The organism is Xanthomonas floridensis (assembly GCF_001642575.1).
Taxonomy (GTDB): Bacteria; Pseudomonadota; Gammaproteobacteria; order Xanthomonadales; family Xanthomonadaceae; genus Xanthomonas; species Xanthomonas floridensis.
In genome coordinates this window covers 57,672-115,342 of record NZ_LXNG01000005.1, presented here as the reverse complement: position 1 = coordinate 115,342, position 57,671 = coordinate 57,672, and the positions used below count along the sequence as shown (strand labels likewise).

Below are 57,671 nucleotides of genomic sequence, written 5' to 3'. Positions count from 1 at the left end.
GACACGCTGCAACTGCTGCATGTCCAGCTGGACGCCGGCGACTGGCTGCCGCGCACCGACCCACTGATCGAACGCCTCGAGCCATGGATCGCCGCGCTGATCAGCGCGCTGCTGCATGTGCTGATGCTGCTGATCCTGCTGTCGGCCTCCACACCCACGGTGACGCCGCCGCAGGGCTCGGCCAGCGGCGGCCGCACCAAGGTGGACTTTGTCGGCGACACCGACCAACCCCAGCAACCCACCCCGTCGCCAACGCCCACCCCGCCCTCGCAGACACCGGTACCGGTACAGCCGCCACCGGCCGCCTCGCCGGTGCAATCCACGCTGGTGCAGAACGCCAGGAACCCGGTACCGCCGCAAGGCAGCACGCGCAGTGGCGGACTGACCGAACAGCGCCAGGCCAGGCCGGTGCAGCGTCCCACTCCGCCGCAACCACCGGCCGACCCATCATCGCCGCCGCAGCGCCGCCCGGAAACCTGGACCGGCCGTCCACCGGGCATGCTCGATGAACCGGCCGACGCCGCCGAAGACGGCACTTCGTACACGCCCACCATCAGCCAGGGCCGCCGCAACGACCGCAGCAACGCCCAGCCCAGCATGGATATCGGCGGCTACCAGGTCTATTACGACGTGCGCAGCGAAACCCAGCTGCGGGTATGGAAGGAACAGGGCATGCAGGAGATCGCCATCATCCTGCCCGGCACCCAGCAACGCATGGTCTGCCCGCTGGATGTCGCGCTTAAACGCGGCTCCAGCAAATGCCGCCTGCTGCCGCCGGATTCGCCGGAGCTGAAGAGCATCGGCGACGCCCGCGAGGTCATCAACATGATGGAGGTCTATCGCCTGGGCGAACCGGTCTGGCGCGGACCGGGGCCGTATCGCTGAGGGCGCTGGCGCAGTGCGTTTGCTCACGTTGCTGCATCGTTGACGAGCGTCCACGGGCAATGCAGTCGACCGTCTCCAGCGGCTGTGACCCAGCCGGTGCGGCAGCGCGATGGCCAAAGATCGGCCACGTCGACCGGATCTCGCACCTGGCGCGCTTGCCTGGCCGGGAACTCGCTACAGTTTGCAAAGAGCGGCCGTTCTCCGCCGTCCCACCTACGCCTCCAAGGATCCGCATGTGCCTGCACCCTCTCGCCCCTCGCCTGAGTCTGGCCGTTGGCCTGCTGTGCGCCTGCACTGCGCACGCTGCCGAGACGGTGGCTGCCCATCGCTTGCTGCGTGTGACGCTGGGTGAAGCGACCGACCAGCCCACCTCCGGGCGCCTGCTGGTGTTCGCCACCCTGGCCAAGGACGCGCAAGCGCAGGCCAAGGACGGCAAGGTGGACGCGGTGGACACCAACCCGTTCCGTCCCAGCGCCACCGCGGTGGCCGCGCAGGAGGTGACCGGGCTCGTAGCGGGTGGCAGCGTGCAGATCGACCTGGACAACATCGCCTTCCCCAGCGGGTTCTCCGCGCTGCCGGCCGGCGACTACCTGTTCCAGGCGGTGCTGGACCCGATCCACAGCTATGGCTATCTCGGCCGCGATGGCGGCGACCTGCTGAGCGTGGTCACCCCGGTGACGCTGGGCAAGAAGACGCCGCTGCCTGCGCTTACCCTCAGCACCCGGCTGCCCACCTCGGACGACCCGTGGCAGGTCTCGCCGCGCGCGCCGCAAGCCGTACGCGATGCCGTGCCCGAGGCCAGGCTGCACAGTGCCGATGCCTCGATGGTGAGCCCGGCATTGAGCGCGTTCTGGGGCCGGCCGGTCTCGCTGCGCGCCCGCGTGCTGACGCCGCCCGGCTACGATGCCAAGGCCGCCACGCGCTATCCCACCGTCTACGTCACCCACGGCTTCGGCGGCAACTACAACCGCTTTGCCGGCAGCATCGCCAGCGCCTGGAGCGCGATGGCGTCCAAGCAGATGCCGCCGATGATCTGGGTCTTCCTGGACCAGTCCACGCCCACCGGTACCCATGAATTCGCCGATTCGGTCAACAACGGCCCGTGGGGCACGGCGTTGACCCAGGAGCTGATCCCTGCGCTGGAACGCAGCTACCGGATGGATGGCAAGGCCAGCGGCCGCTTCCTCAACGGGCATTCCTCCGGCGGCTGGGCCACGCTGTGGCTGCAGACCCGCTACCCCAAGTTGTTCGGCGGCACCTGGTCCACATCGCCCGATTCCAGCAACTTCCATGACTTCACCGGGCCGGATCTGTACGCACCCGATGCCAACATGTACCGGCGCGCCGACGGCAGCCAGGTGCCGTTGATCCGCGACCACGACAAGGTGGTGGCCGATCTGGAAACCTTCGCCAAACTCGAACGCGTACTGGGCCCGTACGGCGGCCAGTTCACCTCGTTCGACTGGGTGTTCTCCCCGCGCGGCGCCGACGGCCGCCCGCTGCCGATGTTCGATCGCGACAGCGGCAAGGTGGACCCGGCCGTGGTGGCCTACTGGCGCACGCACTACGACATTTCTGCCCGGGTCGCCGCGCAGTGGCCCACGCTCAAGCCCGACCTGGACGGCAAGATCCACCTGATCGTCGGCACCGCCGACACGTTCTACCTGGATGGCGCGGCGCGCAAATTCCAGGCGGTGCTGGACGGCCTGGGCGCCAGGAGCGACTTCCGCTACCTGGAAGGCCGCACCCACTTCGACCTGTACCAGGAGGGCGACGACAACAACGCCTTGATGAAGAAGATCGCCTGGGAGATGTACGCAGTGGCACGTCCGAAGCGGTGAGTGCACAGCTGCATGCACCCGCACGCCGATCAGCGTGCTGGCCATATTCGCCAGATGCGGCCATGGGTGACAGCTCTTGCGATCGCTGCAGGCGTTGCACGCCGCAGATCACAGCGCCGGTGGAACTGCGCCGGCGCACGCGCGCACCGGGTGTGCGATGCCACCTCTTGCTGAATCCAGCGAGTTGGACTTCAGGCGTTTCAAGCTTGCCTCGGCCTGCTCCGGGCTGAGGTCGTTGCTCGGATCGAAAGCGATGGTTGTCTGCAGCTGGCTTCCGACGGGCTGACCCTCGTCGTGCAATGCCGGTGCAAATCGCCAAACACGCACGCCATCGGTCGCCACCTTGTCCCGCTCAGCGTTTGGCGCTGCTCTCCTGAAGGGATGGATTCGCCACGGCCCCGTCCTGTTCCACCCAGAATCGCCCTTTGCCTTCGCCACCCACTCCGGTCAGCACCAGGCGTATTGGGTAGCGAGGAACAACCGTACGCAGTGCGACAGCAGCACGCGCTTGGGAATTGACCTGAGAGGATGGCGGCTCACCCTGTGCTTGCACCAGGCCGATGGGGGCGATCATCCGCACTGCCGCATAGACCGCTAACGACTTTTTAGACAATCCGGATCGCCCTAATCTGTGGTGTCGACGCTGCGGCAATCAGCCGGCGGAGCGTTTCAGACGCGGGTGACATTACGCCGAGCGCTTCGGTAGCTCCCATTCCATCTGTTGCCTGAGCACCAGCAGCAGCACCTTGAGGCGGCCGGCGCGCACCATGGCGGCCGGCGTCTGGCCATCCAGCGCGTTCATCGGTTCGCGGAACCAGCGGATCAGGCTCTCGTTGTTGCCGCCGTGCAGTGCCCAGGCGTGGCACACGATTTCACCCAGCGCTTCGATCCCGTCACTGCCCAGCAGCTTGAGATGCTCCGGGGTGAACTTGAACATCGACAGCACCAGTTCCGCATCGGCGGCCTTGCCGTGTTCCACGCTCATCTGCTCGCTGTGCGCGGTGCTGTAGCTGGACGGCTGCGCACGCAAGGCTTCGGCCCGGCGCATACCGGTGAGCAGTGAGGCGATGAGGTCGGCGCGTTCCATGGGTGATCCGGCAGTGTCTTGCGCGCACGCTAGCGGTGGCGCCGACGGCGCTCAATCGGGAGTCTCCCGACAGCCGCCAAACAGGTCAGCGGCCGTTGTCGTTGGCGGCCATGGCGTGGTCGACGTCTGTCCAAAACAATTGCGCTGCGTGCCGTCTCCTCAAGGGTCACCGGCGCGAGCAGCCGGGCGCGCGGCAATCGCCTGCCACCCCTCATGACGCGGCGACGCCACTGAAGATCTGGGCACTGCGCGGCTACGCAAGCGTGGGCATCGCGGCGGCGCACACGCACACGGGTACCAGGCTAAGGTCCACTACAGGCCGCGGCCATCGCCTCGACGGGATTTAACGAAGCGCTTGCTAGCATCCGGGCGCGTCATCGGCAGCAGCCCTGCCCGGCTGTCGCCATTGGAGTGCCATCTCATGAGGAGTTGTCAGATGCCCTGGAAATCCGCTCTTGCCTTGCTTGCCCTGTCCACCGCCGCACTGCCGGCGCTGGCCCAGTCCGACCGCCAGGTGGCCGAGGACATGATCACCCGCTCGGCCAATGTCTGCCCTGGCCATAGCACCGACCGCACCTCGCCCACCGTCAAGGCCGTGCCCGTAGGCGCGCTGCGCGTGATGCTGGAACGTGGCCTGGTGATGTGCCCCGACCGCCGCCTGGACGCGGCTGCGCCGGCGGTGTTCTACGGTCGCCTTGGCGTGTTCGCCTGGAACCCTGAAGTGCCTGCCGCCAAGACCGTGATTGTCCAGCAGATCGGCGCAATGACCCGCAAGGACGACTACCCGGTCGAAACGCTGGTATGGGACGCCAAGGGCACTGCGCTCAAGCAGCAGACCGTGCCGATGTTCGAACCGCGGCCCGGCGCGGCGGTGTTGTACAAAGTGCGTTGAGGCCCTGCGGCGCTGTGCGCCGCAACTGTTTCAGCCGGCATCCCGCGCGATGCCGGCACCGGCCGGGGCAGCATACGGACGCGCGCCCGGGCTTCTGGCATCTGCAATGCTGCTTGCCACGGCGTGCAGCAGCAACGGCACCGCCCAGCTGGCCCAGAGCAGCGTTGCAATCGTCGCGGGCGACGGCGCCACGCCGGCAGTGACAGCGGCATACAGCACAACGCGGAAGGCTACCGGCGCAAGGGTCACCAGATACGCCCGCACCATCCAGCGCCGGTGCTGGCTGATCTGGTTGCGGCGGATGGCCAGCACGCCGACGGACGCCACCACCAGCCACGCCGCCTCCGTCGCTGCGAAGGCGACCCGGATCGCCATGGGCGCGGGCGAGGTGGCGATCAACGCGGTGGCGCCAACCATCGCCAGTAGCATGCCGGCGACGTAGGCACGCCCCACCCAGCGATGCACCCATGCCTGCCGACGCCAGCGTTGCGTGGCGAACTGCAACGTACCGAGCACGATGCCTGCCGCCCCGCCTCCCAGATGGCACCACAGCCAGCCGCGCCGGGTCAGGAACATGGCATATGCGGGCGCGTCCAGCGCGGCGTACTTCAGGTACACATGGCGCACGAACTCGGCCGCTAATGCGGCCAGCGCAAGCCACAGCAGCGCCCACGCCACGCGCGCGACCGGCCTGCCACCGGCGACCGCATCCCCTTCGCGCATCGGATCGATCCGCATGCCCCACTCCTTCGGCCAGCCTGCACTCGGCTGCGAAACGCTAGCATGAGCACGCAGCAGGAGCGCAGGGGCAGGGGCGTGTGTTCGAGCCCAGGCCGGGCGGCGGCAGCAGCGGCGTACAAGGTGCGTTGAGCACATGGGCAAACGCGGTGCAACATCCCCGCGCTCGTCCCATCGCCTGGCCGCTCATCGCCAAGGCAACGCCATGACATCCCGGCGCGCGCGCTGCGCAGTGGCGATTGCCGCGGCGCACGTTCCAGCGCAGGCGATGCGTCCAGTGCGGCCGTCAGAGCCCCAGGTCGGACAGGCCCGGATGCGCATCGGGCCTGCGTCCGAGCGGCCAATGGAACTTGCGCTCGGATTCCTGGATGGGCAGGTCGTTGATCGACGAAAAACGCGCGTGCATCAGGCCGTCGGCGCCGAATTCCCAGTTCTCGTTGCCGTAGGAGCGGTACCAGTTGCCCGAATCGTCGCGCCATTCGTAGGCGTAGCGCACCGCGATGCGGTTGTCGTTGAACGCCCACAGCTCCTTGATGAGCCGGTATTCCAGTTCCCTGGCCCACTTGCGCTGAAGAAACGCCTGCGCCTGGTCACGGCCGGTGACGAACTCGGCGCGGTTGCGCCAGCGCGTGTCCACGCTATAGGCCTGCGCCACCTTGGCCGCGTCGCGGCTGTTCCAGCCGTCTTCGGCCAACCGCACCTTCAGCAAGGCGGTGTCGTGGGTGAAGGGCGGCAGCGGCGGGCGGGACGATGCAGACGATGACATGGCAAAACTCCTCAAGGAAGGTAAAACACGCAGGGGGCACTACCCGAGCAACCGACGGGCAGCGTGTTGGGCGGTGGTTGCAGCGTCCGTCCCGCCAAAGACCAGGGCCACGGCGATGGCGCCGTCGATCAACACCAGTAACTGCTGCGCCAGCGCATCCGGGTCTGGTCGGCCGGTGGCCACCACCAGGCTATGCAGATACGCGTAAAGGCGCTGCTTGTGCGCGCGTGCCGCCAGGCGGATCACATGATTCGGATCGCCGGTCTCGCCGGCCGCATTGAGAAACGCGCAACCATGGAAACGGCTGTCGGCAAACCAGTCCTGCAGCGCGTCGAAGCACGACAGCAGGCGCGCCACCGGATCGGCGCTGTGCGAGGTGGCCGCCTCGAACCACGCCATCCAGCGCTCGTCGCGGCGCAGCAAGGCCGCTTCCACCAAGGCGTCCTTGGTCGGATACAGGCGATAGAGCGTCTTGCGCGCCACCCCGGACGCCTTGACGATCGCCTCCATGCCGGTGGCATGGATACCACCGGCATAGATCAGGCGCTCGGTAGCGTCGAGTAAGGCTGCATTGGGCTGGGCGTCGGGGAGTGAGGACATGGGCGGCTAGAGAATGATCGTTCTCAGAATGTAGAACGATCGTTCTCTGGTGTCAACTGAGCAGGTGTTTCTGAAGCGACGATCGTCCGGCCGCCGTTATCGCTTGCCTGGAGCCTGGTCAATTGATTGGACGCAGGAAGCGTGGATCACAGATAGTGGTCGCCTGCTGACAGGCACGCCAGCCTGCGGCAGCGAGGATGCATCGCCGCCGTCCGATCGGATTTCCTGTCGTCCACCGAACCTGGCGCTAGCTGCTCAGTCGTTGTTCGTGGATCTCATCGACACTGCGGCGCAGTGCCCGTGCGGCGGTAAAGATCTCCTCGCCCAGGACCGGCACGCTGCCTGCGTCCAGCGCCGCGCGCCCACATACCGCCACCATGTCGCTTTGCGCAGTGATCGCGCGCAGCAGTGTGTGGATGCGGTCGATCTGCTGATGGTGACGCCGAAGGCGAATTGCTCCGTGTGCGAATCCACCTTTTCTGCTGATGCAGCCCTTCTACGGCTGTTCGAAGTCGCCATGCCGCCCGTCCTCGACCTAAGCGGAGCCATCTCCACCGCCTGAATTATCCTTTTTTCAGATATTTGGAAAAGTAGATATAGCTTTATTGCGGCCTATCACTCTTGCCGCCATGCCAATCAAGTCGATCCGTAAAGACCATTACGACCTCTTGCTGCAGCAATTGCGTGAACTTCGACTCTCCGCTGGGCTAACGCAAGTTACCCTGAGCACAGCGCTCAAACGTCCACAGTCGTACGTGAGCGACGTCGAGCGAGGCAGTCGCCGGAGGGATCTTCTCCAGTTGCGGGCCTTCTGCAATGCCTGCGGAACCTCCCTTACCAAGTTCGTCACTCAGTTCGAGAAAGGACTCAAGTAGCCCACAAAGGCACTGCAGGCTGCTTCAGTTGGGAACTTTCGGTCCAACTGTCGCTGTAAAGCTCCGGGCCTTGCCGGTAATGGGATCATCAAACGCCAGCGTGTGCGCAAACAGCTGCAACGGGCGCTCAAGATCATCCGGCTGCTGCTCCTGCAGCTCCGGATAGAAGCGGTCGTGCAGGATTGGTGCACCCAGTGCGGCCATATGCACGCGCAGCTGATGCTTGCGGCCGGTGACCGGCTCCAGCCGATACGTCCAGGTGTCCGCACCGCGCGCCACGACCTCGATCCGGGTTTCGCTATTGGCCTGGCCCACGCCCTCGCACATGCGGAAGAACGGCTCGCCCGGCTGCAGCCGGCTGCGATGCACATGGGGAAACGTCAGCCCTGGCAGCGGCGGTGCCACCGCCAGATAATGCTTGCGGATACGCCGCTCGCGGAACAGCGCCTGGTAGACCCCGCGCGTGGCCGGGTTGGCCGAAAACAGCACCAGCCCGGCGGTGTCGCGGTCGATGCGGTGCAGCGGCACCAGCGACGGGTTGTCCAAGCGCAGTGCCAGCCGGGTAAGCAAGGTCTCGCGCACGTAGGCGCCTGCGGGAGCCACCGGAAGGAAGTGCGGCTTGCAGGCGACAATCACCTGCGCATCGGCATGCACCACCGTTTCTGTTGCGGCAATGACCGGCTCATCGGCCACTTCGCGGAAGTAATACAGGTCTGCGCCCAACCGATAGGGCGCATCTACATCCATGGCCTGCTGCTGCGCATCCAGCACACGGCCACGCGCAAAACGGGCACGCCACGTGGCGGCGTCCACGCCGGGGAAACTCGCGCACAGCGCCTCCAGCACGGTGCCCCAGGGACCGGCCGGAAGCTGGAAGCGGCTGGCAGGAATGCCATCGCGGAGTGGGCGGGCAGCAGACATGGCAACGACGCAGATGCACTCAGTTTCAGGAGCGGCAATCGTACCGTGCCGTGCCGGTGCTCTCCGCAAGGCTGCGCCGGCAGCGCTGCGTGGAGAGGATGCCAGCGAGCGTTACGCAGCGCGCCCTGCCTGGCGCTGTTGCGACGTGGCGGGCTGGCAAGGGACTGCGATGCACGGTGCAACCACCGATGCGAAGGCAGTGACGGGTTATTTCAAACCAGCAGGCATTGCCGGCCACCGTGATGCGCCTCAAGACGGGCGGTGGAAGCTGTGGCACCCGATGACGTTCGCTCGCCTGCACCATTACGAGGTCGGGTATGACGCTTCGAGCCGCACGCGCGATGTCGCATTACTAGTGGTTGGGTGCAGTGCACCCACACGCTTGTGACAAGGCCAAGTCGCCCCGCGCATGCCTGCGCCCTGCACGCGCGCAGGCACCTTTGCACACGTCTGCTCTCGATTGCCAAAGCATCAGCACCGGCTGCAGCAATCCAGCCTCACAGCTTCATGTTCACGCCAACAAACACCTGCCGCCCAGCCGATGGCGAAAACATGGGTTGCGCCTGTGCCTGGAAGAAGCTGTCGTACCAGGCGTAGTCGTACAGGCGCCCGGTGACGTTGCGCAGCTGCAGGTCCACACTCCACGCCGGGGTGACCTGATAGCGCGCGGTGAGATCGAGCGTGGCCATGCTGCCGAACTTGCCGGCCACATTGCGCTCTTCCAGGTAGTAGTCGCTCTGCGCACGACCCTGCAGCCCGAGCTTGAGCGCATCGCTTGCCTGGTAGTCCACGCCGATGTTGCTGATGTGGCGCGGCGTGGACATCACCTCGTTGCCCTGGATCGAGACGCTGGCATCGCGTACGTCGCGCGCGATCTTGGCCTCCTGGTAGGCGTGCGATGCCCATACCGTCCACGCCTCGCCCAGCTGGGCGTTGATCTGCGCGTCCACGCCGCGGCGCCGGGTCTTTCCCAGTACTACGTTGGTGCCGGTGGCGGGCATGTTGGAGATCTCGTTGGCCGCGTCCTGCTGCCAGATCGCCAGGCGCGCCTGGCTGCGCGGCAATGGGCTGAACTTCATGCCCAGCTCCATGCCGGTGTTGGTGGAGGGCCCGATGGCGGCCTGGCCCGGGGTCAGGTAGGCCGGCGGAGTGGAGCCGGTGAGTACCTGAAAGGTGCGGCCCCAGTTCGCATAGACATTGGTGCGCTCGGTGAAGGCGTACACCACGCTGAGCTTGGGCTGCTCGATGGTGCCGTAGCGCTGCAGCGGGGCGCGCACGCCGCCCGGCAGCGTGGTATAGCCATCGAAGCGGTCCACGCGGTAGGCCGGTACGATCTTCAACGCTTCGATGGGCTGGTAGATGGCCTGCACATAGGCGCCCCAGTTGTCGAACGTGTAGCGGTCGTCGTTCTGGATCCGCGCCGGGGGGGCGTTGAAGTTGGTCGGCTCGCTGTAGCTGAAGCGAAAACGCTGGTAGCGGTTGTCCTGGTGTTCGTAGTTCAGGCCCGCCTCCAGGGTCAGCTGTTCGTCGGCGCGCCAGGTCAGCGTGTTGAGCATGCCGATCTGCGATTCGTCCCAGATGCGGCGCTGGCGTGGCGCATTGCCCACCGGCAGGTCGCTGAAGGTCACCCGGCGGTCGTCTTCGTAGCTGTTGTAGTACAGCTTGGTGCCGAAGAACACCGCATCGCTGAGCTTCAGGTCCAGGTGCAGACCCAGCTGGCGCATGTCGCGGTCGCCGCCGTCGTTCAAATTGTGGGGCTGGGTGACGCGGCGGGCGGTACGCAACTGCTCGGCGGTCACAAAGCCCGGTTCGTCGGCCTCGTTGTGGTACACGCGCGCGGTCAGGCCGATGCGCATGCCCTCGTCCAGATTGCCGAAATACCACTTGCCTCCCAGCGAGTATTTGCTGGACGTGTCGTGCTGGCGGTAGCCGTCCGATGCCTGCCACCCCACGAAATAGTTCTGCGCGAAGCCCTCGTGCTCGCGCCCCACCGCCAGCTGCGCATCGCGGGTGTTGAAGCTGCCATAGGACAGGCGTGCGTCGCTGTAGTTGCCGCCCTGCCGCGTACCGAAATTGACGTTGCCGCCGATGTTGTGCAGCCCGTAGCGCGGGTCGTTGGTGCCGCGGACCACTTCGATGTAGCTGATGTCCAGCGGGAACAGCATGTCGATGAAGCGCTGGTTGCCGCTGTTGACGTTGCTGGGGATGCCGTCGATCAAGGTCTTGATGGCGTTGATGTAGCCCTCGCCGTTGAAGGCGCGGAAGCTGACCTTGCCCGATTCATTGCCCTGCCGCGTCTCGGTGAGCTGGATGCCGGGCATCTGGCCCAGCAGCTCCCAGCTCTGCGACACGTTCTTGCCCTCGATCTGGTCGGCACCCAGCACGTCCACCGACGTGAGCACCTGATGGGATGCCAGCTGGCCATCGGCGTGGTGGTGCACATCCACCTTGCCGAGCGTCAGCGCCGAATCGGACGACTGGGCGCGCAGCTCCAGCGGAAACAGCACGGTAACGAACGAGGCAGCCAACAGGTGGGTCAAGGACAAAGACGAACGGGTCACAGGCAGCCGCAGTTTGTTAGGGGTGAATGGAATATTATAACATTTGCGACTCACAACCCAGCGTGCTGGCGCTCCGCCTCGTGCTGTCGGCTGAGGCGAAGAGGCGAAGAGGCGAGTGAAAGGAGAACGGATGAGGGCTGCACCCACGCACACGCCGGCCTGACCGCTGCCATGCTGCTGGGCTTGCTCGTGGTGCGGCTAGGGAATGGCTACGGCGATACCCCGCGGTTCGTGGTCGACAACGACCCGGCGCGCACGCTGATGAGCTTTCTGGCCCTGACCAAATATCCGCCATTGCTGCTGTTCCTGCTGCTCACCCTGGGCGTGGGCGCCTTGCTGCTGGCCGGCTTCGAACGCCTGGGCGAAGGACGCATCGCCACTGCGTTGGCGGTGTTCGGTGGCGCACCGATGGTCTTCTATCTGTTCCACCTGACCGTGCTGCGGCTGCTCACCACGCCGCCGAAGCGATCCGGGGACCAACGCAAGGCACGGTGTTCGGCGTGGACCACTATGGCTGGGTGCTGGCGTGGTACGTGGCGCTGATCGTTCCGCTCTACCTTCCTACCGCATGGTTCTCCCGGCTCAAGGCCGCCCGGCGCGATATCGCGTGGTTGAAGTATTTCTAGGTTGCAGTGGCCGCGATACAAGCGACTTCACCCCTCGACAGGCGTGTAGGGAGTCCGCGCGCGCGCTGCCCGACAGTGGATGGGATGCGGCAAGCGATCGATTCGCGGCTGGTCGATTCGGCCAGGATGACTTTCGGGCGATACGCACGGCCCCGCCTTGGGCAATGCTGCGGCTCTTTGCCCAGAGACGGAACTCGATGCCGCGTTCGATCATCTATGCCGCTGCTGTTTACCTTGCTGCTGTGCTTGCACCGTGCGCTGCTGCGGCGCAGACGCCAGCGCCACGCTTCACCGCGTGTGCCGACGCTGCGGCGCACACCCCGCTGGCCGGTAGCGAATGCCTGCTCACCCAGGTGCCGCTGCGACACGAAGCGCCGGACGCCGGCAGCATCGCGCTGTTTGTTCGTCGCTTGCCCACAGCAGACCCGAGCAAGCGACGCGGCGAGGTGTGGCTGATTGCGGGCGGGCCGGGTGAAGCCGGTGCTTCGCTCTATCCGATGATCAGCACCTACCGGCGCGCCTTCCCCGGCTACGACCTGATCATTCCGGACCATCGCGGCACCGGGCGCTCCGCACGCTTGTGCCCTGTGCAGGAAGCGCCGCAAAGCGCAGACGGCGTGGGACTGGCCGGTGCCGAATGGGGCCCATGCATCGGCACGCTGTACGCCGACGCGCCACGCACCAAAGCCTTCACCATCACCGAAGCCGCGCAGGATCTTGCCCTGCTGATCCGCCAGCAGCGACGCAAGGGCCAGGTGCTGCTGTACGGCGTGTCCTATGGCACCCAGTTGGCGCTACGCACCCTGCAAGTGGCGCCCATCCCGTTGGATGGGCTGGTGCTTGATGGCCTGGTGCCGCCAGAAACAGCCACCCAGTGGGACTTGAGCCACCGCACTGCCGTGGTCGATGCCGTTGGGCGCGCGCTGCTGGATGACGCACACATCGCCACCTATCGCCGCGTGCTCGATCGAAGCGACAGCGCCGCATGGCGTGCGCAAATTCCCGGCAAAGACCTCAAACGCTTTCTCGGCATGCTGCTCAACTTCCCTACCCTGCGCGACCGCATTCCCGCCATCATCGATGACCTGGCCCGCGACGATGCCACGATACTCACCACCACCATCGCCGATCTGCAGACTGCGCTCGCCGCGATGGGCCAAGGCGGCGACAACCAGCCCGCCTTGCCGTTGGTCATGCTGATCGCCGCGTCCGAAAACAATGCACGGCCAACCCTCACCCGCGAAACGGTCGCGGCCGAAGCCAAAGATGCCCTGTTCGTCAGCCCCATCCCCGGCCTGCTGGTGGACGCCAGCCTGCCCACCTACCCACGCGACGCCTGGTTCGGCCGCAGCCCCACCACCCTGCCACGCACGCTGATCATCCACGGCACGCTGGACCCCAACACCCCGTATGCCGGCGCGCAGGCGCATGCCGCGCTGCTTAAAGCCGCAGGCCCGGTGACCTTCAGCACCGTCGAGCGTGGCGCGCATCTGCTGGCGTTTGCGGCGCCTGGGTGTTTTGTTGATGCGGTTGCGACGTTTGTGGGGCATCGGAAGGCTGCTGCGCAATGCCGCGAGCCTACAGGCCCATGAATGGCTGTCGGAGCAGCCATAAGGCGTGTCATCTGCAGCCATCGGGACGCACCACCCGCCTTGCGGATAACTCCACGCGATCCGCTGAGCTGACGCGAGCGAGCTCGAGCATAGCCGTTTTCGTAAACGTTCTGCGCGGATGCACATGATCCCGCCATTTGATGGGATGCGGATCGCAACACCCTCGTTCGCCTGCTGACAATACGCGTTTCCGCAGTTATGTTTGAGCCTGGAACGGGGGTTCTTGCATGGGACGCAGAAAGAAGCAGAGTGGATTCAAGGCGTTGGCCGCGTTGCCGTGGCCGGTTGGCTTCGTGATGGGAATCGCTGCATATCTGGTGGTGCGCTATGGCATCGCCTGGTGGTTCTCTCACCAGGGCGGAATGCTGTCGCACGGCATCGCCCAGCAAGCGGATGGAATGTTCGCGCCATTGGCGTGGGCGCTGCTCGGCGTCTGCTGGCTTGCTGCGTTGGTCTCCTATCTGGGCGCACGCCGCCGGCGACGCTTTCTGGAAACACGCACGACTCTGGAGAGCCTGGCCGCCGGCGGCTGGCGCCAGTTCGAACGACTGGTGGGCGAAGCCTTCCGCCGCCAGGGCTACAGCGTCGAAGAAACCGGCCTGGGCGGCGCCGACGGCGGCATCGACCTGATCCTGCGCAAGGACGGCCGCCGCACGTTGGTGCAATGCAAGCAGTGGAAGCGCCAGCAAGTGGGCGTCGGCGTCGTGCGTGAAATGTTCGGCCTGCTCGCCCATCACCAGGCCCACGCGGTAAAGATCGTCTGCGTCGGCACCTACACGGATGACGCAGAACGCTTTGCTGTAGGCAAGCCGATTGAAATGATTAGCGGCGAACAGCTGCTGGAAATGATACGAGGGCTACAAGAAGACGTCATGGCGCAACCGGTACCTACACCAGTACGCGTCGAACCAGTCTTTGCTTCAACTAAGTTTACTGCCTCTGCAACCATCGCCACACCAAGCTGCCCGCGCTGCGGCAGCGCGCTTGTGCATAGAAGGAACTGGCGCACTAATGAGCACTTCCTACGCTATAGCCTGTTCCCGAAGTGCAGAGGAACTGCTTGAGTGGACATGACTCCTTTTCTTAAAGCTAGACTATTATTAAATGAGCTTAATTACCAATATGGGTAAGACGGGAACTAATGATATAGCCTCACTATCGCCAACTGAATTCGAGAACCTCACTTACGACACATTGAGCGCCATCGGCTTTAAAAATCTCGTGTGGCGTACGCCGGGGGCGGACGGGGGTAGAGATATTGAAGGCCAAGCATCTTATCGAGACCCAACTGGTCATGAGTCCTTGCAAATTTGGTATATCGAATGTAAGAAATATCAGTCTAGCATTGACTGGCCTACAGTCTGGCAGAAAATTTCTTACGCGGAAAGTAATGGCGCAGATGTTCTTTTATTGAGTACCAACTCCACTCCATCGCCAAATTGCGAAACTCATATTTCACAATGGAATGCTTCACGCAAGATTCCAAAAATAAGAGTCTGGCGAGGCTATGAGTGGAAAACGCTACTGCGCGACTTCTCAGATATAGCATCCGCTTACGGACTTTATTTTCAAGAAAGCACTAATGATGCTGTTGGGCCAGTTGCTTCAATTCTTACGAAAATAGTTCAGACTGCCTACGTAGCACGATCCATACATGGAAGTTCAACACCTGCTCTTGAGACCGCTGCCGCAGTATCTGAGCTCATAGATAAAAGACTGACAGAATTGACGCGATATGGAAAATTCGTTGACGTAAAAGAAAATTTCATCATTGATCAAGAGATTTTGGCGGATGCGTCAATCCAACCGCCGGCGTTACGGCAATACGATGAATTGTCTGTTAGAGCCGCCATGTACTATGTTGCCTATATCACTGGGCAACCAGGATTGATCATAGAGACCTTTGATGAAAGGTCAATCAAAGGCAATTTCTCAGTTACACATATGACTCCAAAAGCTGTGAACACCGTTGAGTTGGGCATCATATCTAGATGGACAAGATTGCATATTCATATTTCAGTAGAATCATCGACTTTTGAGATAACGAACTATGAGCAATGAAAAGCAAATTGCTGGTTCAACTCTTCCAACGCAGTCAGAAGTTATTAAAGACACTTTCGACCTCACGTTATTAGCAAATTTTGTTCACCAGATTGTCAATCCGCTCAACGGAATTGCGGGCACTTTAGATAATCTCGTTGAAGATGTAATTGAAGAGCAACGGCGGAAGCAGCGGCTAAATGCTGCACGTGCCCAGATCGAGCAATGCATCACGCTGTTGAGAAACCTTGCGTTTCTGGCGAAAGGCTCAGGAGGAGTGGCTGATCAGGATAAAAGACAGGTCGTTCTGCCACAGGTAATTATCGAGTCAGCAATGTTTTTCCAGGAGGATGCGGCAATCAACAATATTAGAATCGAGCTAGATGATCGAAGGACTCAAAACAAGGTTGTAGGCCACCCGGAGCTGATTCGACAAGTTTTAATGAATATTTTCGATAACTGTACAAAGTATGGAAAATTTGGATCTTCGGTTGCTGTAAAGCAGTGGATTCAGAGCAATTCTGAAAATGCAGTTATTACCATTCGTAGCGAATCAAAGCATCATCTTGATGCCGGGGATATGACAAGGATGTTTGAACTTGGCTTCAGAGGCGGCAACGCAAAAAGAACTATCGCCTCAGGGACTGGACTTGGACTTTACATATGCAAGCAAATTATTGAACAACATAACGGCTTTATTTCCGTTCAAAGTGATGGCCCATCAGGATTGATGTTTACTATCAAATTACCGAATGGCAGGAGAGCTTAAGGTGGCTAGAACAACCGAGGAAAAAACTCTAGTCTTAGTCGACGACGAGATGCACCACCTAAGCTGGATGGTAGATTATTTTTACAAAAACGGCCTCGAAGTTATACCAATTGACAATGCAAATGATGCAGTTAGCCAAATTGAAAAAGAGATCTATAGGGCACTTGTAATAGACCTTAACATCCCACTATCTCCTCCGCTAGACAAATCTGCACTTGATCTTGGCCCGGTTTATGCGAGGTACCCGGGACTATATGTAGCAAGAATGGCTAGAAATAGAGGCTATAGAGATCGTCAAGTTATTATTTACTCGGTTCACAGGGATCCCGACGTCGTGAGAGAGGTAGGCATTTTGGGATGCACTTATATACTCAAAGGCCGGCCAAAAGAGATAAAGCTGGAATTAGAAGCCGTTTTATCATTCGATCCAACAAAAGGCGGGATCGAACCTTCACAATTTTGATGGTCGGGCAACGCGAGCAAGTCGCGTTTTTTCAACAGCGTGAGCAGCGTTTACACCTGAGCCACCGTTTGCGAGCAAACCTTGACCTCCCATACATCCCCAACCCGCCATCCTCTGCCACAGCCTCAACAGGAGAACACACGATGATGAAGTGGATGGGCACCGCGCTGGCCGCGGCACTGCTGGTGACCGGTTGTGCCAAGGTGGAGGGCGAGAAGTTCGTCGGCCACTGGGTCAACGTGCAGACGCAGGAAGAGACGATGGACATCGAGCGCAATGGCGAGACCTTCATGGTCCGCAGCACCACGCCGAAGTTCTTCAGCCGCAAGCCCAAGACCGAGAGCTACCCGGCGGTCTACAAGGACGGGGCGCTGCAGGTCACCAACGATGGCGAGACGGTGAACTTCGTCATCGACGCGGCCAACGGCCACCTCAACACCGGTGGCGAGCAGTACCAGCGCGTGCCGGCCAAGTAAGGCCCCGCTATCGCCAGCGCCCGCGTGCCGACCTTCCCTGTCGCACGCGGGCATTTTGCATTTGTAGCCATGCCGGTTTGTCAACATCTTTGCAAGCACGTACGCGAACGCTCTCAACGCGTCATCGTTGGCCCAGGCGGGGTGACTGTCTGCTGCGATTGCTCAAGCGCTTGCTGCTGCTCACGTGTTTGCGATTGAGATTGATTGATCGATTGCACGCGTTCGAACGATTGGTTTTCAGGTGTTTGCACCGCCTGCATAGTGGCCATGTTGGCACGAAGGTGCGCTGGGTCGCTCTGAATACCCTGAACCAGAAACACCTTTTCTCCGGCCGCGAGCTTGTCTGTTGGACTGTTGAGCAGCACATGGTCCACACGCGTCAGGCCTTCTTCCTTTGCTAGCACGAGTAGGCTGGCCGTCATGCGCTGACTTGATGCATCCCACTCCCGGCCATGCTGCGCATCGAGCTTTTCCACGCCACCTTTGATCTGCTGGTACAGCGCGTGATCTTCATGATCCTGCTGCGTTGGCAGAGATGGCTTTGCTGACAATGGCGCTTGTGAATCACGGCTCGGCAAGTCCTGTTTCAAATCGTTGACGAGGCTATCCGTTCCAGACCCTGGCTCCGGCCTACCGTGTTTGCGCTGCAGTGGTGCAATGTTCTTGTCGTAATAGTCCCCGTAATACTGCTCATACGTCTTACTCGGCCCAACGGAGGGCTGCTCAGTCTTGAATAACTGGGCAATCTGATTCAAAGCTGCATCACGCGTGATTTGGCCTGCCATCTGCCGATCAGCAATTGCTTCGTACTGCTTTGGTCTCGTACCGCTACCAGCGATACCGATATCGGGACCTTGATGATTCAGAATCTCACGTCGGACCAACGCATTACTGAGTGTTGCGGCAGCTTCACCACGGAGCATGTTCGTGACGTACGCATTTTTAGAGGAATGATCAGGCTGCTCGGTAAACCGATGGTGTCCAATTTCATGGGAGAGCGAACGGGCGATGCGCGCACCTTGCCCGATTGCATTTTCGTCAACGACCACTTGCGTGCGGGGAACCAGATACGTTCCGGCACCAGCGGCTCCCCAGACAACACCGACATTATCTCGATTGAGCTGCGCAAGACCTGCTTGAAGTGTGCGCGACTGTTGCAGAAAAGGTATCACCGCGGGATCTGACAGTGGCGAGGATGGTTTCCCGGCCGCGGTTGCTGGCGTGGATTGCTGTGACTGGGGATACTTCGACTCGTCGGTACTTTCCATCATGCACTCCTTTGCAGGGGTTCAGCTAAGCAACTTACTGCTTGCTGATTGTAATAAAGCTCAGGTTGGCCTGATCTTTGGTCAGCCCAAGGATGATGGTGACCTGTCCCCTCTGAAACGACCAATAGGCGCTCGAACCCGGTGCGTCTGGCCGCGGCGGGTAGAGCAGCGCATCCGGCCAAGGCACATCCTCGAGCGCCGGGCCAGACGCAGAAAAGTCGAGCACCAGCGTCGCATGCGAAGGGGCGTCCTGCGTACTACGGAGCTCGATACGCTGCAAGGCCGCACCGGCCAGCGCACCGCCCTGACCAACACGCACCACCATCGCTTCTTGCGATTGAGGAGGGCCAAATTGTGTTTGAAGCTGGGCACTGAGTGCTGCGACATCTTGGAAATCGGTGCCGATCAAACGATCCACATCTTGCTTGAGGCGTTCCGTCACGTCTTTGCTCCTGGTTTCAAGGGGGGGCTTGGCAGCTGCTACAGCTGAGTGACTGCGTGGAGTGCTAGAAGCACAGCCCGAATGGAGGCTGCACGCCAGCAGCCCAAGCGGCAACAAGATTGCTCGCGGAAAGGCGGCATGTCCCCAGCCAAATGGCAGTCCATGTAATCTCCGAATGCGAAGGGCCATCTCTCTATCCCGCGCTAGAACTGTCGTGGAAATCTAGCACGGCAATATCCGCCTGGAAGAACCAAAGCGCTGCCGCCAACGGCGACAGCATGTCGGGAGGTTCGAACTTTTGACGGTCTCCAGACGTTTCAGTCGGCGCTGAAAGAATGCAGCGCGCTCACCCCATCCGAGGCGGCGGAGTCATCGGGCTGTTGCTGCTCCCCCGGCGGTCTACAAGGACGGGGCGCTGCAGGTCACCGACGATGGCGAGACGGTGAACTTCGCCATCGACGCGACCAACGGCCACCTCAACACCGGTGGCGAGCAGTACCAGCGCGTGCCGACGGCCAAGTAAGGTCCCCCGCTGTCGCCAGCGCCCGCGTGCCGACCCTCACCATCACACGCGGGCGTTTTGCGTTTGCAGCACTGCCGGCCGCGCCGAGGGCTGCCGGCGCACGCTGCGTCGAGCAGACGCCGGGCCGGACGCACCGCCCGTCGCCCTGTCTCGCTCTCCCCCCTGCCCTTCCCCCCCGCGCAAGCCGTACAGTGCGCAGGCACGCCGGGTCATGGCGCTGCCAGCCCAATCAATCCAGCAACTACGAGGGTGTCATGAGCAAGGGGATGGACCAGAAGAAGAGCCAGAAGAAAGAGCCGACCAAGACGCTGAAGGAAAAGCGCGCGGCCAAGCAGGAAAAGAAGGGCAAGTAAGCCGCCCGGCCTGCCAGACGGCGAACGAGGTCAGGCGCAGTCCTGGCCTCGCTTTTTTTGGATGACACCAAGCATCAGTGTGCGCGTTCCTGCCTGCGCACGATCACGCTGCGCTGCTCCGCGATCGACATGCCTTACAGGTCACTGGGCGTGCTCTGTTGTCAGCATGACGTGCGAGACACCCTTCCCCTCAAGCCGCCAGCCGCTTGATCCGCGATGGCAGATCGCCCAGCGCGCGATGCGCCTGTTCCAGCTCGTAATCGGCTTGCAGGCCCAGCCAGAAGCGCTCGGTCGTGCCCAGCGCTGCAGCCAGGCGCACGGCGGTGTCGGCGGTGATGCCGCGCTTGCCCAGCACGATCTCGTTGATACGACGCGGCGGCACGCCGGTGGCGCGCGCCAGTGCGTTCTGGCTGATGCCCATGGGCTCGAGGAACTCTTCAAGTAGGATTTCGCCAGGGTGGATGTTGGGTAGGACTGTCATGGACAGACGCCTTGTGCTCAGTGGTAATCGACAATGCCGGGACTGGGTTTATGCATCTCCGGTCTTCTTGCCAGCTGCGCCACTGCCCCGCGCACGTGCCATCTTTTTCAAATCTCGCGTAGCGGCGTCGAAATCGCGTTCGACCGCTGAGGGCTCGGCCAGCTTCTGCTGCTTGTGGCGTGCAAACTCAGCCTTGCCAAATTCCAGCGCCTGCTCACGGCTGACCCGGCCCGCGTGGGTGAGCACCTCTCGGTCGCTTAGCCGCAAAAAGTCGTCCAGCTTGGCGATCCAGTTGGCCATGGTCATGGGCTTGCGATTCAGCGCTTGAAGCTCCGCAAATTCGAGATAGGCAGTGACGGTGCGATTCAGTGCGTCCAGCTCGTCAGGATTTAGATAGCTTTTGGCGATCGTGGCGTCGGATGCCCGCGGCGCAGCGCTAACCCAATTGGTCATCCCGCTATGCGGTTTGCCTGCGTCGGCGCGCTCCATGATCAGCTCGGCGGCGGTGTGCCCGTGCGCAGCCCAATGCATCTTGTTCTGCACGGTGGTGAAAAAGCGCTGGCTGGCCTCGGCCGAGGCGTCGTAGTCGACGCTGGTGGCGTAGATCTCCAGCACCTTGCGCCAGAACATCTTCTCCGAGGAGCGGATGTCGCGAATCTTGCTGAGCAGATCTTCAAAGTAGCCGTCATCGGGGCCGCGCTTGAGGCGTTCGTCATCGATGGCGAAGCCTTTGACCAGATAGCCTGACAAGCGCTCGGTCGCCCATTGCCGGAATTGGGTGCCACGCGAGGAGCGAACGCGGTAGCCCACCGCGAGAACCACATCGAGATGGTAGTGATCCACCATCCTGCGGACATTGCGCTCACCTTCGGTTTGAACTATTCGGATTTTCCGAATAGTTCGTTCAGTTTCAAGTTCACCCTCGGCGAAGATACCGGATAGATGTTCGTTAATCGTCGGCACGGAGACCTGGAACAGCTCGGAGAGTTGCCGCTGCGTCAACCAGACCGAGTCGCCTTCCAACCGCACCTGGATGCGCGTCTGTGCATCCTCGCTGCGGTACAGGATCAGCTCGGAAGCAGGGGCATCCTTGTCATCAGTGTTCATGCGATCTCCAAGCGCGTGATGTCATCAGAATAACGAGCCTTGCATTGGTGCAACCGGTGCCTCTGGCAAATCCTGTGCGATTTCAGCAGCAGGCCGTACTTGTTCGCCACCCAACCGCCACGCCAGACCCGAGATGCGCGCGGCGTGCCGGGCCAGCGCGCTGCGGATGACCGCTTCGCTGCCGGCCAGGTGCAGGGCGCGGCGGGCGCGGGTGATGCCGGTGTAGAGCAGTTCGCGGCTGAGCACGCGGGCGGCGCGGGTGGGCAGCTGCAGCCAGACGGTGTCGAATTCGCTGCCCTGGGCCTTGTGCACGGTCATGGCGAAGGCGCTTTCGTGCGCGGGCAGTGCGGCGGGGTGGAAGCCGCGCACCTGGCCGTCGCCGTCGCCTTCGAACCAGGCGACCAACGGGCCTTGGGCACGGCGGTCGGCGGTGGGGCCGTCGCGATTTGCGATGTCGCCGGACTGGCTTGGTCCTGAAGACGGGGTTTCGTCGCTGCGCGCGGGAGAGCGACTCGCTTCGCTGCGCCCCGAGAATGGACTCGCTTCGCTGCGCAAACAGATGCCGACGTCGCCATTGAACAGGCCGTGGCGGTAGCTGTTTTCGGTGATCAGCAGCAGGCGTCCCTGGAACCACGGCGAGGCGCTGCCGAGGCGGCGGGCGCCGGAGCCGGTGTCGGCCAGCAGTTGTTCGATACGGGCGTTGAGGCCGCGCGCGCCCTGCGGGCCGGCGCGCACGGCGGTGAGCAGGCGCAGGCGCGCCGCATCGCGCAGGGCGGCGGCCGGGTCCTGCGCGTCGGCCAGCGCGCGCCAGTGCGCGAGCAGTGCGTCGCGGCCCAGGGTGAGCGGGTCTTCGCCGTCTTCGTGGAAGTGCACGCCGGCCAGTTCGCCGCTGCGCAGCAGGGCCAGGGTGGTGTCGGCATCGCCGGCACGGATGGCGTCGGCCAACGGGGCGAGTGCAAAGTCGTGCGCCTGCCGGTAGCCGCGCAGCAGGTGCACGCGGTGGCCGGCCAGGCCGCCGCGATGGGTGGCGGTGGGCGTGGTGGCAGCGGGCGGGTTGCCGAGCAGCGGTTGCAGGGCGTGGGCGTCATCCGGCTGCAGCGCATCGCCGGGGCCGGCCGCCTGCAGGATGGCGGCGAGCACGTCGCCGGCTTCCACCGAGGGCAGCTGGTCGGCGTCGCCGAGCAGGATCAGCTGGGTGCCGTCGGCCACGGCTTCGACCAGCTTGCACATCAGCGGCAGGTCGACCATGGAGGCTTCGTCGACGACGATCAGGTCGAATGGCAGCGGGTTGTCGGCGGTGTGGCGGAACTGCGGCGAATCCGGGAGGACACCGAGCAGGCGATGCAGGGTGCTGGCGCTGGTGGGGAGGAGGGATTCCCAGGTGGGCGGCTGGCCCTCACCCGCCCTTCGGGCACCCTCTCCCGCTTGCGGGAGAGGGGAAACGGCGGGGCTTGCTGGGTCTGTCGCTCGCGGGTGGGGGGACGTGCCGGGATCTGCTGGCTCTGTCGCTTGACGGAGAGGGGCAACCGCGGGGTTCGGTGACTGCTTCGCTTGCCCGGCAGTGTGAGTGGTTGGGAGCTGGATGCCATCGGCGATGGCGCGCGCAACCGCGGCGCGCAGGCTTTCGGCCATGCGCTCGGCGGCGCGGCCGGTGGGCGCGGCCAGGGCGATGCGTGGGGCCGGGGTGTCGGATGCGTGCGCTTGCGCGATGCGCAACAGCAGCAGGCGCGCGATGGTGGTGGTCTTGCCGGTGCCGGGGCCACCGGTGATCAGCAGCAGGGTGCGGCGCAAGGCCAGGGCGGCGGCCTGGGCCTGGCGGTCTGGGGAGTGGCCCGGAGCGGATGGGTTCGTGCCGTCCTGGTGGTGGGATGGCTTGGGCAGGCCCGCCCCTTCCTGGTAGACGGATGGCTCGGGTAGACCCGTCGCTTCCTGGTAGACGGATGGCTCGGGTAGACCCGTCGCTTCCTGGTAGACGGGTGGCTCGGGTAGACCCGTCGCTTCCTGGTAGACGGATGGCTTGGGTAGGCCCGTCGCTTCCTGGTAGACGGATGGCTTGGGTAGGCCCGTCGCTTCCTGGTAGACGGATGGCTTGGGTAGGCCCGTCGCTTCCTGGTAGGCGGATGGCTCGGGCAGGCCCGTCGCTTCCTGGTAGACGGATGGCTCGGGCAGGTCCGTCCCATCACCCGCCCTTCGGGCACCCTCTCCCGGGGGGAGAGGGGAAGCCTGGGGGAATAGCTGGGCGAACAGCGGTGCCAGCGTGGCGGCGTCGACGGGCGGCGGCGACTGGGCGGCGATGCGTTGCAGGCCCAGCGCCAGACGGCGCTCGTATTCGCGATAACGGCGCAGGTAGAGCAGGCCGTGTTCGAGCACCAGCGGGCAGTCGGCGGCGGCAGGTTGGTCGGGCGCGGGTTGGTCGACCCAGCGCGAGGCGGCGAGCACGCGTTGCCAGTCGGCGGGGTCCGGCAGGGTGGGCGCCGGGCCGTCGCGTTGGTCCAGCAGCATGCTGGCGCGCGCCGGGTCCAGCCCGGCGTGGCCGCTGGTGACCGCCAGGGACGCGAGGGCGGCACCGGCCAGGACCAGGGCGTCGGTCTCAGGGGCCAAGCGTTGCAGGCTTTGGGCGAAGGCCAGGTCCAGCGTGCGCACGGCCTCGGCTTTGATGAGCGCGCTGAAGAGGTTTGGGTGATTCATGGGGGGGATGCCTGGCGGGCGGACGGGCCCTCACCCCAACCCGCGCTCCGCGCTCCGGGGCGCGCGGCGGGGCGCAAACACTGCCAGGCACGCGCGCCATGGTGCGCATGCGGTGTCTGCTCGCCCCGAGGGAAGAGGGGCTCGCGCGCAGGGCTGATCGGGCGTGCGTTCTGGTGGATCATGGATGCCTGGTGGGCGGACGGGCCCTCACCCCAACCCGCGCTCCGCGCCCCGGGGCGCGCGGCGGGGCGCAAACACTGCCAGGCACGCGCGCCATGGTGCGCAAGCGGTGTCTGCTCGCCCCGAGGGGAGAGAGGCTCGCGCGCAGCGCTGATCGGGCGTGCGTTCTGGTGGGTCATGGATGCTTCGGCGGCGGACGGGCCCTCACACCAACCCCCGCTCCGCGCGCCGGGGCGCAAACACTGCCAGGCACGCGCGCCATGGTGCGCATGCGGTGTCTGCTCGCCCCGAGGGGAGAGGGGCTCGCGCGCAGGGCTGATCGGGCGTGCGTTCTGGTGGGTCATGGCTTGGATGCTTCGGCTGCGGACGTACCCTCACCCCACCCCCTCTCCCGGGGGGAGAGGGGCGCTTGCCCGTCGGGGGAATGGGGCTCTGCTGCGTCGCTGGACAGGGGCTGCGTGGGATTGCCGGCAAACAGGGCGTCCAGGGCTTGGACCAGCGCCGGGTCGAAGCGCCAGGCGTGGATGCCAGGCACAGGCGTATTGGGTGCCGGCGTGTCGGACATGGCGTCGCTGGCGGGGTCGAAACCGGAGACGGGGCTGGAGTTGGAGTTGGAGTTGGAGTTGGAACCGAGGATGGCGCTGGAGTCGGCTGCGGGGTTGCGGGTGGCGTCCAGGCCGCGGCAGAACAGGTAGCGCACGCCGCCGAAGTCGCGGGCGTAGTCGTAGGCCTCGCCCAGGCGGAAGCGCAGCCAGCGGTGCAGCGCCACGGTGTAGATCAACGCCTGCAGGGTGTATTCGCTATGCGCCATGGCACGGGCCAGGGTGTCGGCGTCGTAGCTGGGCAGGCGGTTGGATTTGTAGTCCAGCACGTACCAGCGGCCGGCCACGGTGTAGGTGAGATCGATCAGGCCGGTCATCAGGCCTTCCAGGCGCTGGCGTGCACCGAAGGCCTGGCGGTCGCCGACCACCTCGAAGCGGTGCAACAGCGCCAGCAGCGCGTCCACGCGGGTGGGCTGCATGGCGAAGTGGAATTCCATTTCGTTGCGGCGCTGCGGCTCGGGCACGGCCGCCAGGGGGGTGCCTTCGGGCAGGGTCACGGTGAGGGTGTTGCCGATCAGCGCAGTGAGCATGCGCAGGCCGTCATCGAGCTCGTCCTGTGCGTAGCCGCCGCGTTGCAGGGCTTCGATGATCGGGGCGACCTGACCGTCGGGCGCCGGGGCGCCGGGGCGCCAGTGTTGCCAGGCGGCGAAGTCGCAACGCTCGAACACGTCGTGCATCACCACGCCGAAGCGGTTGCCGGCAAAGCGCGGATCGAACGGCTCTGCCTCGGTGACTGCTGCCGCGGCGTCGCTGGCGGCCGGTTCGTCGGTACCGCCACTGCCCACCACGGTGGCGCTGGCCATCGGGTCGGTGGCAGCGCCGGCATCGGCGTTGGCCAACTGGGTGAAGCTGTAGACCCACCATTCCGGGGCGATATGCCGCTGCGGGATGCGCGCAGGCGGCACCTGCGCCTCGGGCGGGGGCGGCAGGCGTGGCAGCTCGGCCGGCGGGGTGGCGGTGTCGACCACCACCACGCCCTCGCCGGCCGCACCCTGCAGCGCATCGAGCGCACGCAGCATGCCGGCCAGCGGCGTACGTTCCTGCTGGTGGAAGCTGCCGCTGGCGATCCACAGCGCGTGCTCGGCGCGGGTCAGGCCGACATACAGCAAGCGCGCGTCTTCGGCGCGTTGTTCCTGCTTCCAGGCCGCTTCGGCCGCGCTCCAGGCCGGGTCTTCCTTGTCGCGGCTCCACTTGGACACGTTCCAGTGCAGCTGGCGGCCGGTCTCGGGCGCATGCACCACGCAGTGGCGGCCAGCGCCCTTGTCGCCGCGGCCGATGCCGATGTACGGCAGGAACACCAGCGGATACTCCAGGCCCTTGCTCTTGTGCAGGGTGACGATCTGCACGCGGCGTGCGTCCGATTCCAGCCGCAGTTGCTGGGCTTCGTCGTTGTCGTCGGCATTGGCGATGCGGCGTGCCAGCCAGTCGACCAGGCCATGCGGGCCGAGTGCGCGTGCGTCGGCTTCCTGCAGCAGTTCGGCCAGTTGCAGGTAATTGGTGAGGCGACGTTCGCCATCGACCAGGGCCAGCAGGCGTTGCCCGTGCGCGGCGCCGAGTTCGCCGATCAGCGCCAGCGGGCCACCGCGTTGCCAGCGTTCGCGCCAGTCCAGCGCCTGCTGCTGCCAGTGGCGATGCCGCTCGCCGTCGTGTTCCAGGGTGGCGATGGCGATGGCGTCCTGCCCGATCAGCACCGTGGCCAGTGCGGCACGCAGGCGGCTGTCATCGCCCGGGTCGAGCAAGGCCTGCAGCAGCGCCAGCAGTTCCAGCGCTTCGTCGGTGGCGAACAGGCTCTGCTTGCCGGCGGCCACTGCGGGAATGCCCACCGCGCCCAACGCCTGCTGGATGCGGGTGGCCTCGCCATGGCTGCGCACCAACACCGCGATGTCGCCGGCCTGCACCGGATGCGCGTTGATGGTGGCGGTGCCGTCGCGGCCAGCGGCCAGCCAGCCGCGGATTGCGGCCACGCAGGCGGCGGTGGCCAGCTCGCGGGCGCGGCCGGCGCTCCAGGGCTTGGGCTTGCCCTTCGCAGGCAGCGGCGGTTCGGGCGCGCGCCACAGCGTCAACGCCGGGGCGGTGGCACCGGCGCGTCGCAGGTCGGTGTCCAGGCGCTTGGTGCCTGGCTGCACCGGGTGGAAGGCGATGCCGTCGGTCAGGAAGGCATCGCTGTAGCCGGCTTGCGCGTACAGCGCATCGATCGCCGCCAGCACGCCGGGGCGCGAGCGGAAATTGTGGCTCAACGGCGGGGCCAGTTCGGCGCTGACTGCCGCAGCCAGGTAGGTGCGCACATCGCCGCCGCGGAAACCGTAGATGGCCTGCTTGGGATCGCCGATCAGAAACAGCGACGGCGCAAACCCGGCCGCCCGCGCGAGCGCGCCGTTGCCGAACACATTGGAAAAGATCGCCCACTGGCGGTCGTCGGTGTCCTGGAATTCGTCCACCAGCGCGATGGCGTATTGCGCGCGCAGGCGTTGTACCAAGGCCTCGGCTTGCGGGCCCTCCAATGCGTGCGCGACACCATCGACCAGGTCGTCGTAGGTCTGTACGCGGCGCTGGCGCTTGAGCAGCGCCAGCCGTGCGATGGCATCCTCGCGCAGGGCGTGCAGCAGGCGGATGCGGCGGCGCGTGCGCCATTGCTCGACACGGGCCAGCGCGGTGAGATAGCCATCGATCTCGTGGCTCATCGGCGAGGCCGGCGTGCGATCGACGAACTTCTTGTTGGTGCCCGCGGCCAGTTCGGCCGCGGTCAATTTGACCAGCTTGGGATGCGGTGTGCTGTCCTGCGACGGTGCCGCGGCGAAGGCTTCGAACCAGTGCCACAGCGCGGTGAGCCATTCGGGTTTGTAGCTGACCTTGCTCAGCACGCCGCCGTCGATGGCGGCCATGAGCGTTTCGAAAAACGCCGTGCCATGGGTCTGGAAGGCAGCCGCCAGGGCGTGGCTGGCGGCATGCACGGCCTGCAGCAAGGCAGCGGCATCGTCGCTGTCGGCGCAGACCGCCGGCAGCAGCGTGGTGTGGCGCAGCAAGGCGCGTAGATCCGTGGCCAGCGCAGGCGGGCCACCGGACCACAGGGCAATCAGGTCTTCGGCCATCACGGCATCGGCGGCGCGCTGGCGCCACAGGTCGGCGGCCACTTCGCCCAGCAGTTCGCGATCGTTGGCGAGCAGTTGCGGGGCGGCGAAGGCCTGGCCGCTTTCCAGTGCGTGTTCGCGCAGCACGCGCGCGCAGAAGCCGTGGATGGTGAACACCGCGGCCAGGTCGATTTCTTCCACGGCCTGCTGCAGGCGGCGGCGCAGCGCGGCCGGGGTCTCGGTGCCGGCGGCTAGGTGCGTGGTGAGGATGGCGCGGGTGAGCAGGACGTCGGGGGCGTCCTGTTCGTGCGGCGCTGGGTGCTCTTGGGCTCGCAGCTGCGACGGGTCGCCGGCGAGGGCGGTCGCGGGCACGGCCGCTGCTGCGGAACGCGGTGCCGCATCGCGCACCTGCGTGGGAGCCGGCTCGTTTGCGGCCGAAGCCGTGCCAGCAGACGGGGCAGCGTCGGTCGCCAGCGTTGCAGCCGGTTCGGTCACGGCCCGGGCCGCTGCCACGACAGGCGATGGCGCATCGGGAACCAGCGTGGCGGCCAGCACCAGGCGTTCGCGGATCCGCCGGCGTAGTTCCTGAGTGGCGGCTTCGGTAAAGGTCACCGCCAGGATCTGGCCGATACGCAGGCCGCGCTCGACCACCAGCCGGGTGAACAGCGTGGCCAGGGTGAAGGTCTTGCCGGTGCCGGCGCTGGCCTCGATCAGGCGCACGCCGTCCAGCGGCAGCTGCAGATACGGGTCGGTCACGGTGGGCGCGCTCATTCGCCCTCGTCCTGTGCGCCATGCCAGTGCCGCCAGCTGTCGATCACGCGCTGCGGGTCCAGTGTTGCGTCGGTGTTGGCGCGTTCCAGCAGGTCGTAGAGCCGATGGCTGGTGCTGGCGAACGCGCTGAACCGCTGCGCATCGGCGAACGGGTCGCGGCCCCGGTTGACCAGGCGCAGCTCCGGGCTATGCGATTCGCTCCAACCGAAGCTGGCCTGCCACTGCCCCGCCGCGTCCTTGATGGCCTTGTCCAGATCGTCGCCGCGCGCGGCCTGGTGGTATTTCCAGCTGCTATAGGGCGCGAACGGCAGCGGTGCCTGCAGGCCTTGTCGATACAGCTGCAGCAGCTCGCCCAGCGCGGCCTGCGCCTGTGCCGGCGCCAGCGGCTGGGCATCGATGGGATGCGGGCCCAGGCCGTCGTCGTGCTCGAAGAAACGCACATACGGCACCTGCTCGCCAGCGGCGCGCAGGAGCAACCATTCCAGCCCATGGCGGATCGCGTTGCGGCCGGTGAGCGCGCCCACCTGCACGCGCCCCACACCATGCGCGTACCAGCCGGGCAAGCGGCCATGCAGCGCGACATCGCCGATCTGCACCTGCAGCCGCTGCGACTGCGCGTCGGTGTCGCCACGCCACTGCCGGAAGGCCTGCGCATAGGGCCGCAATTGCGCAAGCCGTTCGTCGAGCTGGCGCCGTCCCAGCGGGCCGGACGGCAGCAACGCGCGCGCGCGCAGACGTTCGTACAGCCCGTCCACGTCATCGGCCACTGCGGCCTCGAACACCTGTTGCTGCAAGCCGTAGTGATCCAGCCCGCGCGTGGGTGCGAGCAGCGGTTCCAGATCGCTGTCTTCGCTGGCCGGATCGGGCAGGCGCATGCCCAAACGATGGCGCAGGAACTGCCCGGCCGGATCGCCGAACAGCCGGCGCAGATCGTCGATGGACACGCTGCCCGGCAATCCGCTGGCGTCGGCCGGCAGCGCGCCGGCCACCCACGGCGCCAGCGGCTGGCGCTGGCCGGTGAGGCTGTCCACGGCCGGGCGCCATTGCCGGCGATAGCTGAAACGCCGCGGGTCCTTGCCCGCTTCGCTCTGCGCACCGAAGGCGGTCGCGGCGAACGGCTGCAGCGGGTGCTGCACCACCAAGGTACCGGCGGCATCGGCGGCGGCGTGGTAGTGCGCCGCGGTGGTCAGCAATTCGCTGACCAGCACCGAGGGCTCGCGCGCACTGCCATCGCGCGCATCGGCGCCGAGATAACTCAGGTAGAACGCGTCCTGCGCGGAGGCGAACAATTGCAGGAACAGGAAACGGTCGTCCTCGCGGGTGGAGCGGTCGCCGTGGCGGCGGCGCTCGGTGCCCAGCTCGGCGGTGAGGCGATTGAGCCCGGCGGCCGGGTCGCGGCGCGGAAAATCACCATCGTTCATGCCCAGCAGGCAGATCACCCGGAATGGCAGCAGGCGCATCGGCACCATGCGCCCGAAACTGATGCCGCCGGTGAGCAGCGGTGCGCGCGTGTCCGATTCGCCCAGCACCGCGGCAAAATGCGCACGCACCACCTCGGCCGGCACCTTGCCGGCGTACTGGGCGCGCTGCGCATCGCGGGCGAACTGGTCGATGAGGCTGCGCAGCCGGTCCAGCGCGCGCTGCGCACGCGGGGCCGAGGGCGCGGTGGGAATCAGCGCATCCAGCAGCTCCAGCAGGCGCTCGCGCCAGGTGGCCGGCGGCAGCGCCTCGGCCAGTGCGGCCTGGTGCCGCTCCAGCACGCGCAGCAGGCGCAGCAGCGTGTCCAGCGCGGCCAGTGCGCTGCCCTCCAGCTGCGGCCACGGCGCCACGCCGTCGATATCGTCGTCGGCACCACTGGCATGACCCAGCAACAGCCGGTCCAGCGCGAAGCGCCAGGTGTAGGCGTCATCGCCCGGTGCCTGGTGCTGGCGCCGATGCGCCGCATCCAGGCCCCAGCGTGCGCCGGCCGCATGCAGCCAGCTGCGCAGGCGTTCCAGCCCGGCCTCGTCCAGCCCGGCGGCTTCGGCGATCGGCGCGCTGGCGATCAGGTCCAGGACTTCGTGCAGGCCGAAGCGTGCGATCGGCAGCTTCAGCAGGGTGAGAAACACCTCGGCCAGCGGTTCGCTCGCCAGCGGACTGGCGTCGGCCAAGGCATAAGGCAATGCGTCGTCGCTGCCATGGCTGCCGAACACTGCGTCCAGATACGGCACGTACGGGTCGATATCCGGCGACAGCACCGCGATCTCGCGCGGCTGCAGCGGCGGTTCGAAGCGCTCGTCGTCCAGCAATGCGCGTAGCTGATCGTGCAGCACCTGCAGCTCGCGCAAGCGCGTGTGGCAGGCGTGCACCTGCAGGCTGGGGTCGTGCCGATTCACCGCCGGCAATGCGGCCGGCACCATCGGGGCGCGGCGATGGAACAGGTCGCTCTGCATGCGCCGCAACAGGCTGTCGCCCAGGCCGCCGTCGGCGAGCAGGCGGCGGCCGGACTCCAGCGGATCGGCATAGGCGGCGATTTCGGCCAGCGGGTGCACCACTTCGTAATCGCCGATCAAGGCCATGAAATCGCGGCCGGCCGCGCCCCAGGCCTGCAGCAACGGGTTTTCCTGCACCTGGTCGGCGAACAACGCCGCCGCCCCGCCCTCGCGGCGGCGTTGCCACAGCGTCTGCAGATCGCCCCAATAGCCTTGGGTAGGCGTGGGCAGATAGAAATGCAGCGTGCCCACGCGCGCCTGCGTGGCCAGCACGCGCAACACGTCGGGCGAGATATTGAGGATGGCGAAGGCAAACAACCGCGCCGGCAAGCCCTGCGGCAGCGGGCCGTCGGCGCGCGCATAGCGATCCAGGTACTGGCCGATGCGGCGCGCGCGGTAGTGCCGGCCGGTGGCGATGCTGCGCCACAGCCGCGCCTGCGGGTCGTCGGCATCGGCGCCGCCTTCCCAACGCAGCAACCAGTCGCGGCGCCAGGCCTGGTACTTCTCGAACACGCTGCCCAACTCGCCGGCCAGCGCCCAGGGCTTGAGCGCATCGCCATCGGACAGATAGCCAGCCAGCGGCGCCAGTGCCGCATCGCTGCCCAGATCGGCCTGCAGCGCGGCATACAGCCGCCACTGCGTGGTGGCCATGTCCAGATCGTCGTCGGCCGGGCCGAGGTTGCGCTCCAGCGCGCGCGCCACGAATTCGCCGGGGGTCAGGAATTCCAGATTCGCCGCCACCCCATGCTCGGCTGCCAGCGTGGACTGCAGCCAGCGCCGCATCGCCACCTGCGGGATCAGCACGACCTCCGGCTGCAACAACGGCTGCCCGGGCACCGGCCGGCGCAGCTCCTGCGCCAGCAGGGCAGCCAGGGTATCCAGCGCATTGGATGGATAAAGGCGGAAATCGGGCGCGGGAATCATGCGGGCATGATGCCGTAGCGGTGTCGCAGCCGGCGAGACCGACGTGTGCGACAGCATGGTGTGTTGCGCAGAAACGTACTGTGGCGCACGTCGGTAGCTGGTTCGTAGTGCGACAATACTGCACGCGGCGGTTCGGTTATGTTCAGCCGTGTGACGGTTACTCTATCGCGTTGGAATTCTGTTAAAGGCTGCAATGACGGCGCCCGTTCCCCCTGTCGTGCAATTGTCCGGTGTCCGCATCGATCGCGGCGGTCGGACGATCCTGCGCGACGTTTCGCTCGATGTGCCGCGCGGCAGCATCACTGCCGTGCTCGGTCCTTCCGGCAGCGGCAAGTCCACGATGCTGGCGGCGTTGACCGGCGAACTGCGCCCGGTGGCCGGTACCGTGACCTTGTTCGGCAACGCGATTCCACAGGGCAGCCGCGCGCTGCTGGAGATGCGCCGCAATGTCGGCGTATTGCTGCAGGGTAATGGGCTGCTCACTGACCTGAGCGTCGCCGACAACGTGGCGCTGCCGCTGCGCACGCACACGCGTCTGCCGGCACCGGTGCTGCAGCGCCTGGTACAGATGAAACTGCACGCGGTGGGCCTGCTGGCGGCTGCCGATGCCTGGCCGCGCGAGTTGTCCGGCGGCATGGCGCGGCGTGTGGCCTTGGCGCGCGCGCTGGCGCTGGACCCGCCGCTGATGATCTACGACGAGCCGCTGACCGGGCTGGACCCGATCGCCTCGGGCGTGATCATGAGCCTGATCCAGCGCCTCAACGACAGCCTGGGCCTGACCAGCATCATCGTCAGCCACCATGTGCACGAGACGCTGCCGATCTGCGATCAGGCGGTGGTGATCGCCAACGGCGGCATCGTGTTCGCCGGCACGCCCGAAGATCTGCAGGACAGCACCGACCCGCTGGTGCAGCAGTTCCTGCACGGGCAGCCAGATGGCCCGATCGCGTTCGATGCGGCGCCACGCCGCGACCGGAGTGCTGCCTGATGGCCATGGTCGAATCGATCCGCGCCTTCGGCCGCGCCGGGCTGTTCTCGCTGACCGTGCTGCGCGGCTCGCTGCCCACGCGCGACTTCATCGCCGAGCTGGTGCGCGAGATCTACAAGGTCGGCGCGCGCTCGCTGCCGATCATCGCCGTTGGCGGCGCCTTCGTCGGCCTGGTGCTGACCCTGCAGGGCTACCGCACGCTGACCACCTATGGTGCATCGGACGCGCTGTCCACGCTGCTGGGGCTGTCGCTGTACCGCGAACTGGCGCCGGTGCTGACCGCGTTGTTGTTCATCGGCCGCGCCGGCAGCTCGATCGCCGCCGAACTCGGCCTGATGCGCGCCACCGACCAGATCAAGGCGCTGGAGCTGATGGCCATCGACCCGGTGGCCAAGGCGGTGGCGCCGCGCTTCTGGGCGGCAGTGCTGACCGTGCCGCTGCTGACCGGCGTGTTCTGTTCGCTGGCGATCACCGGCGGCTACTTCGAAGCCGTCCACGTGCTGGGCATCGACAACGGCACATTCTGGTCGGGGCTGAGCAACAGCGTCGATTTCTGGGACGACTTCGGCGTGGCGATGCTCAAGTCGGCGATCTTCGGCGGCACCGCTGCACTGGTGGCCGCCTATGTGGGTTTCCATGCCGAGCCGACCATCGAAGGCACCTCGATCGCCACCACCCGGGCGGTGGTGAACGCCTCGCTGCTGACGCTGATGTTCAACTTCGTCCTTTCTGCAATGTTGTTTAGGTGAGATAGCCCATGGCCATGCGTGGACCACGACTCGAATTCGCCGTCGGCGCCTTTTTGCTGCTGACCCTGGCCTCGCTGCTGGTGCTGGCGGTGGCCTCGACCAACCAGCGCTGGGGCTTTGGCTCCAGCCAGTACACCCTGATCGCGCGTTTCAGCCAGATTGGCCAGCTGCGTGCACAGGCACCGGTGAAGATCGGTGGCGTGACCATCGGCAAGGTCTCGGACATCAGCCTGGATCCGACCAAGTTCGATTCGGTGGTCACGCTGTCGCTGGACACCAAATACAAGGACCTGCCCGCCGACACCTCGGCCGGCATCTTCACCAGCGGCCTGCTGGGCGAGAGTTATATCGGGTTGCAGCCGGGCGGCGATCCGGAAACGCTCAAGCCGGGCGAAGAGATCGGTTTCACCCAGCCGGCGGTGGATCTGCTGCAGCTGGTCGGCAAGTACATGTTCAGTGGCGGCGGTGATAAATCCGCTGCAGACGGTCAGGCCGCCCCGCCTGCCCAGCCCGCTTCTCCCTCTACGGAACCGCACCAATGAAGACCACCCTGCTCTCCGCCGTCCTGGCCTCGACCCTGCTGGTGTGCGCACCGGCCACCGTGCTGGCACAGCCGGCTGCCGCCAGCGCACCTGCGCAAGGCGCGGCGACCAAGACCGTCATCGACAGCAGCACCCGCATCCTGAGCACGCTGGAACAGCGCCGCGCCGAATTCCGCAGCAACCCGGCGGCGCTGCGTCAGTACATCGACGGCGAATTGAACAAGGCCTTCGACCGCGACTACGCCGCACGCCTGGTGCTGGGCGTGCATGGCCGCGGCGCCTCCGATGCCGATATCAAGCTGTTTGCCGATGCCATGGCCGACAACCTGATGCAGCGCTACGGCACCGCCCTGCTCAACTTCGAAGGCAAGCCGACCTTCCGCGGCAAGTCCGAAAGCGCGCTGCCGGGCAACCGCGGCGTCAAGGTTTCCACCGACCTGCTGCGTGCCGGCAACGACCCGACCCCGGTCGACTACCTGATGCGCAATGTCGGCGGCCAGTGGAAGATCTTCGACGTGATGATCGAAGGCATCTCCTACGTGCAGACCTTCAAGACCCAGTTCGATGGCCCGCTGCGCGAAAAGGGGATTGCCAAGGTCGCCGCGGACCTGCGCAGCGGCAGCATGCAGGTCGGCGCGACACCGACCAATGGCAAGTAACAGCCAGGTGCAGCGCAACGGCGACACGCTGGTGGTGACCGGCGTGCTCGACCGTGCGGCGGTCACTGCGGCCTGGCCGCAGGCGATCGCGCACCTGGATGGCGTGCGCACGCTGGACCTGTCGGGTGTACAACGTCTGGACAGCGCCGGTGTTGCGATGCTGGCCGAACTGGCCGCGCGCCTGCGCGGAACCGGTCCTGCGGCGGTGGTGGGCGAGGCGTCCGGCCTGGACGACCTGCGTGCTGCCTATCGTCTCTCCCCCACTCTCGATTTTCAGGCCTGAGCGCCACGCCATGAACCAGTTCCGCCCTCTCCCCCTGCTGGCCTGCCTGTTGCTCGGTGCCTGTGCCAGCCAGGCGCCGAAGTCCGCGCCGCCCTCGACAGCCAGCGACACCGCACCAAGCGCGCAGGCGCTGGTCCGCGACGATTCCGGTGTGACCGCGCAACCGGCCGCGGCCGGGTTTGCTGCTGCCGACGCGTTACCGGCCACAGCCGCAACCGCGGCACCGGCTGAGCAAGCGGGCGCCAGCGCCGATGCCGGTGCGGCGCCCGCCGGCGCGCCCACCGCCGCCGAAGACGATTTCGACGCGCTGTACGGCCCAACCATCCCGCAGGCCGGCGCCAATGGCGCGCCGGCGCAACCGGGTGCGGCGCCGTCCTACGACCCCTGGGAGCGCTACAACCGCGGCATGCACCGCTTCAACCTGGCGGTGGACCGCGGCGTGGCACGTCCGTTGGCGACCGCCTACACCAAGGTGGTGCCGCGTCCGGCGCGCCTGGGCGTGACCAACTTCTTCGACAACCTCGGCACGCCGCTGACCATGGTCAACCAACTGTTGCAGGGCCACCCGGTGTTTGCGGTGCAGTCGCTGGGCCGCTTCGTGATGAACTCCACGCTGGGCATCGCCGGGCTGTTCGACCCGGCCAGTGCGGCGGGCATCCCGCGCCGCAGCGAGGACTTCGGCCAGACCCTGGGCGTGTGGGGCTGGCGCAACTCGCGTTACTTCGAACTGCCGCTGTTCGGGCCGCGGACCGTACGCGACACCTTCGGCCTGGGCGGCGACATTCCGCTGTCGTGGGTGCGCCAGGTCGACGATGGGGGCGTGCGTTTCGCGCTGCAGGGCCTGCAGCTGGTGGACACGCGCTCGCAGCTGATGTCGCTGGATTCGCTGCGTGACCAGGCACCGGACGAATACGCGCTGACCCGCGATGCCTGGATGCAGCGCCGCAATTACCAGATCGTGCGCGACCTGCGCAGCCACCGCGAACAGAACAACGAACTGCCCGACTATCTGCGCGAAGACAAGGACAGCACGGTGCCGGTGGATGCAATGCCGATTCCGAGCTGGGTGCGTTGACCGGTCGAGTTTGCGTGTCTGACTGATAGATAGGAAGAAAAAGCCCGGGATCGCTCCCGGGCTTTTTTGTGCGCTGTCTTCATGAGCCTTTGGGTGGGGGCGGCGGGGGCGGGGGCGGCGGCAGCTGCAGCACCGTCCTGGCGGCAATCTCGCGCGGAGGGAAGTCCTCAGGCAGGGCATGCACACCGCAGATGGCGCGAATCACCGGCAATATCAACATCGACTGCAGCGAAGCGGTCTTTCTTTCCGGGTTGTAGAGGTCTTCGATCTCGAAAAGTGAGGCGTCCCCACCCACCAGTTCAATCGTGTCACCCGTCGCACGGGTCGCGATCAGGTAGTGACGCCCGACGACCAGCTTGACCGCACCGCACAATACGCTTGAAAACTGTAAGTTCACGAGCCGTGTCGGATCGCCATAAAGATTCTGCACAAGCGTGATCTTGCCCTCCACCCAGCTCGTATGAGCACCGAGTCCAAAGTCTTCGCGCCTGTACTGCGCCTGGTCCAACCGAAAGATAAAGACGCTAGTGGCGTTGGTCAGGGATTGCCCAAACGTTGGCGAATTTGGGACTGAGCATGCATTAGCCTGACTTGCTGCGATGCCAAGAACGGCCGCCATGACGATGCTAACGACACGTTGCATGCCTACCCTCTGACTAAAAGACGATCTACGGGATGGACGCGGATCAGGATGGTGCTTGCAGCACGACAACCGCATGGACATGCAGAATTCTTTATTGATATCCGGCAGAGACGCTGCGCGTCGTCGGACAGGATTTGTGTCCATCGACGATCGTGGGGTGGGGTTTACAGATCCGTTCGCCAACGTGCCAGGTACTAAGCGACCAATGCGGCATCCACCGCCGCACGCAGGCGAGCGTCGTCTGCCGGCACGTCCGGAGCGAAGCGGTCGATGACGGTGCCGTCGCGGCCAATCAGAAATTTTTCGAAGTTCCACAGCAGGCCGGGGGCGGCGTTGGGAGTGATGCCGTAGCCGGCGAGCTTGTCGCGCATCGGGCCATCGCCGGTGGCCTGCGGGCGTGCGCTGGTCAGTGCCTGGTAGAGCGGATGGGTGTCGGCGCCGGTGACCGCGATCTTGGAAAACATCGGGAAGGTGACGTCGTAGGTGAGCTGGCAGAACTGGGCGATCTCCGCCTCGCTGCCGGGCTCCTGGCCGTTGAAGTCGTTGGCCGGAAACGCCAGCACTTCCAGGCCGGCGGCGTGTTTGTCGCGGTACAACGCCTCCAGGCCTTCGTATTGTGGGGTCAGGCCGCACTTGGACGCTACGTTGACCACCAGCAGCACCTTGCCGCGGTAGTCGGCCAGGGTGGCGGGTTCACCGTCGATGCGGGTCACGGGGATGTCGTGGATGCTCTGGCTCATCGAAGTGGCTTGGTTGGATGGAACGCCGGAGCATAAACCGCCACACGCGCGTGATGCGACTCGTGCGGGACGGTCGGTCAATCCATCAATCGATGCAGAGCGCAGCCTGGCCCTTGCCGCCGACCACTTCCTGGCGGCAGCCGAAGCGATCGCTGTCGCGCTGACAGGTGCCGGTGGTAGCGGTGCCGGTCGGCACAACGCTGGTGGCCAGACAGTCGCCATCGCAATCGGCGTTATCGCTGCAGGTCTTGCCGGCATCGGCGTACGGCACGATGCAACGCGGAATCTGCATGCGGCCCACCGGGCGCAGTTGACCGCCTTTGGCGGCGCACGCGGCAGCGTCTGCAGATGCAGATTGTGCGGGTGCGGGCGTCGTGCCCGCCGCCTGCGATGGTTGCGTGGTGGGCGTATTGCTGCAGGCGGCCAGCAGCAGTGCGGACACTGCCGCGTATATCCATCGGCTCGACATGTGGATCTTCTCTTTGAACAGGAGTGCGCCAAGCATCGCGGCCGGTGCGTCAGCGTGGCGTACTCGGGTTGGGTGGGTTGTCTTCCGGCGTGCAGGATCGTGCCTGGACGCAATGATGGGTGATCGGGAAGGCCTCGTCGCGCCCCGGGGCGCTGCTACGGGACGTCGGTGGATGCAGGACCTTGCCGATCGATCACACGCCCTGCGGCCGGCCATCGCTGCGGCGATCACCTGCAGCGCTGCGGCAGCGCAATGCCCTGCGCCGCGCAGGAGCGCATCCGGGCGCGACGAGGCATGACTGGCAAGGCTCCGTCGCTTCCGGGTGCGTTCCTACGCAACGGTGCCGAGCCCACCTGCGTTCGGGGCGTGTCTGCAGGCGCGAGGTCGGGTGTGTTGGCGACATCGATGCGGGCGCGATCCACGCAGGCGCGCTGCGTGCGCCCTCATTCCTGCTCGTCGCCGGCCTCGTCATCGCTGCTGCCGGTGTCGTCGTTGCCGGCGATATCGAGCAGACCTTGCGATTGTTCGCTGGCCAAGGTCTCCACGCCGCGCAGGCGGCGCTCGATGGTGCGGGTCTTGCGACTGGCCTCGCCCAGGCTCTTGCCCACGTTACTGATCTGCCGCTCGGCCTTCTCGAGAATGCCGGCAAACTTGCCGAACTCGCTCTTCACCGCGCCCAGCACCTGCCAGACCTCGCTGGAGCGTTTCTCGATCGCCAAGGTACGGAAGCCCATCTGCAGGCTGTTGAGCAGGGCGGTAAAGGTGGTCGGGCCGGCCAGCACCACGCGATGTTCGCGCTGCAGCAGGTCGACCAGGCCGGCGCGGCGGATCACCTCGGCGTACAGGCCTTCGGTGGGCAGGAACATCACCGCGAAATCGGTGGTCTGCGGTGGGCAGACGTACTTGTCGCTGATCGACTTGGCCTGCACGCGGATGGCGCGCTCCAGCTGCGCGGTCGAATGCTTGATCGCGTCCAGGTCGCCCTTTTCCTGCGCGTCGATCAGGCGTTCGTAGTCCTCGCGCGGGAACTTGGCATCGACCGGCAGCCACACCACGGTGTCGTCGCCGCGCCCGGGCAGGCGGATCGCAAAATCCACCGCTTCGGCGCTGTCGGGCTTGAGCCGCACGCCACGCGCGTACTGCTCCATCGTCAGCGTCTGCTCGAGGATGTTTTCCAGCTGCACTTCGCCCCAGCCACCACGGTCCTTGACGTTGGTCAGCACGCGCTTGAGATCGCCCACGCCGGTGGCCAGCTGCTGCATTTCGCCCAGGCCACGCTGTACCTGCTCCAGCCGCTCGGACACCAGCTTGAAGGAGGCATCCAGGCGCGTGTTGAGCGTGGTCTGCAATTTTTCGTCGACGGTGGCACGCATCAGTTCCAGCTTGCTGGCGTTGTCGCTCTGCAGCGCAGCCAGCTGCTGCTCCAGCGTGGCGCGCATTTCGCCGATGCGCAGTTCGTTGCGCTGGGTGAGTTCGCTCAGGCGTTGGCCCAGCGCTTCGGTAAAGCGCTGTTGCGACTGCCCGGCTTCATCGCGGCCCTTGCGCGCATCCTCGGCCAGCGCTTGGCGCAGGGCGGTCATGTGCGTGTCGGTGCGTGCGATCAGTTCGGTCAGCTGCTGGCCGAACACGTGGATGCGGGTTTCCTGCTGCTGGCCGAAGCCATCGAGCTGGGTGCGCAGTTCGGTCAGCCGCGCGGTCAGCAGTTCCCCGGTGCGCTGCTGGGCCTGGCTGCTTTCTTCGCGCGCCTTGCGGGCATCTTCGCCCAGTGCTTCACGCAACTGGTCCAGGCGTTGATCGGTGCGCGTGGACAGTTCGGTGAGATTGCGCGCGAAGGTTTCCAGGCGGCCGTCCTGCTGCCGGGACAGGCCTTCGAGTTGCTCGCGCAATTCGCCGCGGCCGTCGCGCTGTTCGGCGCGCAGCGCCTGCTCCAGCCCGCTGGTGGAAGGACGCCGCAGCAGCAGGGCCAGCTGCAGCACCAGGACTGCGACGAGCAGTCCGAGAAGGATCAGGGATTCGGATGACATGCGCCCAGTGTAGCCGGGCCGGTCGCAGGGGCTGCGTCAGTGGCTTGCCGGCCGGCGGCGGCTGCAGGGCGCAGTTGTGTGCGCACGCACTGCGCCGGACCCAGGTGGGCCAAGCCTGCGAGGTGCCTGGCGGTGGTGCGAAGCGGCCTGGCATCGCGCCACGATCTGGGCTGCTGCGCAGATGCAGGCATGCGCGCTAAGGTGAGCGACCTGCCCAAGCCGCGACCGACCGTGCTCGAACTTTACGGAAAGCCGACCTCCATCAATGTGCGCAAAGTGCTGTGGCTGTGCGAGGAACTGGCGCTGGACTACACGCTGCACGCGTGTGGCAGCGGCTCATCGGTGGATACGCCGGCGCTTCGCGCGCTCAATCCCAACGCGCTGGTGCCGGTGATCCGCGATGGCGATCTGGTGCTGTGGGAGTCGAACACGATCTGCCGGTATCTGGCCGCACATGCAGGCCGCACCGACCTGTTGCCGACGGCTCCCGCTGGACGTGCGCTGGTCGAGCAATGGATGGATTGGCAGGCCACCGAACTCAATCACGCCTGGCGGTACGCGTTCATGGCCACGGTGCGTGGCAGCGCGGCACATGCCGATGTGCAGGCGATTGCCGCGAGCGTGCGCGAGTGGAATCGGCACATGGAAATTCTTGAGGCGCAGCTGCAACGCGGCGGCCCGTTCGTGCTCGGAGCGGACTTCACCCTGGCCGATATCGTATTGGGGTTATCGACGCAGCGCTGGCTTGCCAGCCCGATCGAGCGGCCGGGGTTGCCTGCGGTGGCGGCGTATCACGCTCGCCTGAAGACGCGTGCCGGCTTTCAACAGCATGGCTGCAGCGCGCCGTAGAAGATACTGCAGCCGCTGCGCGAAGCGGGTCAGACAGCGCCGAGGTAATGGCGTTACAGGCAGATTGCAGCGCATTGACCTCAACGTGACCTGCGCATGGCTAGGGTGAGGCTTCGTTCCTGCCAGGCCAGCCGATGACCACTGCCACCAACCAAACCCGTCTGTTCGCGCTGGGCCTGTTCGCGTTTCTCGCCAGCTTTGCGGCAATCGTGTGGTACCTGATGCGGCCGTACGGCACGGCGTATTTCTTCCCGGTGCACTTCTTGATCGGCGCAGCCTTGCCGTTCGGGTTCTATGCGATCGGCGCCACGCGGCTGTGGTTCTGGATCGGGATCGGGGTCACCGCACTGGTGCTGCTGTGGTTCAACTTCTGGGGACATGATGCCAACGGGGCGGCGCCACGCCTGCTCGACTGGACCCACTTTGCCGCCGGCGCAGTAGGCCTGGTGGGCGCGTGGGCGGTGCAGTTGGTCTATCGCAATGTGCGTCCACCGCATCGCCCGTCGGTCGAGTGAGCGGGGATTGGGAATTTATAAAAGCTGGGGTCGTGGGTGACGGTCGCGTTGGGCCAGGGAACGGCGAGGTGCGGCGCGCGCTCATAGACGGCGGTGGGCGTGCCTGCACGGCCATGCTTGCGCCGACGCATGACCTTGGACCGATAGCTTTGCTGCGGCGCGTTGGGCGACACTCGGGAATTCTTTGATTCCCGCGAGGTCCGCATGTCGTCTTGGCTACGGCGCAAATCCATCGACCAGGTCACCGTGCACGAGGCCGGGCGGCAGCTGGTCCGCAGCCTGAGCTGGCCGCATCTGATCGCACTGGGCATCGGCGCCATCGTCGGCACCGGCATCTACACCTTGATCGGCGTAGGCGCCGACAAGGCCGGCCCCGCGGTGCTGCTGTCGTTCGTGGCGGCCGGCATCGTCTGTGCCTGCGCGGCGCTGGCATATGCGGAGATGGCCACGATGATGCCGGCTGCCGGCAGCGCCTACACCTACAGCTACACCGCACTCGGCGAGAGCATCGCCTGGGTGGTGGGCTGGAGCCTGGTGCTGGAATATTCGCTGGTGGTCAGCACGGTGGCGGTGGGCTGGTCCGGCTACTTCGTCGGGTTCCTGCAGTGGCTGGGGGTGGAACTGCCCCAGACGCTGATTGCCGGGCCGCATGCCGGCGGCATCGTGAACCTGCCGGCGGTAGTGATCACCTTCCTGGTCGCCGGCATGCTGATGGCCGGCACCAAGGAGAGCGCCACGCTCAACGCAGTGCTGGTGGTGCTGAAGATCATCGCGCTGGGCGTGTTCGTGGCGATCGCCTTGCCGGCCTTCAATAGCGAAAATCTGCAGCCGTTCATGCCGTACGGTTTCTCCAAGGCGATGGGCCCCGATGGCGTGGAGCGCGGGGTGATGGCGGCAGCAGCGATCATCTTCTTTGCGTTCTACGGGTTCGATGCGATTTCCACCGCGGCCGAGGAAACCAAGAACCCGGGGCGCGATCTGTCGATCGGCATCGTCGGTTCGATGATCGGTTGCACGCTGATCTACGTGCTGGTGGCGCTGGCTGCGGTCGGCGCGATGAGCTTTACCGTATTCGGCAAGAGTCCGGAACCGCTGGCGCTGATCCTGCGCGAACTCGGCCACGGCAAGGCGGCGCTGGTGATCGGCGCGGTGGCGATCATCGCGCTGCCAACCGTATTGCTGGCGTTCCTGTATGGGCAGAGCCGGATCTTCTTCGTGATGTCGCGCGACGGGCTGTTGCCGCGCGGCTTGTCCAAGGTCAACGCGCGCACCGGCACACCGGTGGCGATCACGCTGTTTACGGCGGTGCTGGTGGCGGCACTGGCGGGCGTGGCGCGGCTGGACGAGATCGCCGCGCTCGCCAATGCCGGCACGTTGGCGGCGTTCACCGCGGTGGCCGCATGCCTGTTGGTGTTGCGTGTGCGCGAGCCTGGCCGCGCGCGGGCGTTCCGCACGCCGCTGGCCTGGGTGGTAGGGCCGGTAGCGATCGGCGGCTGCCTGTATCTGTTCTGGAGCCTGCCGAGCACCACGCAGGGGTGGTTCCTGCTGTGGAACGCGCTGGGCGTGGTGGTGTATCTGGCGTATGGGCGGCGCAATAGCCGGCTGGCAAAGGCTGGTTAGTCTCTTTTCCCACCGGGAGAAGGTGCACGCAGGGCGGGTGAGGCGCGCCTCGGATATCCACCAATAGCCAGCGATGACGAACGCGTCGCCACGCGCCTTCGAGGTTGAATCGTCGACGGGAAGGTCTTGGCGGTAGCAGTCCTGTGCTGCACGACTGCTTGCGGATGCGCGCTGACCACTCCCTTCTCCCATTGGGAGAAGGTGGCCCGAAGCGCCGGATGAGGGGCGCCTCGGATATCCACCAATGACCAGCGATGACGAACGCGTCGCCACGCGCCTTCGAGGGTGAATCGTCGATAGGAAAGTCTTGGCGGTAGCAGTCCTGTGCTGCACGACTGCTTGCGGATGCGCGCTGACCACTCCCTTCTCCCATTGGGAGAAGGTGGCCCGAAGGGCCGGATGAGGGGCGCCTCGGATATCCACCAATGACCAGCGATGACGAACGCGTCGCCACGCGCCTTCAAGGGTGAATCGTCGACGGGAAGGTCTTGGCGGTAGCAGTCCTGTGCTGCACGACTGCTTGCGGATGCGCGCTGACCACTCCCTTCTCCCATTGGGAGAAGGTGGCCCGAAGGGCCGGATGAGGGGCGCCTCGGATATCCACCAATGACCAGCGATGACGAACGCGTCGCCACGCGCCTTCAAGGGTGAATCGTCGATGGGAAGTCTTGGCGCTAGCAGTCCTGTGCTGCACGACTGCTCATGCTACCTACCTTCTCCCATCGGGAGAAGGTGGCCCGAGGCGCCGGAGGAGGGCACGGGCGAAGCCTGGTGTTATCCAACCTTGGTCAGGAGAGGGGCTTGAGCACGTGCGCCGACAACGTCAGGCCTTTCCCTCGCACTCCCCCGCAACCAGGAGAGGAGCTTTAGCTCAACGCGCGGTTGCAGGCGTGGCGCAGAACGAGGTTGGGAGTGCGTCCGCCTGCGTGCCCCAGCCCTGCGTGGGTGCCTGCTTGGTGAGCGCAAACGACAACGTGCCGCCTTGCTGCAATTGCGCCCAATCCAGGAAGACCTTGCTCTGCGGGGTGCCGTTCAAGCGCACGCCTTGCACGTATTGCAGCGCGCGTCCGTCGGCGCCAGGGGCGTCGATGCGCAGGCGTTTGCCGTTGCCCAACTCCAGCGTGGCGCGCTTGAAGCGCGGCGTGTGCAACAGGAACTCGCCGCTACCCGGCACCGCCGGATACAGACCCAGGGCGCTGAACAAGTACCAGGCCGACATCGTGCCGAGGTCGTCGTTGCCGGTGACGCCGTTGGGCGCGTTGGTGAACAACTGCTGCGCGGCGCGCACCACGGTGGCGGTCTTCCACGGCTGGCCGATCAGCGTATACATCCACGGCGCGTGCAGGTCCGGTTCGTTGTTGGGGTTGTAGCGGTACTGGTTGTAATAGCTGTACGGGCCAACCACCCAGTGCGTGCGTGCGCCATTGAGCGGGTCCTTGAGCAGGTCGTCGTAGGCGAAGAAGGTGTCCAGGCGTTTGCCCGCCTGTTCGCTGCCATGCATGGCCTGCAGCATGCCGGGGATGTCCTGCTGCACCAGCCACTGGTATTGCCAGGCGGTGCCTTCATGGAAGCCGTGCTGCGAGCGTGGGCTGTACTGGTCGTTGGACGGCGCGTACCAGCTGCCATCTTCCAGACGCGGACGCGGGAACCCGGCAAAGCCGGTATCCGCATCGCGCACGTCCGCGTCCCAGACGTGATGCCAGTTGCCGCCACGCGCGCGCAGCTGCGTGCTGTCGTCGGCATGGCCCAGGGCGTTGGCCATCTGCGCCAGCGCGCAATCGGCCAGCGCGTATTCCAGCGTGGCCGAGCCGCCGTGGTGCGGGTCCACGTCCATGCCCTTGGACGGAAACGCGCGGTCGTATTGCACGAAGCCATTGGCGAGATAACTGGCGTTGCCCGAGCGCCCGGAATGGCGCGAATTGATCGGCGGTTGGCCGAAGGCGTTCTGGCGTAGCGCCGCGTAGGCCTCGGCCTCGTTGCCCTGCAGTGCGCCGAAGCGCCACAGGTCGACCATGAAGGGCGTCACCGGATCGCCGGTCATGATGTTGGTGTCGTAGTTGGCATAGCCCCAGCGCGGCAGCCAGCCGCCCTGCTGATGGATGGCCAGCAGCGAACGGCCGATGTCGCGCGCGCGCTGCGGGCGCAGCAGCGCCAGCAGCTGGTTCTGCGAGCGATAGGTATCCCACAACGAAAAATACTCGTAGTAGGTCCAGCCCTCGGCGCGGTGGATCGCATCGTCGTAACCGCGGTAGCGGCCATCGGCATCGCTGCCAGTGAGCGGTTGCAACAAGGTGTGGTACAGCGCGGTGTAGGCAACTGTGCGGTCGTCCTTGGCGCCGCCGTCCAGCTGCAGGCTGGCCAGTTCGGTGCGCCAGACCTGCTGCGCGCGCCGGCGCATCTGCTCCAGGCTCAGCAGTTTGCCGCCCTGCATGCCATCGGCACGCAGATTGGTGCGGGCGCCTTCGGCATCCACATGCGAAATGGCGCTGACCACGGTCACCGCGCGCGCGTCCTTGCCGGTGCCCAACGGGAAGCTGAGCCAGGCGCCGTTGGGCTTGAGTTCGCCGCCCATGCCGTGGCGCGCACCGGGTACGCCGCCGTCTTCGCCCCAGATGCCGTGCGCCGTAAACGGGCGGTCGAACTCCAGCCGGAACCAGGTGGTGTATTCGTGGCCGCCACAGAAACTCTGCGTGACCAGCTTGCCTTCGACTACGCGGTCGCCGATCAGCTGCACCTGGCTGCCGATCACCACGTGGCGGTCGTTGGCCTGGGCCACGTTGACCAGTACATGGCCGGTGTCGGCGCCGGGCGCGAAGGTATAGCGCTCGGCCGCGGCGCGGGTGAGCGCGCTGGCTTCGGCGTCGATGCCGCCGTAGTCGGTGAGCCGCACCTTGTAGTAGCCGGCCTGGCCCACTTCGCCCTCGTGGGTGTAACGCGCGGCGTAGCGTTTCTGGTCGAAGGCCTTGGCGTCGCCGGTGTCGAAATCGCCGCCCGGGCCGATGCGGCCGGTCACCGGCAGGATCGACACCTGGCCGCCCTGTTCCCAGCAGCCGGCCCCGGACAAAAACGAATGCCCGAAGCCGCGGATGCTGGGGTCGTCATAGCGCCAGCCGGCGTAGTGCGCGCCAATCGGGCTGACCTGGATCAGGCCGAATGGGGCCGAGGCACCGGGAAAGGTATTGCCGTCGTCCTTGCTGCCGATGAAGGTGTTGACCTGCGCCGGGTCCTGCGCAGCCAACGGGCCAGCAAGCGTGACACCTAGCAGGCACAGGCTGGCGGCGGCGCGGCGCCACAGCGGCGTTGATGAAAGACGTGACCAAGCGCGATGAGAGGCAACAACAGGGAGCATGCAGGACACCTCGGGGAGAGAGCGACCGAGGTCGCAGGTGGAATGACGCATGCCGGCCGCTGCAGGGCGCGGCGACCAGCACGACAAGCGTGCGCGAACAACGACCAACCCCACAACCGCCCTCACCGTCAGCTGATGGCGAGTGCCGCTTCGCATCGGCAGGCAAGCGCGTGTACATCCACGGCGGGCGCACCGCGCGCAGCCATCGCTGCGATGCGCCGCAGCGTGGGGTTGGGCGTCTTCGCGCAGCCAATCAAACGATTGCGCGCGCCGCCGGTACACGGCGCGGTAGCTACCGTGTGGACGGCGCGGTTTCAGGCGCCATCGGTAGCGGCCTGGCATCGCGCGCGAGGTTTGATTGGCCGCGCTCTAAAAATCGAACACGTATTCTGCCGCGATCTCGCGCCCGATCGGGCTGAACAGGCGGCTGTTGTAGAACTCGTAATCCAGCTTGTAGGGATCCTTGTGGTTGTAGCCGGTGCTGTTGAAGACGTTGTTGACGTAGAGGTTGAGCTTCATCGCCGGGGTAATGCGGTAGCCGACATTGACATTCCAGGTGATGGCCGGGCCCACGCGGCCGTAGTACTTGCGCGTGCTCTGGCCGAAGGTGGGACTGGCCGGATCGGTGTCGGTGCAGCCGGCGCGGTCGTCGGGCACGCCGCCATCGGCGAACGGCACGCAGCCGCCAGGGTTGTCCAGCCGGTCCAGGCCCCAGTGCGAACGTACGCCGGGCACCGCGCCGACCCGGTCGCCGTACACGGTGGCGTTCCAGTTGCCGTATAGCCAGTTGATGCTGCCGCGCAGCTTGCTGCGGATGTCGCGGTCGCGTCGCTCGGGGTTGGGGTCGGTGCGGTAGGTCTGTTCGCGCATCGAACGCAGGTTGGTGTAGTCGAGCCCGAGCTGGAAATCGCCGATACCGGTGGTGAGCTGGTAGCGCGCCGACAGGTCGATACCGCTGACATCGCGCTGGGCCAGGTTGATCGGGCCGCGCTCGATGGCGGTAATGGCCCCTGCAGCGTTGCGCTGCACGCGCGCCAGGATCGAGGCGCAGTAATCGGCGCCACCGGGGTTGGACCAGGCCTGCCCGGGGGTGATGGTCAGCCCGGTGCGGCAGCCGGCTTCGTCGCGCAGGATGGTGGTCTCGTCGATGTCGCGGATTTCCTCGTCCAGGTGGATGCGCCAGTAGTCGGCGGTGAAGGAGACATGCTCGAACGCGTCCCACACGAAGCCCACCGTCCACGAGTTGCCCAGCTCCGATTCCAGGTCCGGGGTGCCGCGGCGGTTGATTGCAAACGGGTAGGTCACCGCCGTGTTGTCGCCGGTGCAGTTGTTGATCTGGTAGGCGCCGCTGGCGATGCAACGGTATTGATCCAGCGTGCGCACCTGCGCCGAGCTGGGCTGGCCAAGCAGGTAATGCATGTCCGGGGCACGGAAGCTGGTGGCGTAACTGCCGCGCAGCAACAGGCTGTCGACCGGCCGCCACTGCAGGCCGGCGCTCCAGGTGGATTCTTTCTGGGTGCCGATATCCAGCAGGTTGGCGTCGTCGCTGAAGGCCTTGTAGTCGCCGTAGCGATCAATGCGGCCGGCCAGGGTGGCGATGAGGGTGTTGCTCAGCGGCACGCTGAACTCCAGCCCGCCCGAATAGCGGGTGCGCTCGCCACCGCCGCGGTCCACGTTCTGCACCTCGTAATCGACATTGGCGCGCGGGTCCGGGTTGAGCCGGTAGCCCTGCTGCGCGGCTTCGGCCACTGCGGCGAATGCGATCGGGCCGGCCCAGCCTTCGAACAGCGTGCCGCTCAGACTCAGCGCGCCCTGGTTGACCCAGGAGGCGGCGCGGTTGACCGAATGCGCACCGATCTGCGCGTACTGGCCGGGCGTGAGCGGGGCCCACCAGCGCGCGCGGTCCAGCGCATACGCCGGCAGCCCGTCCACGGTGCCCTGTTGCGGGCCCAGGAAGTAATCGTTGGCGCGTTGCCAGTTCACCGTGGAGATGCGCTCCTGCACGCGGTAGTACGAGCGCCCCAGCGAGGCCTCCCAGTCGAAGCGGTCATCGGCCAGGGTGCCGCGGAAACCGGCGCTGATATCCCAGGAGCGCTCGCGGTTGCGGTTGCGCAACCCGGCCTGGCTGCCGACTTCGGCGGCGGTGAACTGGCGCACGCCAATCAGCTGCTGGCCGCTGGTCACGTCGTAGAACGCCGGAAACTCCAGCCCGGCCGGCAGCTGCACCGCCGGTGGCGAGGTGCCCCACTGCGCTTGGGAGTCGAACACCGCCAGGTTGGTCCAGGCCTGCACGCCGTTACCGAACTCCCAGGTGCCGTACAGATATCCGGACAGATCCTTGCTGCCGCTGCGCAGCAGCCATTGGCCGTAGTCCGCGCTCAGACCGCACAGCTGGCCGGTGTTGGTGGTGACGCCGGTATTGCGGTTGTAGAGCAGCCGGTCGGCCAGGTAGTACTCGCCGCCGAACTGGTCGCAGGCGCCCGGCGGCGGGGCCTGGCGGGTGCCGCTGGCGTTGTCGATCAGCGCGATGCCGCTGCTGGGACGAAAGCCGACCCGGCGCTGCTCGGTGGTCCAGGCGCTGTAGGGCGCGTCGCTGGCGTCGTCCATCTGCGGGCGGTCGCGGCCGAACAACGGGTCGCGGCTGATGTACTGCAGCGCGTAGGTCACGCTCCAATTGTCGCCGGTACGTCCACCGGCCCAGGACACGTCGGCGGTATCGCGGCCGCCCTCGGTAGAGGTGCCGCCGCGCATGCGGAACTGGTCGCCGCTGTAGTCCTGCTTGAGGATCACGTTGACCACCCCGGCAATCGCGTCCGAGCCGTAGATGGCCGAGGCGCCACCGGTGAGCACTTCCACCCGGTCCACCGCGGCAGCCGGGATGTTGCTGTAGTTGGAGACGTTGCTCTGGCCGTTGTACGGCAGCGGGTAGTCGGCCACGCGTCGGCCGTTGACCAGCAGCAGGCTGCGGTTGGGGCCGAGGTTGCGCAGGTTGAGCGGGCTGGCGTTGGGGGTGTGCGAGCCCCAGCTGACATCCGCCTCCACCGTGCCGATGGCTTGGTTGAGGGTGCCGAGCATGTCGTAGACGGTGGTGAAGCCCTGCGCGCGGATCTCGTCGGCGCCGATGACCTGCACCGGTGCCGGGCCTTCGGCCTGCACGCGCTTGATCCGCGAGCCGGTGACGGTGACGGCGTCGAGTTGTTGCGGATCGGCCTGCTGGGCCAGGCCGGGCAACGGCGACAGTGATGCGAGCACTAGCGCCTGCGACAACAGGCTGGGACGGCAACGGCGGAAGGCGGTCATTCAAGCGTCTCGTCGAGGGCGGTGGTGCGACGGAAAGACAACGTCTTTTCAAACACTTGCGGGAGATTGGCTGGATTTGGATCGATCTAAACTCCACGCGATCCATGTCATCTGTTGGCAAAGATTAAGCAATCGGCGCCCGGGGCTCCACGCCGCGTCGCAACAATCCAGGCGGTCTCAAGCATGTTTTTGGATTGAAAATTCAGCTGGATCAATGCCTTGAGCGGTTCATTCTTGTGGAGCCAGGCCGGTTGTCAGCTGCACTAACGGATGAGCTGGCTTGTATGCATGGCGGATCCTCGCTGCGGGCAGCCGGGGACAACTGCTGCCAGACGGGCGCGGTGGATCCCCCCCGGAGGCGCTGCAGGGAGTTAGCTGATGCTGCGTGCGCAGGTCGAGTCGCGGCGAGCGGTGCCAGCCGCCGCCGCAGGGATGTCTTCTGACACGCGCGCACGGCAGGGGCTGAGGCCGGTGGAAGGGAATGGCGGGCACGGCCCGTCCATCGGCCGCCCATAAAAAAGCCCGGTCGTCGGACCGGGCCTGGCTGCAGGGCGGCGGTGGGAGGGTCCGCCGCCTGGCGGCCGTGACTTACCAGCGCATGCCTTCGAACGGATTGAAGCTGGTGCTGCCCTTTACCTTGTCCAGGTAATAGGCGTAGTTGGCGCTCATCCCGGCCAGCAAGGCCAGCGGAATACTCAGCGCGTTGCCGAACGATCCCGGCAGGAACGAGGCAATGATGCCAACCACCAGGCCGATGCCGATCAGGCCCAATGCCTTGCGCCACAGGCCCAGGATGAAGAAGTAGATGAAGCCGAAGAACAGCGCGTAGAAGTTCATGCCCACCTCGAGCTTCTCGCCGAACGGCAGGGTCTTCAGCGCTTCCTTGTAGGCCGGATCCTTTGGGCCGCCGTGGCGATCGAAGAAGGCGAAACGAAACTGCCAATTGGGGCTGAGTTGGGTGCGGTCGAAGGTGTCCATTCCAATCCATGTAGTTGTAAACGGTTACATGTTAGGCGACAGCGCATTCAGGCGCACGTTCCGTGGACAGGGTCACAGCAGATGTGTGGCCGGATGACGCCAGGCCCGCGCCGGATTGGAGTAGGAATCGACCAACGCTAGCGCTGGTCGTTGACACCTGTGCCGCGCCGCGCGCGCCGGGTCGCGTAGAGCGAATGGTCGGCCCGGTCGACCACCGCGGTCAGTGCTTCGCCCGGCTGGCGCAAGGCGGTGCCCAGGGTGAACAGGATCGGCGCCTCATCGCTGGCCGCGAGGTAGGTGCCCACCAGCGCCTCCAGCTGCGGCTCGCTGGCCTCGTGCAGCAGCACCAGGAATTCGTCGCCGCCCAGCCGCACCAGGTGGTCCTGGCGACGCAGTGGGTCGTTGAGGAACCAGGCCATCTGCACCAGCACCTCATCACCGCGCTGGTGGCCATAGGTGTCGTTGACCAGTTTGAACTTGTCCAGATCCACCACCACGCAGCCCCAGCGCACGTTGGCGTCGCGCTTGTCCAGGTCGTTCAGGAAGCGGCGGTTGAAGCAATTGGTCAGCGGGTCGGTGAACGACCATTCCAGCAGCTGTTTTTCCTGCTGGTACTGGTTGGTGATGTCCTGGGCATGCGCCAGCACCATGGTGGCGTCGGCCTCCACGTCGAGCACGTTGTGGTATTTCCAGTGGCGCAGGCTGCCATCGCGGGCCACCAGCTCGATCACCCCCGAATCCTGGCCATCGAGCACCATGCGCGAGAGATAGCCGCGCAGGCCGCCATGCCGCTCCGGGCGGATCAGCTCGAACAGCGAGCGGCCCTCCATCTCCTCCACGCTGCGGCCCAGCGAGCGTGCTGCCGCCGGGTTCACGCTGACCAGCTGGCCATCCATGTCGTGGGTGCAGATCAGGCCCAGGCTGTACTGGAACATCTTGCGGAACTTGCGTTCGCTGGCGGCCAGCGCATCCACCGCACGGTGGCGGTCGGTGACGTCCTGAATCGCACCGATCAGGCGCATGCGGCCATCCACATGTTCCACCGCGCCGGTGCTGTGCACCCACAGGTGGCGGCCGGTGCTGCTGATCAGCGGCAGCTCCAGGTCCCAGGGAATGCCCTCGTTGACGCAGGTGTCCACCGCCTCGGTGACCACCGCGCGCGCTTCCAGCGGATAGAAGGCAATGGCTTCGCCAAGGGTGGGCTGGTAGCCCGGTGGCAGGTCGTGCATCCGGCAGGTCTCGTCCGACCAGATCAGCGTGCCGGTGCCGACATCCACTTCCCAGCCGCCCACGCCGGCCACCCGCCCGGTGCGTTCCAGGAACGCCTCGCTCTCGCGCAGCCGTTGCTGGAGCCGGGCATTGGTGTCGGCGCGCTCGAGCATCTCGCGGCGCTGCTCCAGCCCTTCGGCAGCCACCCTGGCCAGGTGCTGCAGGGCCTCCAGCTGGGCCGGCTGCAACTGCCGTGGGCGCTTGTCGATCACGCACACCGTTCCCATGCGCAGACCATCGGACAGCACGATCGGAGCGCCGGCGTAATAGCGAATGCCGGGCGCATCGGTGACCAGGGCGTTGTGACTGAAGCGTGGGTCGGCCGGTGCATCGGGCACCTCCATCACCGCATCGCCCTGGATGGCATGGGCGCAGAACGCCAGCTCGCGCGGGGTTTCTGACGCGCCCGGCAAGCCGATATTGGCCTTCCACCACTGCCGTTGTTCGTCCACCAGCGACACCAGTGCGATCGGCGTGCCGGCAATGGCCTGCGCGGTGGCGGCCAGCGCATCGAAGAACGGTTCGGCCGCCGTATCGAGTACCTGCAACAACGCCAGGCGGGCCAGGCGCTCGGCTTCGCCAGGCGGGATGGACGGTACGGCGTCGCGCGGATTCAACGGAAGGATCGCTCGGCGAAAGTCATCGGCGCAGTCTAGCCGAGCCGGCCGGGGACGCCGCCGGTGCATTGCGTGCGCCACCGCGCAGCTTGCATGGCCCGGCGGCCGTACGCCGCCACGCGCGGTGGGCGGCCGTGCTCACGCCGGTGTGCCAGGTGTGCGCGGCTCATCGCGCATCTGCAGCGCCAGGTATAGCCGCATGCAGTCTTCGGTGCGGCCCAGGTCTACCGCGCACAGGTCCTGGATGCGCTGCATGCGGTAATCCAACGTGTTGCGGTGGATGCCCAGCGCCTGAGCGGTGGGTGCCATGCGCATGCCGCAGTCGAACCAGGTGGCCAGGGTCGCCAGCAGCTGGCCGCGGCGCTCCTGCGCCAGCAAGGCCTGCAGCGGCTTGCGCAACTCGTCGGCCTGCCAGGCCTGGCGCAGGTCGTCCACCAGCACCGGCAACCGGTAATCGTCGTAGAAGAACGCGTCGGCCTGCGGGTGGCGGGCCTTGCCGATGCGCATGGTGGTGCGCGCGATCCGGTGCGACAGTGCCAGTCCATTGGGCTGCGGGACGTACTGGCCCAGCGCCAGGCGGATGCGCAGCGGGCTGCTGGCGCGCATGCGTTCCAGCAAGGTATGCGCGCGGCGGCGTTGTTCATCCACGTCCCAGTGGCCGCGGCGGTCCAGCGCCGGCTTGAGCACCACCAGTTCGTTGAGCGCGGTGGCCGCGATCAGGTTGCCGCGCTCGGGCGTGGACAACAGGGTGTGCAGGCGCTGCAGCTCCACCAGCATGGCGTCCAGGTCCAGGGTGTCGCTTTCCACCTCGATGACCGCGGCCACGCGCGGCAGGTCCAGCGCGATGCCCAGCCGCTCGGCCCAGCCGGCCAGTGCTGGCATGGGGCCGTCGGCACGCACCAGGCCAAGGGTGACCTCTTCGCGCAGGCGCGCATCGCGGGCCAGCAGGCGCAGCAGGCCGGCCTGTTCCAGCATGGCCTCGGCCGCCATGCGCACCAGCTCGGCCTGCTGGCCGATCCGTTGCGGGTCGCCGGTCAGGCCTACGCAGCCGAGCACACGGCCGTCGACGATCAGCGGCAGGTTGACCCCCGGGCGCACCGCGTCCAGCTGCTGCGCCAGCGCGCTGTCGATCTCCACCCGGCCCTGTCGCGACAGCACCAGCAAGGCACCTTCGTGCAACTGGCCGATGCGCGCCGGATCGCCGCTGGCCACGATCACCCCGGTGTGGTCCATCACGTTGACGTTGCCGTCGATGATGGTCATCGAGCGGTCGACGATGGACTGCGCCAGGGTGCGGTCGAGCGTGAGCATCGGCCTATGCTAGGGGAAAGCCGGCACGCGCAGGCCTGGGGTGGCGCTCATCTAAGGCGTGCTGGCAACGGCCGGCGCCGCCAGTGCCCGGCCCACCTGCAGCGCGGCCGCCACGTTGCGCGCGGCGATGCGCACATTGCCGGCCGCCTCGGCCAGCGCCTGCTCCAGCGTGCAGGCACGGTGCACTACCGCGAACATCGCATCGATGCCATGGCCATGCAGCAGCCCGGCGCCAGTGCCCAGGCAGCCAGCGATGGCGATCACCGGTTTGGCATGCCGCTGCGCCAGCTGCGCCACGCCCACCGGGGTCTTGCCGTGCAGGCTCTGGCTGTCCAGCCGGCCTTCGCCGGTGATCACCAGATCGGCCTGGGCGATGCGTGCCTCCAGGCCCAGCGCCTGCGCCACGATCTCTACCCCGGGCCGCAGCTGCGCGCCCAGGAAGGCCACCAGCCCCGCACCCAGCCCACCGGCCGCGCCGCCGCCGGGCAGGCCATGCAGGCGCAGGCCGAGGTCGCGCTCCAGCAGGTCGGCGTAGTGCTGCAGGTTGGCATCGAGCTGGCGCACCGTGTCCGCGGTGGCGCCCTTCTGCGGCCCGAACACCGCCGAGGCGCCGGTGGGGCCGATCAGCGGGTTGTCCACGTCGCAGGCCACTTCGATGTGGCAGTCCTGCAGCCGCCGGTCCAGGCCGTCGGTCTCGATCCGCGCCAGCGCCGCCAGCGCCGCGCCGCCTGCGTGGAGCGGCATGCCATGCGCATCCAGCAAACGCGCACCCAGCGCCTGCGCCATGCCGGCGCCGCCGTCGTTGGTGGCGCTGCCGCCGATGCCGATGACGAAACGCCGCGCACCGGCATCCAGCGCGGCCACGATCAGCTCGCCCACGCCAGCGGTGCTGGTGCGCAGCGGGTCGCGCTCGGCCACCGGCACCAGGGCCAGGCCGCTGGCGGCGGCCATCTCGATCACCGCGGTGCGGCCGTCGCCGGTCAGGCCGAAGAACGCCTGCACCGGGGTGCCGAGCGGGCCGCTGACCGTGCAGTCGATCACCCGCCCGCCGGTGGCGGCGACCAGGGCCTCGACCGTGCCTTCGCCGCCATCGGCCACCGGCACCTTGGTGTAGCGCCAATCGGGAAACACCTCGCGGAAGCCGGCCTCGATCTGGGTGGCCACCTCCAGCGCGGACAGGCTTTCCTTGTAGGAATCCGGGGCGATCACGATCTTCATGCAGGTCCTCGCTGGGGAACAGGCCGTGGGCGCATCACTGGTTCACCGCCCGTGCCGGCACGCGCAGCACCAGGGCCGCGCCCAGCGCCATCGCGCCAGCCAGCACGTACAGGGCCAGCTCGGTGCTGTGGGTGGCGTCCTTGATCCAGCCCACCAGATACGGGCTGACGAACCCGGCCACCTGCCCGGTGGAATTGATCAGCGCCAGCCCGCCGGCGGCGGCAGCAGCGGTCAGAAAGCCGTTGGTCAGCGGCCAGAACAGCGGTAGCCCGCTGACCGCGCCCATGGTGGCCAGGGTCATGCCCAGCAACGCCAGCCACAGGTGATCTGTGAGGCTGGCGGCCAGGCACAGGCCGGCGGCGCCCATCAGCAGCGGGATGACCAGGTGCCAGCGGCGTTCGCCGCGGCGATCGGCCGAGCGCCCCATCAGCACCATGAACACCGCCGCGGCCAGGTACGGGATGGCGCTCATCAGCCCGATCCGGGTGGGATCGGTGACGCCGCTGCCCTGGATGATCGACGGCAGCCAGAAGTTGATCGCATACACCCCGCTCTGGATGCAGAAGTACACCGTGCCCAGCAGCCACACCGCCGGATTGCGCAGCACCGCGCCCAGCGAAGTGGAGGCGCCGGCCGGCTTGCGCGCCTCGTCCTCGTCCAGCGCGCGGGTCAGTGCCTGTTTCTCCTGCGGGTCCAGCCAGCCGGCCTGCTGCACGCCGTCGCTGAGCAGGAACCACACCCCGATGCCCAGCAACACGGTGGGCAGGCCCTGCAGCAGGAACATCCACTGCCAGCCGGCCAGCCCGCCCTGCCCGGACGAGAAATGGCTCAGGATCCAGCCCGACAATGGCCCGCCCAGCACGCCGGAAATGGGGATGGCCGACATGAACACGGTCATGACCCGGCCATGCCGGGCGCGCGGGAACCAGCGCGTCAGGTACAGCACGATGCCGGGAAAGAAGCCCGCCTCGGCTGCACCGGTGAGCAGGCGCAGCGTGTAGAAGCCGGCCGGGGTGCGCACGAACAGCAGGCAGGTCGAGAGCAGGCCCCAGCTGACCATCATGATCGCCACCCAACGGCGCGCACCGATGCGCTGCAGGATCAGGTTGCTGGGCACCCCGCAGGCCAGGTAGCCGATGAAGAAGATGCCGGCACCCAGCCCGTAGACCGTCTCGCTCATGCCCAGATCGCCCAGCATCTGCAGCTTGGCAAATCCCACGTTGACCCGGTCCAGGTAATTGAACAGGTAGCAGACGAACAGGAACGGGATCAGCCGCCACAGGATCTTGCGGTAGGTGGAGTCCATGCCGTCGGGGGTCGGCAGGGGCCGGGAGGCTGGGGTCATCGCATGCTCCAGGGGGCGGTGGGCCTCAGGTGCCAGGCGCCGCAGCGTCCGCACCATAGGGGGGTCGACGCATTCTAGTTGGCGCTTTTTCCTGAAATCTTCGGCAGAGCGGCGGCATTGGGGGGCCGACATCTGCCGCTTTTTGTGCAAACACCCAACCTGGCCGCCATGGCCGCCAGGTCGGGCCCGGCGCAACGACGCACGCGCATTGCCACGCCAGCCGCCCGTGGCCGGCGACCGGCGACCGGCGACCGGCGACCGGCCAGGAGCGTACCGACGCGAACGAGCTGGCGCCTCACGCCTCGCCCGGCGATCGCCCAATCGCTCGCGGCCACCACCCAGCACACGCACAAGTCCAACCCGCGCCACATCGCGAGCGCCTAGTTCGTTGCAGTTCTGAAAAATACATATCCGGATCAATTGCGCCGCCGCCGCCGCTGCGCACACTTGCGCGGCCGCCGCATCCAGCGGCCGGCATTCCCCCTCCCGAGCTCAACAGCGCTGCGCGGTTTGCAGGCGTTGCGGGCGTGTGCACCTCACCTTTCCACGAGAACCCCCATGTCCATCGCATCGCGCGCGCTGCCCCGGCGCTTGTTGAGTCTTGCCCTGATCGCTGCCGGCCTGGGCGCGGTCTCCACCGCCAGCGCAGCCTGCACCGCCGGCAGCTGGGTCGCCCGCACCAACGAAGCCGGCATGCCACCGGTGCGCTACGAAACCGCGCATTTTGCGTTCCGCTGGAATGGCGACGGCGTGGCCAGCGCCGACGTGCGCGCCGCCGGCGAGCATCTGGAAATGGTCTGGGACACCTTCATCAACCGTCTGCAGTTCCCCGAGCCGTCCTGCACCAGCGCCACCAAGTACAAGGCCAGCCTGCACCTGGATCCGAGCTTCGGCTTGAGCGGCGGCGTCACCGGCAGCGGCGGCATGGGCATGTGGATGGCACCGGGTGGCCTGCGCGACCACTGGGGGCTGGCGCACGAGCTCACCCACGCCTTGCAGGGCCAGACCCAGGGCATGCGCGACTCCGACTACAGCGGCTGGATCTGGGAATCGCACGCCAACTGGATGACCCACCAGCTGCCGGAATTCCATGCCAG

At 66.1% G+C, this 57,671-nt stretch carries 44 protein-coding genes and 4 pseudogenes (2 of these 48 cut by a window edge); 21 read left to right on the top strand and 27 right to left on the bottom strand.

The genetic code is table 11. From position 1 onward, the window contains the following. Together A7D17_RS03935 and A7D17_RS03930 are read left to right on the top strand one after the other, a co-directional pair. On the top strand, positions 1 to 885 hold the 3' portion of the coding sequence (locus A7D17_RS03935; protein ID WP_064507901.1) for a type II toxin-antitoxin system RelE/ParE family toxin. It extends 228 nt beyond the left edge of the window; 885 of the gene's 1,113 nt are visible here — the last part of the coding sequence; its start codon lies beyond the left edge, outside the window; the stop codon is at positions 883 to 885. Between the two features lie 233 nt (positions 886 to 1,118). Next, positions 1,119 to 2,726, top strand: a complete 1,608-nt coding sequence (locus tag A7D17_RS03930; protein WP_064507900.1) for an alpha/beta hydrolase — start codon at positions 1,119 to 1,121, stop codon at positions 2,724 to 2,726. 685 nt (positions 2,727 to 3,411) lie between these two features. Here A7D17_RS03930 and A7D17_RS03925 read toward each other — a convergent pair. Further along, positions 3,412 to 3,813, bottom strand: coding sequence for an antitoxin Xre/MbcA/ParS toxin-binding domain-containing protein (locus A7D17_RS03925; RefSeq protein ID WP_029218187.1), 402 nt, complete (start codon positions 3,811 to 3,813; stop codon positions 3,412 to 3,414). A 436-nt stretch (positions 3,814 to 4,249) separates the two neighbouring features. Between A7D17_RS03925 and A7D17_RS03920 the strand changes: the two genes are divergently transcribed. Further along, positions 4,250 to 4,705, top strand: a complete 456-nt coding sequence (locus tag A7D17_RS03920; protein WP_064507899.1) for a hypothetical protein — start codon at positions 4,250 to 4,252, stop codon at positions 4,703 to 4,705. A 30-nt stretch (positions 4,706 to 4,735) separates the two neighbouring features. On the opposite strand, the gene A7D17_RS03915 is transcribed toward A7D17_RS03920, so the two are convergent. The 4 genes and pseudogenes from A7D17_RS03915 to A7D17_RS24775 all read right to left on the bottom strand — a co-directional run bounded on the left by A7D17_RS03915 (position 4,736) and on the right by A7D17_RS24775 (position 7,328). Further along, entirely contained in the window at positions 4,736 to 5,428 is a 693-nt protein-coding gene (locus tag A7D17_RS03915) for a DUF2306 domain-containing protein (protein WP_064507929.1), read from the bottom strand. Between the two features lie 301 nt (positions 5,429 to 5,729). Next, positions 5,730 to 6,209 (bottom strand): nuclear transport factor 2 family protein, encoded by a 480-nt coding sequence (locus A7D17_RS03910; protein WP_064507898.1) that lies wholly within the window; start codon positions 6,207 to 6,209, stop codon positions 5,730 to 5,732. Positions 6,210 to 6,248: 39 nt separating this feature from the next. Continuing rightward, the gene (locus A7D17_RS03905) at positions 6,249 to 6,809 is read right to left on the bottom strand and encodes a TetR/AcrR family transcriptional regulator (protein WP_064507897.1); all 561 of its coding nucleotides are present in this window, start codon (positions 6,807 to 6,809) and stop codon (positions 6,249 to 6,251) included. 247 nt (positions 6,810 to 7,056) lie between these two features. Next, positions 7,057 to 7,328: pseudogene (locus A7D17_RS24775) on the bottom strand (hypothetical protein). A 110-nt stretch (positions 7,329 to 7,438) separates the two neighbouring features. Here A7D17_RS24775 and A7D17_RS03895 point away from each other — a divergent pair. Next, positions 7,439 to 7,684, top strand: a complete 246-nt coding sequence (locus A7D17_RS03895; protein ID WP_064507896.1) for a helix-turn-helix domain-containing protein — start codon at positions 7,439 to 7,441, stop codon at positions 7,682 to 7,684. Positions 7,685 to 7,708: 24 nt separating this feature from the next. Here A7D17_RS03895 and A7D17_RS03890 read toward each other — a convergent pair whose 3' ends face one another. Both A7D17_RS03890 and A7D17_RS03885 read right to left on the bottom strand, forming a co-directional pair. Beyond that, on the bottom strand, positions 7,709 to 8,605 hold the full coding sequence (locus tag A7D17_RS03890; RefSeq protein ID WP_064507895.1) for a pseudouridine synthase: 897 nt from the start codon (positions 8,603 to 8,605) through the stop codon (positions 7,709 to 7,711). Positions 8,606 to 9,102: 497 nt separating this feature from the next. Continuing rightward, positions 9,103 to 11,145, bottom strand: a complete 2,043-nt coding sequence (locus A7D17_RS03885) for a TonB-dependent receptor (RefSeq protein WP_064507894.1) — start codon at positions 11,143 to 11,145, stop codon at positions 9,103 to 9,105. Positions 11,146 to 11,337: 192 nt separating this feature from the next. Here A7D17_RS03885 and A7D17_RS03880 point away from each other — a divergent pair, with 192 nt between their 5' ends. From A7D17_RS03880 to A7D17_RS03865, 7 genes are all read left to right on the top strand, one after another. Further along, entirely contained in the window at positions 11,338 to 11,709 is a 372-nt protein-coding gene (locus tag A7D17_RS03880; RefSeq protein WP_204377348.1) for a hypothetical protein, read from the top strand. 280 nt (positions 11,710 to 11,989) lie between these two features. Continuing rightward, positions 11,990 to 13,384: an alpha/beta hydrolase gene (locus A7D17_RS03875; protein WP_082861710.1), complete on the top strand. Its 1,395-nt coding sequence runs from the start codon at positions 11,990 to 11,992 to the stop codon at positions 13,382 to 13,384. A gap of 248 nt (positions 13,385 to 13,632) precedes the next feature. Next, the gene (locus tag A7D17_RS03870) at positions 13,633 to 14,469 is read left to right on the top strand and encodes a restriction endonuclease (protein WP_064507893.1); all 837 of its coding nucleotides are present in this window, start codon (positions 13,633 to 13,635) and stop codon (positions 14,467 to 14,469) included. 40 nt (positions 14,470 to 14,509) lie between these two features. Next, the gene (locus tag A7D17_RS22480) at positions 14,510 to 15,466 is read left to right on the top strand and encodes a restriction endonuclease (RefSeq protein ID WP_082861709.1); all 957 of its coding nucleotides are present in this window, start codon (positions 14,510 to 14,512) and stop codon (positions 15,464 to 15,466) included. Beyond that, positions 15,456 to 16,214, top strand: coding sequence for an ATP-binding protein (locus A7D17_RS22475; protein ID WP_082861708.1), 759 nt, complete (start codon positions 15,456 to 15,458; stop codon positions 16,212 to 16,214). The genes A7D17_RS22480 and A7D17_RS22475 overlap by 11 nt, the downstream gene beginning before the upstream one ends. After that, positions 16,198 to 16,677: a hypothetical protein gene (locus A7D17_RS23890; RefSeq protein WP_153041889.1), complete on the top strand. Its 480-nt coding sequence runs from the start codon at positions 16,198 to 16,200 to the stop codon at positions 16,675 to 16,677. Before A7D17_RS22475 ends, A7D17_RS23890 begins: the two co-directional genes overlap by 17 nt. A gap of 143 nt (positions 16,678 to 16,820) precedes the next feature. Further along, the gene (locus A7D17_RS03865; protein ID WP_064507892.1) at positions 16,821 to 17,153 is read left to right on the top strand and encodes a hypothetical protein; all 333 of its coding nucleotides are present in this window, start codon (positions 16,821 to 16,823) and stop codon (positions 17,151 to 17,153) included. Between the two features lie 113 nt (positions 17,154 to 17,266). Here A7D17_RS03865 and A7D17_RS03860 read toward each other — a convergent pair whose 3' ends face one another. The 9 genes and pseudogenes from A7D17_RS03860 to recC all read right to left on the bottom strand — a co-directional run bounded on the left by A7D17_RS03860 (position 17,267) and on the right by recC (position 32,031). After that, positions 17,267 to 18,421, bottom strand: a complete 1,155-nt coding sequence (locus A7D17_RS03860; RefSeq protein WP_239692135.1) for an XVIPCD domain-containing protein — start codon at positions 18,419 to 18,421, stop codon at positions 17,267 to 17,269. 34 nt (positions 18,422 to 18,455) lie between these two features. After that, complete coding sequence (locus A7D17_RS03850; RefSeq protein WP_082861707.1) at positions 18,456 to 18,863, bottom strand: hypothetical protein; 408 nt, start codon at positions 18,861 to 18,863, stop codon at positions 18,456 to 18,458. 1,066 nt (positions 18,864 to 19,929) lie between these two features. Continuing rightward, positions 19,930 to 20,220: a HigA family addiction module antitoxin gene (locus A7D17_RS03845; protein ID WP_064507888.1), complete on the bottom strand. Its 291-nt coding sequence runs from the start codon at positions 20,218 to 20,220 to the stop codon at positions 19,930 to 19,932. A gap of 48 nt (positions 20,221 to 20,268) precedes the next feature. Next, positions 20,269 to 21,327, bottom strand: coding sequence for a virulence RhuM family protein (locus A7D17_RS03840; protein ID WP_064507887.1), 1,059 nt, complete (start codon positions 21,325 to 21,327; stop codon positions 20,269 to 20,271). Positions 21,328 to 21,351: 24 nt separating this feature from the next. Further along, positions 21,352 to 22,701 (bottom strand): annotated as a pseudogene (locus A7D17_RS25170) (AAA family ATPase); the annotation flags it as partial. Positions 22,702 to 22,911: 210 nt separating this feature from the next. Then, positions 22,912 to 24,015 (bottom strand): annotated as a pseudogene (locus tag A7D17_RS25165) (AAA family ATPase); the annotation flags it as partial. A 520-nt stretch (positions 24,016 to 24,535) separates the two neighbouring features. Beyond that, positions 24,536 to 28,273: a UvrD-helicase domain-containing protein gene (locus tag A7D17_RS03830; protein ID WP_425479564.1), complete on the bottom strand. Its 3,738-nt coding sequence runs from the start codon at positions 28,271 to 28,273 to the stop codon at positions 24,536 to 24,538. Positions 28,274 to 28,480: 207 nt separating this feature from the next. Then, positions 28,481 to 28,636 (bottom strand): annotated as a pseudogene (locus tag A7D17_RS25160) (UvrD-helicase domain-containing protein); the annotation flags it as partial. Beyond that, a complete protein-coding gene (gene recC, locus A7D17_RS03825; protein ID WP_064507885.1) occupies positions 28,633 to 32,031 on the bottom strand; it encodes an exodeoxyribonuclease V subunit gamma in 3,399 nt (1,132 codons plus the stop codon). The gene recC and the pseudogene A7D17_RS25160, both read right to left, overlap by 4 nt. A 193-nt stretch (positions 32,032 to 32,224) precedes the next feature. Between recC and A7D17_RS03820 the strand changes: the two genes are divergently transcribed. The 6 genes from A7D17_RS03820 to A7D17_RS03795 are packed head-to-tail and all read left to right on the top strand — an operon-like array spanning position 32,225 to position 36,327. Next, a complete protein-coding gene (locus A7D17_RS03820; protein WP_064507884.1) occupies positions 32,225 to 33,019 on the top strand; it encodes an ABC transporter ATP-binding protein in 795 nt (264 codons plus the stop codon). Next, positions 33,019 to 33,768: an MlaE family lipid ABC transporter permease subunit gene (locus tag A7D17_RS03815; protein WP_064507883.1), complete on the top strand. Its 750-nt coding sequence runs from the start codon at positions 33,019 to 33,021 to the stop codon at positions 33,766 to 33,768. Before A7D17_RS03820 ends, A7D17_RS03815 begins: the two co-directional genes overlap by 1 nt. 8 nt (positions 33,769 to 33,776) lie before the next feature. After that, a complete protein-coding gene (gene mlaD, locus A7D17_RS03810; RefSeq protein ID WP_064507882.1) occupies positions 33,777 to 34,310 on the top strand; it encodes an outer membrane lipid asymmetry maintenance protein MlaD in 534 nt (177 codons plus the stop codon). Beyond that, positions 34,307 to 34,969: an MlaC/ttg2D family ABC transporter substrate-binding protein gene (locus A7D17_RS03805; protein WP_064507881.1), complete on the top strand. Its 663-nt coding sequence runs from the start codon at positions 34,307 to 34,309 to the stop codon at positions 34,967 to 34,969. The genes mlaD and A7D17_RS03805 overlap by 4 nt, the downstream gene beginning before the upstream one ends. Beyond that, a complete protein-coding gene (locus A7D17_RS03800; RefSeq protein ID WP_064507880.1) occupies positions 34,959 to 35,252 on the top strand; it encodes an STAS domain-containing protein in 294 nt (97 codons plus the stop codon). The genes A7D17_RS03805 and A7D17_RS03800 overlap by 11 nt, the downstream gene beginning before the upstream one ends. Positions 35,253 to 35,262: 10 nt before the next feature. Further along, positions 35,263 to 36,327 (top strand): MlaA family lipoprotein, encoded by a 1,065-nt coding sequence (locus A7D17_RS03795; RefSeq protein WP_064507879.1) that lies wholly within the window; start codon positions 35,263 to 35,265, stop codon positions 36,325 to 36,327. Positions 36,328 to 36,406: 79 nt separating this feature from the next. On the opposite strand, the gene A7D17_RS03790 is transcribed toward A7D17_RS03795, so the two are convergent. The 4 genes from A7D17_RS03790 to A7D17_RS03775 form a co-directional block, all read right to left on the bottom strand. Then, complete coding sequence (locus A7D17_RS03790; protein ID WP_064507878.1) at positions 36,407 to 36,970, bottom strand: hypothetical protein; 564 nt, start codon at positions 36,968 to 36,970, stop codon at positions 36,407 to 36,409. A 194-nt stretch (positions 36,971 to 37,164) separates the two neighbouring features. Further along, positions 37,165 to 37,710: a glutathione peroxidase gene (locus A7D17_RS03785; RefSeq protein ID WP_064507877.1), complete on the bottom strand. Its 546-nt coding sequence runs from the start codon at positions 37,708 to 37,710 to the stop codon at positions 37,165 to 37,167. 85 nt (positions 37,711 to 37,795) lie between these two features. Beyond that, positions 37,796 to 38,179 (bottom strand): hypothetical protein, encoded by a 384-nt coding sequence (locus tag A7D17_RS03780; RefSeq protein WP_064507927.1) that lies wholly within the window; start codon positions 38,177 to 38,179, stop codon positions 37,796 to 37,798. 443 nt (positions 38,180 to 38,622) lie between these two features. After that, positions 38,623 to 40,155 (bottom strand): DNA recombination protein RmuC, encoded by a 1,533-nt coding sequence (locus A7D17_RS03775; RefSeq protein WP_193395308.1) that lies wholly within the window; start codon positions 40,153 to 40,155, stop codon positions 38,623 to 38,625. A 279-nt stretch (positions 40,156 to 40,434) separates the two neighbouring features. Here A7D17_RS03775 and A7D17_RS03770 point away from each other — a divergent pair, with 279 nt between their 5' ends. From A7D17_RS03770 to A7D17_RS03760, 3 genes are all read left to right on the top strand, one after another. Beyond that, complete coding sequence (locus A7D17_RS03770) at positions 40,435 to 41,052, top strand: glutathione S-transferase family protein (protein WP_064507926.1); 618 nt, start codon at positions 40,435 to 40,437, stop codon at positions 41,050 to 41,052. A 134-nt stretch (positions 41,053 to 41,186) separates the two neighbouring features. Next, entirely contained in the window at positions 41,187 to 41,567 is a 381-nt protein-coding gene (locus A7D17_RS03765) for a hypothetical protein (RefSeq protein WP_064507875.1), read from the top strand. A gap of 204 nt (positions 41,568 to 41,771) precedes the next feature. Then, on the top strand, positions 41,772 to 43,187 hold the full coding sequence (locus tag A7D17_RS03760; protein ID WP_064507874.1) for an amino acid permease: 1,416 nt from the start codon (positions 41,772 to 41,774) through the stop codon (positions 43,185 to 43,187). Positions 43,188 to 44,058: 871 nt separating this feature from the next. Here the strand turns inward: A7D17_RS03760 and A7D17_RS03755 are convergent. From A7D17_RS03755 to A7D17_RS03725, 7 genes are all read right to left on the bottom strand, one after another. Further along, on the bottom strand, positions 44,059 to 46,536 hold the full coding sequence (locus tag A7D17_RS03755) for a GH92 family glycosyl hydrolase (protein ID WP_064507873.1): 2,478 nt from the start codon (positions 46,534 to 46,536) through the stop codon (positions 44,059 to 44,061). A 369-nt stretch (positions 46,537 to 46,905) separates the two neighbouring features. Beyond that, on the bottom strand, positions 46,906 to 49,836 hold the full coding sequence (locus tag A7D17_RS03750) for a TonB-dependent receptor plug domain-containing protein (RefSeq protein ID WP_064507872.1): 2,931 nt from the start codon (positions 49,834 to 49,836) through the stop codon (positions 46,906 to 46,908). A 588-nt stretch (positions 49,837 to 50,424) separates the two neighbouring features. Continuing rightward, entirely contained in the window at positions 50,425 to 50,814 is a 390-nt protein-coding gene (locus tag A7D17_RS03745; RefSeq protein WP_064507871.1) for a DUF2628 domain-containing protein, read from the bottom strand. A 137-nt stretch (positions 50,815 to 50,951) separates the two neighbouring features. Then, positions 50,952 to 52,769 carry a sensor domain-containing diguanylate cyclase gene (locus tag A7D17_RS03740; RefSeq protein ID WP_082861705.1) on the bottom strand — a complete coding sequence of 606 codons (1,818 nt, stop codon included), beginning with the start codon at positions 52,767 to 52,769 and terminating at the stop codon, positions 50,952 to 50,954. A 69-nt stretch (positions 52,770 to 52,838) separates the two neighbouring features. Then, entirely contained in the window at positions 52,839 to 54,011 is a 1,173-nt protein-coding gene (locus A7D17_RS03735) for a sugar diacid recognition domain-containing protein (protein ID WP_064507869.1), read from the bottom strand. A 51-nt stretch (positions 54,012 to 54,062) separates the two neighbouring features. Further along, positions 54,063 to 55,229: a glycerate kinase gene (locus tag A7D17_RS03730; protein WP_064507868.1), complete on the bottom strand. Its 1,167-nt coding sequence runs from the start codon at positions 55,227 to 55,229 to the stop codon at positions 54,063 to 54,065. Between the two features lie 34 nt (positions 55,230 to 55,263). Then, the gene (locus A7D17_RS03725; protein ID WP_064507925.1) at positions 55,264 to 56,574 is read right to left on the bottom strand and encodes an MFS transporter; all 1,311 of its coding nucleotides are present in this window, start codon (positions 56,572 to 56,574) and stop codon (positions 55,264 to 55,266) included. 558 nt (positions 56,575 to 57,132) lie between these two features. Here A7D17_RS03725 and A7D17_RS03720 point away from each other — a divergent pair. Beyond that, on the top strand, positions 57,133 to 57,671 hold the start of the coding sequence (locus tag A7D17_RS03720) for an Svx/AvrXca family virulence/avirulence protein (protein WP_064507867.1). It continues 1,315 nt past the right edge of the window; the window shows 539 of its 1,854 coding nt (coding positions 1–539); it begins with the start codon at positions 57,133 to 57,135; its stop codon lies beyond the right edge, outside the window.

What these genes read in the sequence shown, in the direction of transcription:
- A7D17_RS03870 (WP_064507893.1), top strand. Translation starts at nt 13,633, where the DNA reads ATGGGACGCAGAAAGAAGCAGAGTGGATTCAAGGCGTTGGCCGCGTTG.
- A7D17_RS03920 (WP_064507899.1), top strand. Translation starts at nt 4,250, where the DNA reads ATGCCCTGGAAATCCGCTCTTGCCTTGCTTGCCCTGTCCACCGCCGCA.
- A7D17_RS03880 (WP_204377348.1), top strand. Translation starts at nt 11,338, where the DNA reads ATGCTGCTGGGCTTGCTCGTGGTGCGGCTAGGGAATGGCTACGGCGAT.
- A7D17_RS03845 (WP_064507888.1), bottom strand. Translation starts at nt 20,220, where the DNA reads ATGACAGTCCTACCCAACATCCACCCTGGCGAAATCCTACTTGAAGAG.
- recC (WP_064507885.1), bottom strand. Translation starts at nt 32,031, where the DNA reads ATGATTCCCGCGCCCGATTTCCGCCTTTATCCATCCAATGCGCTGGAT.
- A7D17_RS03820 (WP_064507884.1), top strand. Translation starts at nt 32,225, where the DNA reads ATGACGGCGCCCGTTCCCCCTGTCGTGCAATTGTCCGGTGTCCGCATC.
- A7D17_RS03910 (WP_064507898.1), bottom strand. Translation starts at nt 6,209, where the DNA reads ATGTCATCGTCTGCATCGTCCCGCCCGCCGCTGCCGCCCTTCACCCAC.
- A7D17_RS03760 (WP_064507874.1), top strand. Translation starts at nt 41,772, where the DNA reads ATGTCGTCTTGGCTACGGCGCAAATCCATCGACCAGGTCACCGTGCAC.
- A7D17_RS22480 (WP_082861709.1), top strand. Translation starts at nt 14,510, where the DNA reads ATGAGCTTAATTACCAATATGGGTAAGACGGGAACTAATGATATAGCC.
- A7D17_RS03755 (WP_064507873.1), bottom strand. Translation starts at nt 46,536, where the DNA reads ATGCTCCCTGTTGTTGCCTCTCATCGCGCTTGGTCACGTCTTTCATCA.
- A7D17_RS03735 (WP_064507869.1), bottom strand. Translation starts at nt 54,011, where the DNA reads ATGCTCACGCTCGACCGCACCCTGGCGCAGTCCATCGTCGACCGCTCG.
- A7D17_RS03925 (WP_029218187.1), bottom strand. Translation starts at nt 3,813, where the DNA reads ATGGAACGCGCCGACCTCATCGCCTCACTGCTCACCGGTATGCGCCGG.
- A7D17_RS03795 (WP_064507879.1), top strand. Translation starts at nt 35,263, where the DNA reads ATGAACCAGTTCCGCCCTCTCCCCCTGCTGGCCTGCCTGTTGCTCGGT.
- A7D17_RS03750 (WP_064507872.1), bottom strand. Translation starts at nt 49,836, where the DNA reads ATGACCGCCTTCCGCCGTTGCCGTCCCAGCCTGTTGTCGCAGGCGCTA.
- A7D17_RS03780 (WP_064507927.1), bottom strand. Translation starts at nt 38,179, where the DNA reads ATGTCGAGCCGATGGATATACGCGGCAGTGTCCGCACTGCTGCTGGCC.
- A7D17_RS03905 (WP_064507897.1), bottom strand. Translation starts at nt 6,809, where the DNA reads ATGTCCTCACTCCCCGACGCCCAGCCCAATGCAGCCTTACTCGACGCT.
- A7D17_RS23890 (WP_153041889.1), top strand. Translation starts at nt 16,198, where the DNA reads ATGGCAGGAGAGCTTAAGGTGGCTAGAACAACCGAGGAAAAAACTCTA.
- A7D17_RS03740 (WP_082861705.1), bottom strand. Translation starts at nt 52,769, where the DNA reads ATGCACCGGCGGCGTCCCCGGCCGGCTCGGCTAGACTGCGCCGATGAC.
- A7D17_RS03875 (WP_082861710.1), top strand. Translation starts at nt 11,990, where the DNA reads ATGCCGCGTTCGATCATCTATGCCGCTGCTGTTTACCTTGCTGCTGTG.
- A7D17_RS03915 (WP_064507929.1), bottom strand. Translation starts at nt 5,428, where the DNA reads ATGCGCGAAGGGGATGCGGTCGCCGGTGGCAGGCCGGTCGCGCGCGTG.
- A7D17_RS03840 (WP_064507887.1), bottom strand. Translation starts at nt 21,327, where the DNA reads ATGAACACTGATGACAAGGATGCCCCTGCTTCCGAGCTGATCCTGTAC.
- A7D17_RS03790 (WP_064507878.1), bottom strand. Translation starts at nt 36,970, where the DNA reads ATGCAACGTGTCGTTAGCATCGTCATGGCGGCCGTTCTTGGCATCGCA.
- A7D17_RS03865 (WP_064507892.1), top strand. Translation starts at nt 16,821, where the DNA reads ATGATGAAGTGGATGGGCACCGCGCTGGCCGCGGCACTGCTGGTGACC.
- A7D17_RS03895 (WP_064507896.1), top strand. Translation starts at nt 7,439, where the DNA reads ATGCCAATCAAGTCGATCCGTAAAGACCATTACGACCTCTTGCTGCAG.
- mlaD (WP_064507882.1), top strand. Translation starts at nt 33,777, where the DNA reads ATGGCCATGCGTGGACCACGACTCGAATTCGCCGTCGGCGCCTTTTTG.
- A7D17_RS03815 (WP_064507883.1), top strand. Translation starts at nt 33,019, where the DNA reads ATGGCCATGGTCGAATCGATCCGCGCCTTCGGCCGCGCCGGGCTGTTC.
- A7D17_RS03730 (WP_064507868.1), bottom strand. Translation starts at nt 55,229, where the DNA reads ATGAAGATCGTGATCGCCCCGGATTCCTACAAGGAAAGCCTGTCCGCG.
- A7D17_RS03745 (WP_064507871.1), bottom strand. Translation starts at nt 50,814, where the DNA reads ATGGACACCTTCGACCGCACCCAACTCAGCCCCAATTGGCAGTTTCGT.
- A7D17_RS03725 (WP_064507925.1), bottom strand. Translation starts at nt 56,574, where the DNA reads ATGACCCCAGCCTCCCGGCCCCTGCCGACCCCCGACGGCATGGACTCC.
- A7D17_RS03785 (WP_064507877.1), bottom strand. Translation starts at nt 37,710, where the DNA reads ATGAGCCAGAGCATCCACGACATCCCCGTGACCCGCATCGACGGTGAA.
- A7D17_RS03805 (WP_064507881.1), top strand. Translation starts at nt 34,307, where the DNA reads ATGAAGACCACCCTGCTCTCCGCCGTCCTGGCCTCGACCCTGCTGGTG.
- A7D17_RS03930 (WP_064507900.1), top strand. Translation starts at nt 1,119, where the DNA reads ATGTGCCTGCACCCTCTCGCCCCTCGCCTGAGTCTGGCCGTTGGCCTG.
- A7D17_RS03800 (WP_064507880.1), top strand. Translation starts at nt 34,959, where the DNA reads ATGGCAAGTAACAGCCAGGTGCAGCGCAACGGCGACACGCTGGTGGTG.
- A7D17_RS22475 (WP_082861708.1), top strand. Translation starts at nt 15,456, where the DNA reads ATGAGCAATGAAAAGCAAATTGCTGGTTCAACTCTTCCAACGCAGTCA.
- A7D17_RS03890 (WP_064507895.1), bottom strand. Translation starts at nt 8,605, where the DNA reads ATGTCTGCTGCCCGCCCACTCCGCGATGGCATTCCTGCCAGCCGCTTC.
- A7D17_RS03860 (WP_239692135.1), bottom strand. Translation starts at nt 18,421, where the DNA reads ATGGAAAGTACCGACGAGTCGAAGTATCCCCAGTCACAGCAATCCACG.
- A7D17_RS03765 (WP_064507875.1), top strand. Translation starts at nt 41,187, where the DNA reads ATGACCACTGCCACCAACCAAACCCGTCTGTTCGCGCTGGGCCTGTTC.